This window comes from Chryseobacterium ginsenosidimutans (assembly GCF_039536845.1).
In the GTDB taxonomy this organism is placed as follows: domain Bacteria; phylum Bacteroidota; class Bacteroidia; order Flavobacteriales; family Weeksellaceae; genus Chryseobacterium; species Chryseobacterium ginsenosidimutans_B.
The window spans coordinates 238,416-291,623 of sequence record NZ_BAAAZJ010000011.1 but is presented as its reverse complement, the minus strand read 5'-3'; the positions used below and the strand labels follow the sequence as shown (position 1 = coordinate 291,623).

The window sequence follows — 53,208 nt, the reverse complement described above, 5'->3', positions numbered from 1 at the left end:
GGCTTTGCCACCGCCGAAACTCCAAAATAGCGAGTGCGGAGAGCGGGAATAAGCTCTAAAATTTAAATCATTTTAATCGCACTTTAAATTAATTTCACACCACAAAATAAGAATGAGGAATTGTCTTCCTTTTTTTTATCTTTGCAAATTACAAGGTTCTTAAATGAAAAACATACGAAATTTTTGCATAATCGCTCATATCGACCACGGTAAAAGTACTTTGGCGGATAGACTATTGGAATATACCAATACTGTTACCCAAAGAGAATTACAGTCTCAGACGCTGGATGATATGGATTTGGAGAAAGAACGCGGGATCACCATCAAGTCTCACGCGATCCAGATGGATTATGAATATAAAGGAGAAAAATATATTTTAAATCTGATTGATACACCGGGACATGTAGATTTTTCTTACGAAGTTTCCCGTTCTATCGCTGCCTGTGAAGGTGCGCTTCTTATTGTAGATGCTGCGCAAAGTATTCAGGCACAAACAATTAGTAATCTATATCTGGCATTGGAAAATGACTTGGAAATTATTCCGATTCTAAATAAAATAGATCTTCCATCAGCAAATCCGGAAGAGGTTACCGATGAAATCATGGGTCTTTTAGGTTGCAAATATGAAGATGTTCTGAGGGTTTCAGGGAAAACAGGAGAAGGTGTTCACGATTTGCTTGAGCAGATTGTTAGCAGAATTCCTGCTCCGGTTGGAGATCCGGAAGCACCGCTTCAGGCATTGATCTTTGACTCCGTTTATAATCCATTTAGAGGAATTGAGGCTTATTTCAAAGTCGTAAACGGAAGTATTTCTAAAAACGAAAAGATCAAATTTTTTGCAACAGGAAAAGAATACGGTGCTGATGAAGTTGGAACTTTAAAGCTAAAACAGGTTTCGAAAAAAACAATTGAATGTGGTGACGTAGGTTATATTATTTCCGGTATCAAAGATGCAAGAGAAGTAAAAGTGGGTGATACCATTACCTCTTTTGTAAATCCTGCAGCGGCTGCAATTGATGGTTTTGAAGAAGTAAAACCGATGGTTTTTGCCGGAATTTATCCGATCGAATCTGAAGATTTTGAGGAATTAAGATTCTCATTAGAAAAATTAAGATTAAATGATGCTTCTTTGGTTTTCGAACCAGAAAGTTCTGCAGCTCTTGGTTTTGGTTTCCGTTGCGGATTCTTAGGAATGCTTCACATGGAAATTGTTCAGGAACGTCTTGAAAGAGAGTTCGATATGAATGTTATTACCACAGTTCCCAACGTTTCGTACCACGGATATTCTAAAAAAGATCCTGAAACCGCAATTTTAATCAACAACCCATCTGAAATGATTGATCCCAATCTTTTAGACAGAGTGGAAGAGCCTTATATAAAAGCTTCTATCATTACTAAATCTGATTTCGTAGGTGCAGTTATGACGCTGTGTATCGAGAAAAGAGGAGAGATTGTAAACCAAAGTTATTTGACTGCAGACAGAGTTGAATTAACGTTCAATATGCCTTTGGCAGAAGTTGTTTTCGACTTCTACGACCGTTTAAAATCTATTTCTAAAGGATATGCATCATTCGATTATTCACCAATCGGAATGCGTTCTTCTAAGTTAGTAAAAATGGATATCCTGATCAATGGAGATATGGTAGATGCTTTATCATCATTGATTCACGATTCTAATGCTTATTACATCGGTAAGAAAATGTGTGAAAAACTTCGTGAACTGATTCCTAGACAGCAGTTTGATATTGCAGTTCAGGCAGCGTTGGGAGCAAAGGTTATTGCAAGAGAGACGATTAAAGCGTTAAGAAAAGATGTTACCGCAAAATGTTACGGAGGTGATATTTCCAGAAAGAGAAAGCTTCTAGAAAAACAGAAAGAAGGTAAGAAGAAAATGAAGCAGATTGGTAGAGTAGAAGTACCACAGTCAGCATTCATGGCAGTTTTGAAACTAAACGATTAATATAAAAAAGCCCGATAAAATATTTATCGGGCTTTTTATTTTTTAAGCTTCTGGCAATGTTCTGTTATTGTTTGCGGGTATATTTTATTTCCATTGTTTTATATTCTTTTCCTGTCTTAGAATCGGGTCCGTACATTTCCATAACATGATGATTATCGTCTACAAATGTGAGAATCTCTCTTACATTACAGTCTTTTCCGGGTCTTGCAGGGTCTGTTATTTTTCCTTTAAACTCAATTGATTTTTTTGAGGAATTCCATTCACCTTCCATATTCATGATTCCGGTTCCCATATTATCGATCCAGGTACTTACAAACTTCTTTTTTGCATTGTCATAACCCACGATGCTCATTCCTTCGAAAGGCATTCCCATGAAATTTCCTTTGTGTTCACCTACCTGATAACGTCCGTTAAAAACTATTTTATTGTTGGCTTCTGAAGTACTTGTCATTGGTTTTCCGCCGTTTTCCATCCACATTGTGTTTTCTCCGGTCCATGTTCCGTCAGATTTTGCAAGCATTTTGTGCATTTCTCCCGGAGTTGCGTAATCCATCCAAGCTTTGTTTGCTGTAGCGGAATCTACGGGCTTCCATTCTTTACTCGTTAAAGAATCTGCTTCTTTTCCTGTTTTCACATCCATTTTTACTTTGTCACAAGCAATAAAAAGAAAAGCTGCTGAGACAGCAAATAATAAATTTTTCATAATTGTTTAGTTTTAAGTTGTTTATAAATTTAATAAAAATTATAAAACAAAGTTTTTTTATTTTTCTGTTGATATTGATCGTTCTAAATTGTACTTTTGTGTATTCACAACGCAAATTAATACAATGGAGTCTCCAAAAAAATTACAGGATATAAAAGTTGCTGTAGATGCAGTTATTTTCGGATATTTTGATAAAAAAGATCTGCAGATTCTTTTGATAAAAAGAAATATTGATCCTTTCAAAGGAGGTTGGGCGCTTCCCGGAGGTTTGGTTTTAGACGATGAAAATCTGGATGATGCAGTAAAAAGAGAATTGCACGAAGAAGCGGGCATAAAGCCAGATTTTCTCGAACAACTCTATACATTTGGTAATATTGGTCGCGATCCGCGAAATAGAGTGGTTTCTATAGCTTATTTGGGGCTTGTAAATCCTTCTTATCATGAACTTTTCGCAGATTCTGATGCAGAAGACGCGCAATGGTTCGGTATTAACAGTCTTCCGAAATTGGCTTTTGATCATCAAACAATCATTGATATTGCCTTAAAAAGACTTCGCACAAAAATTCAGTATCAACCGATCGGTTTCAACCTTCTTAACGAAGAATTTCCTTTTTCAGATCTTGAAAACCTTTATAAAACCATTATCGGACAGGAAATCGACCGCAGAAATTTCCGAAAAAAAATCATGAGTTACGGACTTTTGAACGAAACAAATAATGTAAAAAAAGAAGGCAGCGGAAGACCGGGAAAACTTTTTACTTTTAATCAGGAAAAATACAAAGAGCTTGAGGAAGAAGGTTTTTATTTTGAAATTAAGTAGTCTTTGAGCACAAACATCATAAATATTTTGCATTAATTTTCACTAACGCTTTTGTTAAAATTTACTTATTCTTAAAAAACAACAACAAATATCAACATCATAGGAACGGACTTTAGTCCGTTTTTTTATTTACATTGAGCAGTTGTCTTTAGCCAAAACTTACAGCAATGATTTAAATTGGTGTTATTTTTGAAAATATTTGTGTCATTCGTGTTTAAATAAAATAAATTTTTATTACTGATAATCAATCAATTAAATTTATTAGCGTAAAATTAACGCAAATAAATTTGGTTAATAAATCCATATTCTTTTAAATTTGTGTAAAAATAACACAATATGAACTATACATTACAAAATACGCTAGAAAGCTTTCAGAGAAAAGAGAAGTTGAATTTTCTGTTCTTTTGGGGACACACGGTGAAAGATGAAATTACAAAAGCATGTTTCAGTCAATGGTTTCCTTTGAATTTGAAGAAAAGTAAAATCTAATAACCATGAAAACCATAACACTTTACAGACCCGTCGGAGAAAAGGAAATGATTCTTATTATAGAAAGCGATTTCAGGAAATTTCCTCCAAGATTAGAATGGCAGCCAATTTTCTATCCTGTTTTAGATGAAAATTATGCCTCCGAAATTGCCGAAAAATGGAACACAAGAGATGAATCGGGAAATTATCTTGGTTTTGTAACAAAATTTGAGGTTCTGGAAGAAATTGTCAATCAATATCCGGCGCAGAATGTTGGAGCAAAAAATCATAATGAACTGTGGATTCCTTCTGAAGATTTAGAAAAATTTAATCAGGCAATTGTAGAAAAAATTGATGTGATAAAAGTATTTATTGGAGATGATTTTAAAAATCCGACAAATACAGATATAGAAAATTTATTATTAAAAATAAAAAAACTAACGATGACAAATAAAGGAATGGCAAAAGAGACATTGGAAATCCTAGCCAAGAAATATTATATAAACGAAGACAACGAAAAAATAAATATAGAAAACGAACTGGAAATCTGTAAAAAAGAAACCGTTTTGTTTTCATCTGAACAGCTTTCGGAAATGACAACAAACGAACTTCCAAAAACAGCTTTTGAAACAAAATTTGAAACTTGGAATTGCAGTTCTTTAAAAGCGATTTTACGATTGGGTGAAGAAGAAAATCAGGAGAAATTGATGTGTCTTAATTTCGCATCGGCAAAAAATCCGGGAGGAGGTTTTATCAATGGTGCAGAGGCTCAGGAAGAAAGTCTTGCAAGAACTTCTGCATTGTATGAAATTCAACTTCAGGCTTGGGATTATTACACTGTTCATTGCGCCATGGAATCTTGTTTTTACACTGATATGATGATTTACAGCCCGAAAGTTCCGGTTTTCAGAAAAGACAAAGGAGAATTATTGTCAAAACCTGTTTTGTGCAATTTTATAACATCTCCTGCGGTAAATGCGGGTATTGTAAAAAAACAGGAACCGGAAAGAGCTCACGAAATCTACGGAGCGATGGATGTGAGAATGGATAAAATGTTCGCATTAGCTTTAAACCAGGGAAATGAAACATTGATTTTAGGAGCTTGGGGATGCGGAGTTTTTAAAAATGATCCGAAAGAAATTGCAGAATTGTTCAACAAACATCTTCATGGGAAGTATAAAAATAAATTTAAAAGAGTGGTTTTTGCGGTTCTGACTAAGAAAGAAGAAATGATAAAGCCGTTTGAAAAAATAGGATGAAACTTAAACTTAAAAAATATAAAGAACAACTACAGGATTGGCCACAAAAAGGCTATCATATCATGGCTCAATATGATGATGAAAAAATAATTGTTTATCAGTCTTATCGAAAAGAAATTGGTGAATTTGCTATTCAAAATCAATATTTAGGAGGTCATTTCAGTTTAGAAAGAATGACTTGGATCAAACCTAATTTTCTCTGGATGATGTACCGAAACGGATGGGGAACAAAAGAAGGTCAGGAATATGTTTTGGCAATTCATTTAAAAAAAAATAGATGCTTTTAAAAATTACTTAAAAAATGCAGTTTATTCTTCTTACAACGAAAGGTTAGAATTATCAAGAGAAGAATGGCAAAATCAGGTAAAGGAATCATCCGTGAGATTGCAATGGGATCCGGATCATGATCCTTTTGGGAATAAACTGGAGAGAAGAGCAATACAAATTGGGTTGAGAAATCAATTCATCAAATCTTTTGCTCAGGAAGATATTATTTTAATTGAAAATATTTCAGATTTTGTGAAAGAACAGCATCAGTTTGTTTTAAATGATGACTTGGATAATTTAACGATTCCTGAAGAAAAACCTTTATTGTTAGATGATTTTGATTTAAACAGGAAGCTGAGATTAAATGAAAACTAATTACAATGAAAATTGAATTAATAAAAGGCGACATCACCAAAATACAAGCCGACGCAATCGTCAATGCTGCTAATTCCTCTTTATTGGGTGGCGGCGGTGTTGATGGAGCAATTCATCGAGCGGGTGGAAAGCAAATTTTAGATGAGTGCATTGAAATTAGAAATAAACAGGGAAAATGTAAAACAGGAGAAGCGGTCATAACAACAGCCGGAAATCTGCCTGCAAAATATGTCATTCACACAGTTGGTCCGGTTTGGAATAATGATGAGGTAAAAAGCTCAGAATTATTGGCAAATTGCTATAAAAACTCTTTGAAATTAGCTGAAAGCCTTGATGTTAAAACCATTGCTTTTCCAAATATAAGTACAGGGATTTACAGATTTCCAAAAAAATTAGCTGGAGAAATTGCTGTTCGTGAAGTCCAGAATTTCCAATCTGAAATCATTGAAAAAGTTGTTTTTGTTTGCTTTGACAATGAAAATGAAATGATTTATAAACGACTTTTAAATCTTTAAAAACAATGAAAAAAATACTACTTTTAGCAATACTTATCCCATTTTCCAATGCTTTTTCTCAGGAAAAAGATTCAATCAGGGATATTCAGGAGGTGGTGATACAAAGTGAGGCGGGAAGATTGCAGACGGTGAATTTTCATAATATCAATCCTGCTAAAAGTATTCAGAATGTCGGAAAAGAGCCTTCATTTTTATTGTCAGAATCTGTTCCGTCGGTCACTGCATATTCAGATACGGGTGGAAATAATGGGTATTCTTACTACAGAATTCGTGGGATCGATCAGACGAGAATCAATGTTTCGATGGATGGAGCGCCGATGAATGAACCGGAAGATCAGGGTTCTTATTTTTCAAATTATCCGGATATTTTTAATTCTTTTGATAAAATTCAGATCCAGAAAGGAGTGGGTTTATCAAAGAACGGAACGGCGAGTTACGGTGGAAGTATTCAGTTGTTTTCTCCTGATTTAAAAGAAAAAAATCTTGAATTTGGAGCAAATTATGGTTCATATAATTCGATGAGGTTGTATGGGAAATACACTTCCGGAATTAAAAATGATATGGGAATTCATGTAAGATTATCCGAGATTTATTCTGACGGTTACAAGTATAATTCCTCTAATCATGGACAGTCTGCGTTTATAAGCGGCGGAATTTTCAAGGATAAAAGTATCTGGAAATTTAATGCATTGATGGGAAATCAACGAAATCAACTGGCTTGGTTAGGCGTTACTCAGGAACAGATAGATAAAGATCCGCGAACAAATGGAAATCGAGATGAAAAAGACCGATTTTTTCAGACGTTTCTGCAGGCTTTTAATCAGACAAAATTGAGCGAATCTTCTTCTCTTCAAAGCAGTATTCATTATACGCATTTGAATGGAAATTATGATTTTAACTTAAATAATTTCATCGGACTACCGGAAAATGGAGAAATTTACAATTATGCTTTTAATTCGAATTTCTTGGGATTTTATACTAATTTTCAGAATAAATTTAAAAACGGGAAAATTGTAGCAGGAATTAATGGAAATGTATACAGTAGAAATCACACAGGAAGTGAGCTTTCTTTAGGAGAACTATACAGAAACACAGGCTATAAAAATGATGTAAGTGTTTTTGCTCAGGGAGAATTCAAGGCTGGAAAGTGGGTTTTTTCCGGAGATGTGCAATATAGATTTGCAGATTTCAGGTATAAAGGAGATCTTTCGATGAATGAATTGGAATGGAATTTCTTTAATCCGAAAATTGGAATTAATTATCTGATTAATAATGAGTCAAATGCATATTTCAGTTTGGGAAGAGTAGGAAGAGAACCTACCAGAAATGATATTTTCATGGGAAACGATAACTTAATGCTGGATGAAAATAATCAATTGGTTCTTGGTACAATAACGCCCGAATATGTGACTGATTATGAGTTAGGTTACCGTTTTAATAAAGAAAAAATAAAACTTGAATTTAATGTCTTTTACATGGATTTTAAAGATGAAATTGTACTCAACGGAAACTTCGGACCCAACGGATTGGCGTTGACTAATAAAGTGGATAAAAGTTACAGATTAGGAGCAGAAATTTCCTTTAATTATCAAATTAATGAGCATTGGAATTTGAAAAATAACTCGTCTTTTGTGTATTCAAAAATTAAAGAAGAAAATGTTTCGTTTAGTCCGGTATTGACCCCGAAATTTATTGTAAATCAGGAGGTAAACTATAAATTAAAGAATCTTACGATTAACGTGACTTCCAGATTTCAGGACAGTTCGTACATGGATTTTTCAAACATGGCAAAACTTCCGTCTTATGTAATTTTGAATTCCGGAGTTTTGTATGATTGGAATCAATGGCAAGTCGGATTTTTTGTGAATAATATCACAAACAAACGATATTATAATTACGGTTACACGGAAACAGATGGCACGGGAAAATATTTTGTTCAGATGCCGAGGAATTTTATGGCTTCTTTAAAATTTAAAGTCTTTTAAAATGAAGGGTTTTGTATTTGGAAAATTTTATCCGTTTCATATCGGTCATCAAAAGATGATCGAATTCGCCCTTGAAAAAGGAAGTGTAACGGTTTTGGTATGTGCAGAAGAAAAGGAAAAAATAGACGGAAATATCAGAAAAGAATGGATTAAAGAGACTTTTAAAGACAATAAAAACTTAAAGGTAAAGGTTTTTAAATACAATGAAAATGATTTCCCGAATACTTCTGTTTCAGACTGGGAGGTTTCCAAAATCTGGAGTGAAGTTTTTAAAGAATATTTTAAAGAAGAGGAGTTTCTCGTGACTTCCGAAGAATATGGAGAAATGCTTTCTATGATTATGGATATTGACCATTTTATGTTTGATGAAAACAGGGAAAGTATTCAGATTTCAGCTTCAGAAATTCGCGAAAATTTGTTTGAAAACTGGAAGTATCTTCCGTTATCAGTTCAAAAATATTTTGCCTTAAAAGTTGTTTTTCTTGGCACGGAATCCACCGGGAAAACTGTTATGACGAATAATTTATCTGAATATTTTAAATCCAATAAGGTTTCAGAAGCGGGGCGGGATCTTATTTCAGATTCAAAAGAATTTGATTTTAATGATCTGGAAAAAGTATACACAGAACACGCCAATCGAATTGAAAATGTGAATTATCAAGAAAGTTTTTTAACGTTGATTGACACCGATATTCACATTACAAAATCGTATGCTGAATTTATTTTTGGTAAAAAATTATCCGTTCCGGAAGAAATTATAGAGAAAAATAAAGCCGATCTCTACCTTTATTCAACAAAAGATGCAGAATACATTCAGGACGGAACAAGGCTTGAAATTGATGAAAGAAATAAATTAGATGAAAGCCACCGAAATATTTTAAAAGAAGAAAACATTGATTTTCTGGAAGTTTCCGGAAGCTGGGATGACAGGGAGAAAATGGCGGTTGAAAACATCAAAAATTTAATTTTGAAAAGACGAATGATGTTCAAAAATTAATCTGATTGTCCATAATCCATCAGAATTGAAAAGACTTTGTGTTCTTTGCGTTTAAAAAAAGGCATTATTGTTAAAAGCGGACATTCGAGAAAATTAATAATTAAACTAAAAAACAAATGAAAAAATTAACCATATTAAGCGGTGCAGGAATCAGCGCCGAAAGCGGAATAAAAACATTCAGAGACGGAGATGGTCTTTGGGAAAATCATAGTATAACAGATGTGGCAAGTCCGGAAGGATGGAGAAAAGACAGAGCGTTGGTATTGGAATTTTACAACCAGAGACGTCGCCAGATTCATGAAGTGCATCCAAACGATGCCCATAAATTAATTGCGGATCTGGAAAAATATTTCGATGTTCAGATCATCACGCAAAATATCGACGATCTGCATGAAAGAGCGGGATCTACAAACATTCTTCATATCCACGGAGAGTTGTTAAAATCTTGTTCGTGCAACAATAAAAATCTTATTTACGATCAAAAAGAGGATATTAAGATCGGTGACAAAGCGGAAGACGGAGCTCAGTTAAGACCTTTTATCGTTTGGTTCGGCGAAGATGTTCCTTTGATGAAAGAGGCGACAAAAAAAGCGAAAGAAGCAGATATTTTTCTGGTAATCGGAACTTCTTTGCAGGTTTATCCGGCTGCAGGATTGCTTCATGATATTAAGGATGATTGTCTTTTAATTGTAATTAATCCCAACGAAACGGGCTTTGGATACGGACAAAGAGCGGTCGTAATGAAAGAAACCGCAACAAGAGGAATGCAGTTATTGTTTGATAAATTGGTAAATCTTGCCTAATGGAAAATGCAGTAAAAGCAGGAATTTTTGGAGTTTGTATTGGTGATGCGTTGGGCGTTCCGGTGGAATTCAGAAGCAGGGAACAATTGAAACGTTCACCTGTTACAAAAATGAGAGCTTTAGGAACACATCATCAGTCTGCGGGAACATGGAGTGATGATGGTTCTTTAACGTTATGTCTTGCAGATAGTCTTTGTAATGGATATAATTTGGAAGACATAGCTTTGAAATTTTTACAATGGTACAATGCGGAAATATGGACTCCACATGGAAGAGTTTTCGATATCGGAATCGCAACTTCACAAGCCATTCATAGAATCAGTAAAGGAGTTTCCCCAACTTTATGTGGCGGAACAAGTGAGTTTGATAACGGGAATGGTTCTTTAATGAGAATATTACCGTTATTATTTTATATCAAAGATTTCCCGGTTGAGAAACGTTTTGATACTACAAAAGATGTTTCGTGCATTACACACGGACACATTCGCTCTGTTTTGGCTTGTTTTATTTATTTGGAGTTGGCTTTAGAAATTTTGAAAGGACAAGATAAATGGGAAGCATACAAAACAATGCAGAAAACAGTTCGAAACTTTTTGGATAATAATCCTGTTTGCTCTCAAAATGAAATGGATAAATTCCATCGGATTTTAGAATTAAAAGTTGGTGAATATGACTTGGCTCCATTACATACTTTGCAGGAAGAAGAGATTAGCTCAGGCGGGTACGTTCTTCACAGCTTAGAAGCCTCATTATGGTGTTTCCTAAACTCCGAAAGTTATTCTGAAGCAGTATTGAAGGCGGTTAATTTAGGAGAAGATACTGACACAACAGGAGCCATTACAGGAGGAATTGCAGGAATTTATTATGGCTTTAAAAATATTCCTGAAGAATGGATTGCTGAGTTGGTGAGAAAAGAGGATATTGAAAACTTATGTATTAAATTAGAAAATAAATTAAAAAACTAAACACAAACCATGAACGAACAACAAAAGAAAAAAATAAGCAAATTCCTGAGCTACGTTCTCAGGCATCACCCCGAACTCATTAATCTGAATTTGGATGAAAACGGATGGGCAGATGTTGATGAGCTGATTACAAAATCTACCAACGATTCCCAAGGTTTTACCTTTGAAGAGCTGGATGAAATTGTGCAGACCAATGCTAAAAAACGATTTGCGTTTAATGAAGATAAAACAAAAATCAGAGCCAGTCAGGGACATTCTATTGATATTAATCTGGATTTAGTTCCACAACAGCCACCCGCATTTTTGTATCACGGAACGGCGCAGAACAATGTCGAATCAATTTTAGAAAAAGGAATTGAAAAAAGAAGCCGGCAACACGTTCATTTAAGCATCGATAAAGAAACCGCAACCAACGTTGGAATGCGCCACGGAAAGCCGGTAATTCTAACTATAAGCACGGGAAAAATGTTTGAGGACGGAATAGAATTTTATCTTTCGGAAAATGAAGTTTGGCTCACGGATTTTGTAGATGCAAAATATATTTCGGAATAGCAAAGATTTAAAAATAAAATTTTTTAAAAGAGTTTTATTTTTTATATTAAATATTTCATACATTAGTGTATTAAATCATGGTATCCGAAAAACGTAAAGAGTAGGAAGATAAAACAAAATCATTATGAAAAAATTAAACAAAATTTCAAGAGAGAATTTAAAATCAATTAAAGGAGGAATTACTCAAGAATGTGCAGTTTGGTGGGCTTCAGGCAGACCATATTATAGTAATGAGGCAACTTGCCTTCAGGCTCCTCCCACGGATCCTGACTTTCCAACGGTTTGCACTAACCAATGTGGACGCTGGTATGTTGCCTTCTAATTAAAAAATAAAGTACAAATGCCCCTATAAAGTATTAACCTTTTAGGGGTTTTTTATGGAAATAAAATCTGTAGTTTAGAAAAATCAAAAAGATTCTTCACTTCACTTTGTTTCATTCAGAATGACACTTCGTGTGCATAAACTTTCTTCGCTAAGTGAAACGCCTTTGCGAACGAAAAAATATACAAAACAACTGTAAATAAAATCTTTGCGAACTTTGCGTTAAAAATATCAATTTCGCCATTCTACAAAAACAGAGTAATTTTGAAGCTCGAAATATCACTTCAATGAAACTGAAATATCTCTTATTTTTCCTAAGTTCATCTTTGTTTTTTGCTCAAAACAATTTTCAGACACCTTTTGAAAAAGGAAATGGAAATCAGACTGTTACTTATAACGAAATGAATTCCTACTATCAAAATTTAGCAAAAAACTTTAATGAAATTCAATATCTGAAAAAAGGAGAAGATGATAATGGTAAATCAATTTATGTAGTCGTTTACAATCCTTTTCCTGAAAAAGATTTAGAAAAACTGAGGAAAGAAAAGGCGATTCTTTTTGTGAATAACGGAATTCATCCCGGTGAACCCGATGGAATTGATGCAACGATGATGTTGATGCGGGATTTGGCGACGAAGAAAATCAAAACTCCTCAGAATTTTATCATTGCGGCCATTTCGGCTTACAATGTGAGCGGAATGCTGAATCGGGGTTCTTTTTCCAGAGCAAATCAGAATGGGCCGGAAGAATATGGTTTTCGCGGAAATGTCCGAAACTATGATTTGAACAGAGACTTCATCAAAGCCGATACAAAAAATGCCAAAAGCTTTCAGGAAATCTATCAATGGCTGAAACCGGATGTTTTTATTGACAATCATGTGAGTAACGGAGCAGATTATCAATATACTTTCACTTATATTTCGACTTTCAAAGAACGTTTGGGAAATGTTTTGGGTGAGTATTTTTACAATAATTATCAGGCTAAAAATCTCGAAGATTTAAAGAAATTAGGTTACGAAAGTACACCTTATGTCAATATTCACGGTGATATTCCGGAGGTTGGTTTTGCTTCTTTCGAGGATTCTCCGAGATATTCGACGGGTTATACAACGTTGTTCAATTCTTTGGGAACGGTTCCCGAAACGCATATGCTGAAACCTTATGACAAAAGAGTGGATGCGACATACAAATATATGCTTGTAAACCTTCAGAATTTAGAGAAAGACTATAAAAAAATAAAACAGCTCCGAATTGAAAACTTAAAGCAATATCAAGCCGGAAAACAGTACGGAATCCGCTGGAAAATAGATTCTGCGAAATATTCTACGATGAATTTTAAAGGTTTTGAAGGAAAATACAAACCGAGCGAAATTTCCGGAAAACCGAGATTGTTTTATGATAGAAATAAACCTTTCACCAAGAATATAAAACTGTTTACAACGGCGGTTCCGACAGGTTACATCACGATTCCGAAATATTATGTGATTCCGCAGTCGCAATATCGTGTAATTGAAGAATTTAAAAGAAATAAGATTCAGATGAAGCTGCTTCAGAAAGACAGCATAATTGCGGTGGAATCTTATAAAATTAATGATTTTAAAACCGTGAAAAACCCATACGAAGGTCACTATTCGCATTATGAAACAACGGTTGATAAATCAAACAAAAACCTGACTTTCTCTGCCGGAGATTATATCGTTCCTACTAATCAGGAAGGGGTAAAATATATTATTGAAACCCTGGAACCGGAAGCATTGGATTCTTTCTTCAACTGGAATTTCTTCGACGGAATTTTAGCTCAGAAAGAATACTATTCAGCCTATATTTTTGAAGATACAGCAGCAGAATTATTGAAAAAAGATAAAGATTTAAAACAAAAATTTGAAGCTAAAAAAGCATCCGATAAAAAGTTTGCAGACGACGGAACGGCTCAGCTGGATTGGATCTACAGGAATTCTCCTTATTTCGAAGAAAATACATTCAGGCAATATCCGATTTACAGAATTCTATAAGTTGGTAAAACGCAAAAGCGCAAAGATTTTTTCTAACATTTATTCTGTTTTTAAGACGCAAGAACACTTCGACGAGCTCAGTGTGACAAAAGATTTTCAGCAAAGTAACACGGGATCAATTTTATCTTCGATAAAATCCTTGCGTCTTAAAAAGAGAGTTTTTAAATCTTTACTTTGTGCCTTTGCGTTTTACCAACTTTTAATTTTTTGAAAACCAGTATGTAATTTCCGTAATTCTCACATTTGGAATTGTTGTTTTCACTGATGAAATTTAATTTTTATCAGACGAAATTTGCTTTAATAAAACCTATAAAACTTTACACTTATGGCAACTAAAAAGCAATTTTTCGTTTCACTGGAAGGCGTTGATCTTACAGACGAGCAATTAAAAAACATCGACAGAGGAATACAGAATGTTGTTCTTTCTGAGCTTTCAAAAGTAGACAATACTCAGGCTTTTGGAGCGCATAGAAATTTTAAAGAATTGGTAAGACCTCTTAAAGTGAAAGACTGGTTTCCGTGGGGAATTATTATTTTCAAACCGGGAATTGATCTTACGAAGCAGATCGCAGACATCCAGACTCAGATAAAGGGTTATGGAGGCTAGTTTTAATTCTTCAAAGAAGATGTGCCCCAGTTATGTTGGAAAAGTTGGGGCACAGCTTTTTGGAGTTGTGAATAAAGACGGAAAGGTTCGGTTTATCACGCCTCTCACCGTCACAGAAGATTTTATTGAGCAAAATGATAACCTCGAACAAAGGTTTCGTTTTACAGGAAAATGTGTGGAAAAAGGCTGCGCTCAATGGGATAATGAAGAATCGAAATGTTCTTTATCCCAAAAAGTTCAGAATTTAGAGATAAATAAAAGTCCGGAACTATCTTTTTGCCCGATTCGTTCGCAATGCCGCTGGTTTTCTCAGGACGGAAATGAAGCCTGCTTTTCGTGCAACGAGATTACGAGAAATATGGAAGAATTGTTATTGAATCTAGAAAAATAAAAAAGACGTTTCAAACAGAAACGTCTTTTATTTTATCTTGGTAAGCCCCTTTTTAGAGCAATTTCTGCCCGTTTGATGGCTACTTTTTCTTTCCAGTCCATATATTTCTTTTTGAAATTCTTCTTCATAATATCGTCGAACTTACGCTGAACCGTAAGATTCCATAAAGATTGTGCTTTTACAGCCCATGATTTGTCCCATGCTCTCAAAGAAAGAGAGAAGCTTCCGTCCAGATATTTCATCCAGTGCCACCAACCTGTCGGCATGAATAATGTATCACCGTGTTCAAGATAGCAATCTATTCCTTCAATGCCATTTAGTGCAGGGAATTTCTCGAAATCAGGATGTTCGATATCATAATCTTCCAGCGCATAAGTGGCGTAAGGAAGCTGATAAAGCCTTTCTTTCCATTTGTTTTCGAATAGCATGACGTGTTTTCTTCCATTAAAATGAGTGTGGAAGATATGCGCAAGATCGATGTCATAGTGTAAAAAAGTTACGGAACTCTCACCTCCGAAAAACATGCTTGGATATTTATCCAGAAAACCTCCCATCAGTTCTTTTGGAGAGATGTATTCTTCCAGTAATTTTGGGGCATGTTTTATAGGATCAAAAAAGAAAATTCTAAGATCTGTAGGCTCTTTTTGGATGAGGTCTATATAATCTGCAAATTTCATTTTTGTGGTAGGAGTATTAATGGGAGCGGCAGGATCGGCTTTTTTAGAATCATAAAGGGGCACCTCCACGTCTCCGACTACTTCCTTCACATATTCCATGGTCCATTTTTGATACGCAGGCCATTTTTTCGCCATGTTCTTTATTACAACAGGCTTTCTTGGCTTTAGATATTTTTGAATGAATTCTTCTTGTGTAATGTCATCTACAATATCTATAGGCTTTAAATTGATTCCCATTTCTTAAAATTTAATGTTACAAAATTATTAAATAAAACCAGATGTTAACATGTTTAATCTTTTTTTAATCTATGATTCAAATCATTTTTAACTATTCAGACTAAATAAAGATTTTGAAAATTATTTTAAGAAGGGTATTCCATGTAAAAAAACAAACCCTGTAAAGATATTACAGGGTAAAACACAAATGAATAAAAAAAAATCAAATTATTATAATGTGAAGGTAAAACTTTTATTTTAGAAGAGTGATTGTTTGAAAGTTGATAAAATGATATAATATTTATGGTTTCTGATATTTTTTTTCGTAAAAAGAAATTATGAGTTTAAATAAAATGCAGAGAATAGATTTTTGCTTAATTTTTTTAAGTTTAGAAAAATTTTTTAAATTTTTTTTTGCCTAAGAAATACAGCGTAATTTGTTGATTTTCTTATGCAATACGTTTGAAAATTTATTAATAAGTTTGTCACATGACACAAATGAGAAACTCGCGAAAGTTGTGCAGCGGTCTGTTGCGTGATTACAATCTCCCCAAATGTCATAAATGATGCATCATCTGATCTGAATATTTATTCTAGATATAATTGTTCAGGTTGGGAAAAATTATTTATTAATAACATTTTAAAACAACTTTTCTTATGAAAAAGAAAATTTTATTTTGCGCCATGATGGGCGTATCGATTATGGCGTTTGCGAGGACTATGCAAGCGGTTTGGACTTCAACGTGTGGAGTGAAGCATTATACGACGTTTCCAAGTACATGGACTTACAATCAGATGGCTGATTGGATTGAAAACATGAACTATAATGAATGTGGTACGGAAGTAAATGTAACTATCAATCCATAATTTAATAACAGGTAGGTAGTAGTATAACTATTACCTACTTTTATAATAACTTAACCTTATGAGAAAATATTTTTGTCTTCTATTATTTTACATTAGTCTTCATGCTTTTGCTCAAAAAATAGATTTTGAATCAAGTATAAAAGTTACTTACAACGCCAATTTAAATCTTGGAGAAAAAAATAAAAAAAACAAAGACTTTATATTGATAGGAAACTCTCAGAATTATTATTTTGCTATTGATAATATTTATAGATATGATTCTGGAAACTATAATTATTTGGGTGGCATTGATACAAAGAAAAGCAGTATTATTTTTAATGAAAGAGTTTTAAAAATCAATAATAAAACTACAATTTTTGCCATTACTGTAGATTCAAAAATTAGATATGAAGAATCCGAACCTTTACAATGGGTGTTATATAGTGAGACAAAAACGATTAATGGTGTTAAATGTCAAATGGCGGCAACCAATAAGTTCGGAAGACGATGGATCGCCTATTTCTCTAAAGAATATCCTCAATCTTTAGGCCCTTACAAATTCAATGGTTTACCGGGATTAATCTTTGAGTTGTACGATATCAGAGATGATTATCATTTTACGGCAACGAAGGTTGAAAAAGATTCTGAAGAATTTAAATATAATCTTTCATCTTATAAATTGATGAACAAGAAAAATTATCTTCAGGCTAAATATAATATGGAATTTACAGTTGCTGCTTTTCCTGATATGGATGAAGCGATGAGAAAGCAAACTCAGGAAATGCTCGATAAAAAGAAAAAACTATTTAATAATCCTTTGGAGTTAAAACCATTTGAATAATGCTTCGAGAACCTCAGCATGACACCGCTCAATCTTACTGCAAATAAAACAGTTAGTATAGAGACGTGTCATGCTGAGGCTCTCGAAGCATCTATAATTATTCTGAATACTATTTTTTCAGATTTTTAATCAATTCTTCCAATTGAGAACTGATTATTTTTGCTACTTCTGAATCGGTAATATTGATAATAACACCTTGTTGAATGTCTTTTTGACCATTCTCACCATTCTCATAGTTGTTATTTATAAATTGACCTTTTTGTCCGTCATTGAAAAGATCAAGAATACTTACTTCAAAAATTTCCGCCAGTCTTTCAATATGTTGAGATTTAATGTCGGTTGTTTCATTTTCCCAATTGTTGTATGTATTTCTGTCTACTCCAAGCATATCAGAAATTTCCTGTTGAGAAAATTTTGTCTTGCTTCTAAGTCTTTTAAGATTAGTTCCTACTCCCATAATAAAAGGTTGTTTTTACAAATTTATACATTTAGACAAAAAATAAATAATAATAATTCTGAAAATTCTATTTCCTCATCAAATAACAGCAAATTGCAGAAATACAGCGAATTTTTTTCATTAAATGTAAATAAAATACGAAAAAAATAAAGTGCCGTATGTAACAAAAAATATCACTATGTTTGTAGTGATAAAAATTGGGTTTAACTTTTTCCTTTAAAATCAATCTTTATAGGTGTGTAACAAAAAGCTTTAACCATTAACTAATTAGGCAAATAATAAATTATGAAAAAGAAAATTTCTTTATTCCTGATGATTTTTTTCTCTGTGCTTTCCTTTGCACAGAAAACAGTTTCGGGGAAAATCACGGATGAAGACGGTGTTGGGATCCCAAGCGCAAGTGTGACGGTAGAAGAGCCGGGAAAAGACGCAATCTTGGCATACGCCATTACCAATTCTAAAGGTGAATATAAAGTAACTTTTACTTCTGCAGAATCTAATGTAGACATGAAAGTGAAAGCCTTCAACCAAAGACCCTTAACAAAACAAATCAGCAACAGCGACCAGACTTTAAGTTTTAAAATGGATTCTGAAGCTACGGAAATCAAAGAAGTTCAGCTGAAAACCAGAATGGTAACAGCAAAAGGAGATACTATTTCGTATGACCTTAAAGCATTTGACAGTAAAAGCGACAGAACTCTCGCCGATGTTCTGAAAAAGATGCCTGGAATTGAAGTAAATACAGACGGAACGATTCTTTATCAGGGAAATGCGATCAACAAATTCTATGTCAACGGGAAAGACTTAATGGAAGGCGGTTACGGAACGATCAACAATTCTCTTCCGAAAGATGCCGTACAAAAAGTTGAGGTTCTGGAAAATCACCAACCCGTAAAAATATTACAGGATAAAGTACCTTCTGATCAGGCTGCCATCAATATCAAACTGAAAAACTCTGTTACCATGACAGGTCGTGGTGAAGTGGGAGTTGGAGGAAGTCCTTTATTATGGAATGTGAAATTAACACCTATGTTTTTCGGACAAAAAAGCCAGTGGGTAGTAAACTATAAAACAAATAATGTAGGAGAACAGGTAGAAAACGAGGGAAATATTTTATCATTCGGAAACAGATTTGAGGGAAGAAGAATTAACGCCTCCCAAAATGATTGGTTAAATGTAGAAAACGCAAGCACTCCGAATCTTCCGGTAAAAAGATATTTGATGAACAGTGTTCATTACGTTTCTGCAAACTACCTTACGAATATAGACAAGAAAAAAGAATGGGAGCTTAAAGCCAATGTGAACTATACGAATAATGCGGTTGATAGAGAATCTTATAGCCAGACAGATTATTTTGCTACAACAGATGAGCCAGCATCTAGAGTTACACAAAATGTTTTAAATAATTTTTATACGGATAAAGCAAAAGGAGAATTGATTTTTACAAAAAATGCTAAAAAAGGATTTTTTAAAAATACAACAAGCTTCTCTCAGTTTTGGAACGCCGACAGAGCTGTTGCAGACAGAACCAATTCTTTAACAAGCACAAGCAGACATGGTGAAGAAGCAGTGGAATCTCCAACATCATCTTTCCAGAACTCATTAAGTACAATCATTCCATGGAAGGAAAAAATGGTGAACATATTGTCTTTTATTAATTATCAGACAGACAGACAAACATTGGAGGTTTCACCTGCATCATATCTACAGGTTCCGGGCTTTTTAACTCCGGCAGGAACAGATCTTGTGAGACAAAATCTAAGATTGAAAACTTTTGAAGCAAATCATTCTGCAAACATTGGTTTTTCTACGAAAGGATGGACATTTACACCAGAAGTTGGATTTAATTTTAAAACGACAGAATTAGTATCAGATCTGTCAAATATGATAACAATTCCACCTACTGATCCTAATATTACTCCGACACCTATCTCAGCTTACAGTAATGATTTAAAATATACAACAGCAACACCTTATGGAAGTCTTGGGGTAAATTATAAGAATGATTCTTGGATGTTATATGCCAACTTTCCTGTAAATTCTAATAATATTAAAGCGGAAGATCCTTTAAGAAATGTTTCAAAAGATGTAAATAAAGTTACTTTTGAACCGAATGTTTTTGCACAGTATACGTTTGCTTCTTTCTGGAAAGGTTCGGTTAATGCAAATATCAACAACAATTTTGGAGAAGTGAATACAGCGTATTCCGGATTTTTAATGACTTCGCCTAATGGAGTTAATGCGATGGATGCAAAGAATCCTATTCCTCAAAACAATACGAAATCTGCCGGAACGAGATTAGAGTATAGAAACCCATTGAATAATTTGTTTTTTAATGTTAATTATAGATATTCGGACGCGAAGAGAAATTTAATTTCCTCTCCGATAAGAAATAATTCGGGTTATACTATTATGCAGTATTTAGAGAAGGAAAATCATGCTTTAAGCAATAGCTATTCTGCTGAAGTAGGTAAATATTTCCCTAAGTTTAAGACAAATGCTTCAGTAAGCTATAGCAACAACACTTCAAAATCTGATGCTTATCAAAATGATTTTGCTTATACGAGCAGAAACAATTCTCAATCTTATGGATTTAAATTTAACAACACTTATTTCAGTTGGATGAGTATTGATTACAATTTCAATATTTCAAAAACAAAACAAATAAGTAAAAGTGTTACTCCACAATTGAATAACGAAAATTCCAGAAGTGGATTTAATCATAATTTAGGAGTTTTCTTCTATCCGATAGAAAACCATACAATAGGTTTCAATTGGGATCAGGTAAATACAAGTGCGGCTGATCAAAAATATAATAACGGATTCTACGATTTATCATATCAATTTACTTGGGCTAAAAAGAAAATCGATTTCGAATTGAAATGGATGAATATAGCTAACAAAAGAGTATTTGAAACATATGATATTAATCCGCAAAGTATCGCTTACACAAGAATACAACTTCGACCTAGCCAAGTCATGTTCACAGTAAAATTCAACTTTAAATAAAAAAGAAAAACCAACCTCACGAGGTTGGTTTTTTGTTTAAGATATATTGAGATTATTTAAAATCCCGGATTATCCGCAGAAGGACCATAACTTCCCGGCAATGGAATGTCATTGAGTCTGTAATAAACACCAAGCTGCGCTCTGTGATGTGTAATCTGATTCAGGCTATGACGGATCGATCCGTATTTTGACCATTTTGCCATTTCTTCACCGTTATTTTTCAAAGCCCATGTTTCGTTGAGGTCGTTTTCATTTGCATTTCCTAAAGCCGCATTACTTGCATTATAATTTTCATCCAAAACTTTTAATAGGTCTTCTTTTGTAGATAATTTTTTAGGTTGATAATCAGTTGTTGCAAAATCCAGATCAGAAGTTTTCAGCATGGTATCTGCCCAGCCGAAAACTTCCCCGATATGAGTGGCAAGAGGCATCAGTTTCATGCTTTTTTCGTGTGGTGCGAAATCATTTTTTCCTTCAGGATAAGCTTCAAAAAACTTTCTGGTGGTGTGATACTCTTCCTGAAGTTCATTTTTTAATTGAGATAAAGTGTCCATAATATTTTGTTTTTTAGCTGTTTAAAGTTAAGATTTTTAAAAATGAAAATATTTTAACGAAATCATAAATTTTAAAACAGGCAGAAAAAATAAACACAACTTTGCTATTCTGATCTTGAAAAAAATGGAACCAACAATATATAAAAACAATAGATTTTTCCTTCGTCAAAATGACAAAAGAATGGGAAAATACCGCTTATTACTGATGAAATTAGGAGGAAATAAATACCGCCGAAAAATAATTTCAGAAAAAATCTGTAACAAAAGGTAGAAACTATTAACTAATAACAATAAACATTAGAAAACAATGAAAAAACTATTTTCAATATTCTTTATCGCTCTTTTTGCTTTTGTAAGCGCTCAGGATAAAGATTCTAAAGAAACGGCAAACCGATTTTTTTATGAATTGACTTTCAAACCAAAAAAAGATTCTGCAAAGCTTGAAAAAGTAATGTCGGTTCTCGATATTGTAAAAGACAGATCGGTGTATAGAGATTATACGGTAATCGCACAGGATTCGATTATCAAAATTCAGATCGAAATGATGCAGAAATCAGGGGTTTTCAAAGATTTGTCTAAGTCTATCAGAATGCCAAAATTCTCTGAAAAGATCGTAAAGACTTATCCGGATATGAAAATTCAATATATCGAAAGAATCGCAAGTGGATTCTCGCCATTAGGGATCGGATATAATGAAACAATAAAATTCGACTGGAAAATTTTAAACGAAAAAGAAAAAATAGGAGCTTACAATGCTCAAAAAGCAACAGTAGAATTCGGGGGGAAAAAATGGACGGCTTGGTTCAGTTCAGAACTTCCGTTCCAGGACGGTCCGTACAAGTTCTCAGGACTTCCGGGATTGATCGTGAAAATCGAAGATGAAGGCAAAAACTATTCTTGGGTTCTTCAGGGTAACAAAAAAGTTCCGAATTGGGAAGAACTGTCCTACAGTGAAAAAATCTCGAATATGAGCTTAAAAGTAACGGAAATGCCAAGAGAAAAGTTTGAGAAAACATTCAATGATTTCAAAAAAGATCCTTTCGCGACAGCAAGACCAATGATGACTCAGGAAATTATGTCTAAAACAATTCCGGGAATGGACGGAACGATCGGAGACATGATGAAGAAACAGGAAAAAATGTACAAAGATTTCTTCAATGCGAATGACAACCCAATAGAGCCTCCTTACGAAAAATTAAAAGTCGGGAAAGTAGAAAAGGTCGGGAAAGCAGACTAAAAAAGACATTCATATCAACTAAATTATATTTAAATCAACCCAAATGCAGATACATTTGGGTTGATTTTTTTCATGGAAATTCGTTATTTAGATTAAATTTAAATAGAGTATATTTGCAGGTACAAAAATTTGGCTTTGAAAGATAAGGGTTTAGATAAGTTGAGCGGATTTCCTAAAAATAAAATGGGAAAGATTTTGGGGTATGATAATGACAGTCTTAAAATGCCAAATAAAATCATCGAAATGGGGCTTCTTCCGGAAACTTCTTTCAGGATTTTGTACCAGGCTCCTTTCAGCGGACCGATGTATGTAGAATTTGGGGATGAAAAAAGCCGTATTGCTCTTCGTGAGGAAGAAGGAGATTATATCATTGTTGAAGAATTGAATTAATGCAGGACGCTCAAAAAAAACAGGTACTTTTAGTCGGAAATCCGAATGTAGGAAAGTCAACGGTCTTCAATGCTCTTAGTAATAAAAAGCAGAAAACCGGGAATTATGCAGGGGTTACTGTGGCAAGCCATTCAGGAAATTACAGTTATAAAAATGAAGAGGTTGAAATCATAGATTTACCCGGTTCTTACAGTATTTATCCTAGTTCAGAAGATGAAGCCATTTTTTCTAAGTTTCTTATCGACAATCAGAAAGATTACGCCGGAGTTATCTATATTCTTGAAGCATTAAGTTTAAAAAGAGGTCTTCTTTTGTTCCAGCAGATTCAGGATCTTGGAGTTCCGATGATTTTGGTGGTCAATCAGATCGATCAGGCGGAACGAAGAGGAATTAATATTGATATTCAAAAATTCTCAGAAGCTTTAGGTATTAAAATTATTCAGACCAATGCAAAAGAGCACGTCGGAATTAATGAAATAAAAGAAGCGGTTTTAAATAATGAATTTGTAAAAGCCGATAAAATCTCTTTTGATACACCCGGCGAACATAAAGATTTTATCCATAAACTAGCCTCTCACAAAGGTTTTGATAATGAATATAAAGCATGGATGAGTCTTTCTTTGGGAACAGATCTTGGAAAAATAGAATCCATAGTGGGCTTAATGAATGAACCTGATTCTAAAAGCTTGGTTCCAAAAAGATTACAGGTGCAGGAAACGGTAAGAAGATATCAGAAGGTTGATAAAATTTTATCGGATGTTATTACTAAAAAACCACAGTTCAAAGAATTATTAACAGAGAAATTAGACAAAGTTTTAGTTCATAAATTCTGGGGGTATGTTGTTTTCTTATTGATTTTATTAATCATTTTTCAAAGCGTTTTCTTCCTGGCAGAATATCCCATGAACTGGATTGATGATTTTTTTTCGTGGCTAACGGCTTTTGCAGCAGAAAATTTACCGAAAGGACCCATAAATTCATTAATTTCAAACGGAATCATTCCCGGAATCGGAGGAATTGTCGTTTTTGCACCACAAATCGGGATTCTATTGTATTTTCTTTACTTACTGGAAGATTCTGGATATATGGCGAGAGTGGTTTTCCTGATGGACAGGCTTCTGCGACCTTTCGGATTAAACGGAAAAAGTATCGTTCCATTAGTTTCAGGAACGGCATGTGCAATTCCGGCAGTAATTTCAACCAGAAATATCGAAAATTTAAAGGAAAGATTATTAACCATTCTGGTAACCCCTTTCATGACCTGTTCTGCAAGGCTTCCTGTTTACAGTATCATCATCGGATTGATCATTTCGGACGACACTTTTTTAGGAATAAAATACAAAGCTTTGGTTTTGATGGGAATGTATTTGCTGGGTTTTGCCGTAGCATTATTTTCCGCAGCAATTCTTAAAAGATTTATTAAAAATAAAGGTAAAACCTATTTGGTAATGGATTTGCCGACTTACAAAAAACCACTTTTTGCGTATGATTTTAAAATGGTTTTGGGTAAAGTTTGGGATTTCATTACAGGAGCAGGGAAAATTATTTTCATTGTAAGTATCATTATTTGGTTCTTGAGTTATTTCGGACCAAAACAGAAGCCGGATCAGTTCGTTGCGACAAATGTTCAGCTTGACCATTCTTATTTAGCCAAAATGGGGAAAGGAATCGAGCCTGTTATTGCACCGCTTGGCTACGACTGGAAAATGGGTGTAGGAATTCTGACAAGTTTCGTAGCGAGAGAAGTTTTCGTGGGAACAATGTCAACATTATACAGCTTGGAAGATGATGCTCCGGAAGTGAAAGTTATTGATAAAATGAGACGTGACGTAAAACCGAATGGCGAAAAAGTTTTCAGTTTTGCCACAGGAGTTTCCGTACTTTTATTTTACGCATTTGCAATGCAGTGTGTTTCTACACTTGCAGTAGTCTACAGAGAAACCAAAAGCTGGAAATGGACCGGCTTGCAGTTAACCATGATGACCGGTTTGGCATATTTTGTGTCGATGTTAGTATATCAAATATTAAAATAATGGATTCTTCATTAATTTTACAATACGTAATCGTTCTATTGATCGTTGCATTCGCCTGTTATTCTTTGTTTAAAATACTTAGAAAGAACTTTGCACCGAAAAAATTCAGTTCCAAAAGAACAGGGTGCGATAAAGATTGCGGATGTTCGTGAAAAAATAATATTCCTTGTTAAAAATTAAATACTCTTCAAACTCAAATTTTATTTATTTTTGTTTGGTATAAAAACGCTAATAAATATGAAAAAAGAATTAATCGAAGAGCTCTTTTTTAAATTTGAAAATGCTTCACATCTGTATAAGGATATTGAATGTTGGAGCGCAAGAGATTTACAGGAAATTCTTAATTACACTAAATGGGATAATTTTTTAAAGGTTATTGAAAAAGCTAGAAAGGCATGTGAAAATGCAGGGGGAAGTATCTCTGATCATTTTGCCGATATCGGCAAAATGATAGATTTAGCGAAAGGTGCCCAAAGAGAAATCTCAGATATAGCTTTAACTCGATATGCTTGTTATTTAATTGCTCAAAATGGAGATTCTTCAAAATCTGAAATTGCTTTTGCTCAAACCTATTTTGCGGTTCAAACAAGAAAACAAGAGATTATTGAAAAAAGATTGTTGGATGTTGAACGAGTAACTGCAAGAGAAAAATTATCAAAAACAGAAAAGAAACTCTCAGGCATTATTTATGAAAGAGGGGTTGATGAAAAAAGCTTTTCAATCATTCGTTCTAAAGGTGACCAAGCTTTGTTCGGTGGTTTTACTACAAATGATATGAAAAAAAGAATGGGTATTCCCCAGACACGCCCACTAGCCGATTTCCTTTCAACATTGACAATAAAAGCAAAAGATTTTGCAACCGAATTAACAAGTCATAATGTAGTTGAAAAAGACTTAAATGGTGATTCTCAAATTACGAATGAACATATTGAAAATAATTTAGCTGTAAGAAAGATTTTAGGAGAAAGGGGAATAAAACCCGAAAATCTTCCAGCATTAGAAGATATTAAAAAAGTCCAGCGAAAACTGGAAGGTGATGAGAAGAAAATTTTAAAACAAACTAAGAAAAAATAGGAATGTCATTAATAAAAAGTATTTCAGGAATCCGAGGAACCATCGGCGGAAAAGTAAACGATAACTTAACACCGCTTGATGTGGTAAAATTCGCTTCCGCATTCGGAACCTGGCTTCAGAACAATAAAAATAAAAAAGATTTAACGTTAATCATCGGAAGAGATGCCAGAATCTCAGGACAAATGGTTTCTTCTTTAGTTACGGCAACGTTGCAGGGTCTTGGAATCAATGTGGTTGATTTGGGGCTTTCTACAACTCCGACTGTAGAGATTATGGTTCCGGAACTGAAAGCTGATGGAGGAATTATCCTTACTGCTTCTCACAATCCAAAACAATGGAATGCTCTTAAATTATTAAATGAAAAAGGTGAATTCATCACTGGTGAAAACGGCGCAGAAGTTTTAGCTTTAGCTGAAAGTGAAGATTTCAATTATGCAGAAGTAGATGATTTGGGGAAATATGAAACAAGAGATGATGCTTTTGATATTCATATTCAGCAGATTTTAGATTTGCCGATGGTAGATGTTGAAGTGATTAAATCTAAAAATTTCAAAGTAGTTTTAGACGCCGTAAATTCTACGGGAGGAATCGCAATCCCAATGTTGTTGGATAAATTGGGTTGTGAAACGGTAAAATTATATTGTGAACCGAACGGACAGTTTCCACACAATCCTGAACCTTTAAAAGAGCATTTAGGAGATATTTGTGAGTTGGTTAAAAAAGAAGGAGCGGATTTAGGCGTTGTTGTAGATCCAGATGTTGACAGATTGGCTTTAATTGATGAAAAAGGTGAAATGTTTGGGGAAGAATATACATTGGTTGCTGTTGCAGATTATTTACTGAAAAATAAAAATGGAGTGGCAATTTCAAACCTTTCCTCAAGCCGTGCTTTGAGAGACGTTGCACAGGCTCATAATTCAGAATATTTTGCAAGTGCTGTCGGAGAAGTGAACGTGGTTACTTTAATGAAGGAAAAAAACGCGGTAATCGGAGGTGAAGGAAACGGAGGAATTATTTATCCAGATTTGCATTACGGAAGAGATTCTTTGGTAGGTGTTGCTTTATTTTTGACTCATTTGGCTAAAGAGAATAAAACGGTTTCTGAATTAAGAGCTGGATATCCAAGCTACTTCATGGGTAAAAAGAAAATCGAACTGACTCCGGAAATCAACGTGGATGATATCTTATCTAAAATGGAAAAAGAATATCAAAACGAAAATGTTTCCACCATTGACGGAGTAAAAATCGATTTTGAAAATAACTGGGTTCACCTTAGAAAATCAAATACAGAACCGATTATCAGAATTTATACGGAAGCTAAATCTCAGGAAGAAGCGGATAAATTAGGAGACGATATCATCGCAAAAATCAAAAGTTTGATTTAATAAATAATAGGAACGAGGCTTTTGTCTCGTTCTTTTTTTAATAAAATGTTTGAACATTTACAAAACAGATTCTCTTTCCCGAAAGAAACCTGGGGAAAATATAGGAAGAACTTCATACGGGTGGAAGTTCCCGCAAAAACGATTCTTTTAAAGGAAGATGAGATTTCACAGAACGCTTATTTTATTGAAAAAGGAATTGTAAGAGCTTGGTACAACAACGACGGAAAAGATATTACCTTCCAGTTTTTCATGGAAAATACGATGTTTTCTTCGCTGGAAAGTTTTAGAAAAGGCTTACCAAGTATGGTTTCGTTTGAAACGATCGAGCCTTGTGTTTTGTGGCAGATTGATAAAACGACCGCCGATAAGATTTTAGAAGAAGTTTACGAAGATCCAAAACTGAGAAGCGAATTCATGGATTCTGTTTTCGAAAGGGTTTTCGATTACATGAAGCACTTTTTTTCATTCATTAAAGAAAGTCCGCAAGAGCGATATGTTAATCTTTGTAAAGAAAAACCAGATATTATCAAAAGGGTTCCGCAACATTATATTGCTTCTTATTTGGGCGTCACAACGGTTCATTTAAGCAGAATTAAAAGTAAAATTTTAAAAGAAAAATAATCAACTGATAACAAATGTTATTGCACTTTGAAGCGCTTTCAAAATAATTTTGCATTAAAATGTAAAACAAATGAAAGCAGCAGTAGTATTTGAAAAAGGCGGAATTCCTCAATATGCAGATTTCCCTGATCCGATTGTTAATAATGATAATGAAGCTTTAATATTAGTAAAAGCAGCTTCCATTAAACATCTCGACAGAGCAAGAGCCAGCGGAAAACATTATTCCACAGAAAATAAAGAACATCAGCCTACAATTGTTGGAAGCGATGGGGTTGGGTTATTAGAAAATGGTTCTAAAGTTTATTTTTTTAGTAAAAAAGGAACAGTTGCCGAAAAAGCAGTTGCCGACAAAAAAATGATTGTTCCCATTCCTGAAGGATTGGATTTCTCGATTGCAGCAGCGTTACCAAATGCGGTGATGGGTTCTGCAATGGGACTTAAATTCAAAACCAATTTAAAACAAGGAGAAACCGTTCTCATTAATGGGGCAACAGGAATTACCGGAAAAGTTGCAGTGCAAATTGCAAAATTATATGGCGCTAAAAAAGTTATTGCAACCGGAAGAAACGAAGAAGCTTTACGATCTTTGCTCGAGTTGGGAGCAGATGAAATAATTTCCTTAAATGTAAGTGATGAAGATTTTAAGAAAAAAATTAAAGCAATTCATCAGGAAACTCCGATTGGTGTTATTGTAGATTATATTTGGGGACATTCGGTAGAGATGTTATTGTTGGCTTTAAAAGGTGACGGAACTTTTTCCCATAAAACCCGATTGGTTTCCGTGGGAGGAATGAGCGGTGATACAATTCAGTTATCCTCTCAGATTTTAAGAGGAACAGATATTCAGATTTCCGGTTCCGGACTGGGAAGCTGGACGCAGGAGGAAATGAAATTACTTCTATCCGAGATTATCCCGGAGATGTTTCAGGCGGCAGTTAACGGGAAATTAAAGATTGATACAGAAACTGTTCACTTAAAAGATATTGAAACCATTTGGGAAAGTGAAATTTCAAATAGAAAGAGATTAATTGTGTTAATTTAACAATAACTCTTCTTTTTTTATCCACAATCCTTTGATTATAATGTTCTTTTCACTATCTTTAAGATAGAAATTTACAAAGATAAATGTCAAAAAAAAATTGCAACTTTGCATACATTTTGAATTGTAAAATTTTCAGAAGTAATATTAATTTAAAAAGTTTGTCGAGGTTTGTAAGCATATTCAAACATTGGCCTGACTAAGGATACGAGTATTGGAAGAGTATTTTGGAAATGAACTTGTGAAAAAGTTCGAAGAAATGATGGAAAATAATGATGAATTCTACTTTGATACAGAAGAGTTGGAAGACATCATTGTTTATTACTTGGAGCTGGGAGACTTTAATTACGCTGATACAGCGGTTAATTACGGTCTGAAGCTTCATCCCAATTCTTTAGATATCAAGATCAAAAGGCTTGAAATTCTTCTGGAATGGGAAGATTATAATGCTGCAAAAGAGCTTATCGACGAGTTGAAAGGTTCATCAATGGAGAACACCGACTTTTTGGTTTGCTATGCGAAGTATTATTCGAATTTAGGAAATCCTAGAAGATCCATAGAAATTTGCAAAAAAGCTTTGGAACTGAATGAAGAAGAAAATTTTCTTCACAACTTTATTGCGGATGAATATGTGAATTTAGGAGATCCTTTTAACGCTCTTAAACACTACAAAGATGCCCTTAAAGAAGATCCGACGGATGAGTATTCTTTGGAAAACTGTATGGTTTGCTTTGCAGATTTGAATAAGAGTGAGGAGGCAATTGTCTTTCTTAATGAATATTTAGACGAATTTGCTTATTCTGAGTTGGCCTGGTTCGAGTACGGACAATATTATTTCAACAGAAAGAACTACGAGGAAGCAATAAAAGGTTACGACTATTTATTGGCAATCAATTCCAGCTCTGTTGGGGTTTATGCAAATAAAGCGGCTTGTTATGAGGCTTTAGGACAGTATAAAAAAGCAATCGAGGTTTATGAAGAGATGCTTGAGCTGGAATACACAAAAGCATTTACTTTTTATAAAATCGGACTTTGCTATAAAGCTTTAAAACAATCGATTGTTGCTTTGAATTTTTTCCAGAAATCGTTGAGAGAAGATCCTCAGTTTTATCTTGCAATGATGGAGCAGTCTTATCTTTACGAAGAGATGGGCGGAATGACAGAAGCACTGCATTTTGCAAAAGAAGCCACTCATTTGAATGATAATAATCTTGATTACCAAAAAAGATTAGCATTTTTATTTATCGATTCAGGAAAGTTTGAAGAAAGTCTTTCTTGTCTGAAAAAATTGGTTGATGCCGAGCCGACAAGATTCTACAATTGGTATGCATATTCAGAAGTATTAATGCTTTTGGGTGAATATGAAGAAGCGGTAACTCTTTTGAACAAAGCGGTGAAAGCACATCATAGAGCAGAATTGTATTATCAGCTAAGCAACTGTTACTTTAATCTTAAAGAGCAGGAAAAGGGCAAATCAACGCTTTTGGAAGCTATGGATATAGATCCTTCTTTGGTTTCGGATATGCAGAAAAAATATCCTTTCATTAAAGATGAGGTGAAGAAGGCCAGAGCTAAAGTCAAAAAGAAAAATTAACCTTTTTGTCTTTCAGATCGAAATGTAACGAAGAAATTATTCTTTTATAGATTTCTCCTTTCGTCGAAATGACAATGGCAAATAAAGAATCCTGCAGAAATGCAGGATTTATTTTTTTATAATGTTGGATTTGGTTCTTAAAAAGATCAGTCCGGCGATAATGATACCAGTTCCTGCAAATTGCAGCAAGCCTAACTTTTCGCCGTCTAAAATTCCCCAAATAATAGCGACAATCGGCATCAGTAAAGTTACGGTTGAAGCAAATAGAGGAGAAGACACTTTCAACAGACGATAATTCATCATCATGGCTAAACCTGTTCCAAATATTGATAATAAACTGACAAACATCAAGCCTGTTAAATTATTTTTATCAAAGCTAAAGGTTGAAAAGAATCCGGTAAAACTTAAAGCAATTAATGAAGGGAAAAATAATACAAAAGAGAACACGAAGGCTGATAAAACTGTAGAAGAAACTTCCATAAGCTTAGATTTTACCGTTGTTGTACTGATGGCATAACATAATGTTGCCAATAACAAGAGTAAAATAGGAATCAGTTTGAATTTTCCGCCTTCTCCATCACCTCCAAAAGCCAGCAGACAAACACCCGTAAAACTTATTAAAGTTCCTACAATCTGTTGTTTTGTTGTTGGGAACTTCCAAATCAAAGCACCGACAATAATCACGAAAATAGGCATCATTGAGTTAATAATTCCTGCAATACTACTGCTTACTGCAGTTTCCGCAATCGGAAATAAAAACATAGGAATGAAGTTTCCCGTAAAAGCTGCCAGAAGCAGCCATTTTAAATGTCTTTTCGGAAATAATTTATATTTTGAAATGGCAATGGGCATTAAAATAATTCCGGCAATCAGAACTCTTAATGCTCCAACCTGATAAGGATTAAAATGTTCTAAGGATTTTTTTATTAAAATAAAAGACGATCCCCAGATGATACTTAATATTGCCAGAAGAATCCATTTTTCTTTATCAGCGTTCATTATTTTTATATAAAATTTTTAAAAATTCTTTTTTAGAAATCATCTTTGCGCCAAGACTTTCTAAATGTTCTGTATGAGATTGGCAATCAATTAATTCCAGGCTGTGTTTATGAGTTTCAACAAAATGAATAAATCCCGCTTTAGAAGCATTGCTCACTTTTGCAAACATGCTTTCGCCACAGAAAACATTCCCGATTTGAAGTCCATAAAATCCGCCAACCAATTCTCTATTTTGCCAGACTTCAATACTTTTTGCGAGACCATATTCATGAAGCTTAATGAAAGATTCCATCAATTCATCAGAAAGCCAGGTTCCTGTTTGTCCTTTTCTGTTAGTCTGCTGACAGTTTTTAATAACCTCTCTGAAATTTTGATTCTCAGAAAATGTAAAAATCTTTCGATTTAAGATTTTTTTCATCGATTTTGAAACCTTTAATTCATCAGGAAATAAAACAAACCGGGGATCGGGACACCACCAAAGAATCTCTTCCCCGGGATTATACCAGGGAAAAATTCCTAATTGATAAGCAAACCAAATCCTGTCGATTGATAAATCACCACCGAATGCAATGACGCCTTCATGACCGTCGTAAAGCTCAGGATCGGGAAATGAAATCTCGTTTTCGTCTAATCGAACCATTTTTCAGGAAAAAAAATCCCACTTAAAAAGCAGGATTAATATTTCAATATTATCTTTTAATTAAAAAGGTAAATCATCATCATCGTCTCCTGCAAAAGGATTTTCGTTAGAAACCGGAGATGCAGATTGAGAAGGTGTGGCCTGTGTCGGCTCAGAACCATTATCAACAACTTTCTCCACTCTCCATCCTGTAATAGAGTTGAAATATTTTGTTTCACCTTGAGGAGAAACCCATTCTCTACCTCTGATGTTGATACCCACTTTTACATTTTCTCCTTCTTTAAGATTATCCAATAAATTTATTTTATCAGACAAAAATTCTATGTTTATCGGCTGTGGATACTGCTCCTGCGTCAAAATCACCATTTCTCTTTTTTGAAAACCGCTCGCAAACGTCTGAGCATCAAATATTTTCTTTACCGTTCCTTGTAATTCCATATCATAATAATTAACGGTGTAAAAGTAATAAAATGAATCGTAATAAAGGCTACGGGAGAAAAAAAATGTAAAATTTTTAATTTTTTTCTGTGAAAAATTTGGAGTTAAAAGAAAATATCCTATCTTTGCACCACTGAAAACGAAACGAGTTCTTTAAAATACAATTTCAGAATAAACAACGCGGATGTGGTGTAATTGGTAGCCACGCCAGACTTAGGATCTGGTGCCGAGAGGCGTGGGGGTTCGAGTCCCTTCATCCGCACAGTATGCGAAAATAGCTCAGCTGGTAGAGCACAACCTTGCCAAGGTTGGGGTCGCGGGTTCGAATCCCGTTTTTCGCTCCACTCCATGCCCTGGTGGTGGAACTGGTAGACACGCAGGACTTAAAATCCTGTGCCTCTTTTGGCGTGCGGGTTCAAGTCCCGCCCGGGGTACTAAAACCCTCTGTAATTTATTACGGAGGGTTTTTTGTTTTTAAAAGATACAGGAAATGAATACAAAAGTCTCTTTTATTATGATTATTTTGTGTGGTTACTTTGATGGCAGCCATAATTACTAAAACAAATATTCTTACAATAATATCTTGGTGTGTTCTACAGGTTTGTTCGCATATAATTCACTTAAAAAGTAAATAGATTTTATCGAGCCTTATTGTTTGTCTTCTTTTTTCTATTTTTGTGAAATTCCTTATCTCAATGAAAAAAATTATTCTCATCGAAGACGAAACCAGTGTAGTGTCTTTTATAAAAAAAGGACTTCAGGAAAACGGATACGAAATTTCCGTGGCTTTTGACGGGCGAACAGGAGTTCAATTGGTGCAGTCAAGCGATTTCGATCTGGTAATTTTGGATATTATGCTGCCGGAAATGAATGGATTGGATGTCTGCAAGGAAATCAGAAAAACAAATCAACATGTTCCGATTTTGTTTTTGACAGCTCTTGGAACTTCCGAAAATATTGTTCTTGGATTGGAAAGCGGGGGAGATGATTATTTAGTTAAGCCATTCAAATTCATTGAGTTGGTTGCTCGTGTAAAATCTTTATTAAGAAGGAGTAGTAACGGCAGTGTTCCTGAAATTACTGAACCTGAAGTTGATAGCGAATACATTTTTCATTTTTCAGATTTAATTTTAAACGATTATACGAAGAAAGTTACCCGTGGTGGTGAAGAAATTTCATTGACGTCTACAGAATATAAATTACTGATGTACTTCCTGAATAATCCAGAAAAAGTGATTTCCAGAACGGAAGTTTTAGAAGCTGTTTGGGGGGTAAATTATGAACTGGGAACGAACGTTGTGGATGTTTACGTCAATTATTTAAGGAAAAAGCTGGATAGTCAGGAAGATAATAAGTTGATCCATACGGTGATAGGAATGGGATATGTTTTAAAAAAGCCTTAAAGAATGTTTAATAAAGTTGTCACAAATCAGACCAAAACAATGGTGCTTTTGATGTTGGTTTTTACTGCCATCATTTTGTTATTCAGTGGATTGGTGTATTTTTCGATTGTCAACTTTTCGCATCAAAGGTTTTATGAATTGTTAAAAATAAGAACAACAACGATTGTTCAGATTGAAAAAAGTAAAGGCGACTTAGACCTTCCCGAGAATTATATTTTAAACAGCTTAAACGACGAAGAGCTTCCAATGGAACGCGACTATGTTTTTGCAATTCCGATGGATTCTAATTATAAAAAAATCTCTCAGGAAGTTCATATTCCGGATTATTTTTTCAAGAGTATTGTAAAAAACGGGGAAGCAAATTATAATGATAAGGAGTTTTATTACATCGGCCAGACTTTTAGGCATGAGAATAAGAATTATATTGCGATAGCTTCCGCCAAAAATCATTATGTGGTTTATTATTTAGGCTTTTTGAAGCGTACTTTGATGACGTGTATTGTGCTGTCGTTGTTTTTCAGTATGATTTTCTCTTTTTATTTGTCTAAAACTTTATTTAAGCCAATTTTAAAAATTACAGGAAAAGTAAAGGAAATCAGTTCCGAAAATCTTCATTTACGCCTTGAGTCTCAACCCGATAACAAAGAGTTAAACGAATTGGTTGATACATTTAATGATATGCTTAATCGGATCGAAACATCTTTTGAAACCCAAAATCACTTAATTGGAAATGTTTCGCATGAATTAAGAACACCTTTGACATCAATTATGGGAGAAGCGGATGTTGCCCTTTCTATTTCCAGAACAAACGATGAGTATAAAGAAACATTAGGGATCATTTTGGATGAAGCCGAAAAACTTGATAAAAAAATTAAGGCTTTATTAATGATTGCCCAAACCGGGTTCGACGGAAAAATCCAGAAAATGGATAAAGTTCGGATCGATCAGTTGCTTTGGGATGTAATTGAAACGTTGAGAAGGATAGATTCAAGAAATAATATCTATCTGGATATAAGTATGTTGCCGGATAATCCAAAAAAATTAAAAGTTCAGGGTAACGAACAGTTATTACATCTTGCGGTTACGAATATTATTCAAAATGGCTGTAAATATTCTAATTTTCAACAGGTTAAAGTTTCGCTAGGGGCAACTGATACAGACGTTTATGTCATTGTAAAAGATAATGGAATCGGGATTCCTGAAGAGGAAATGAATAAAATCTATGATCCGTTTTTCCGGGCTTCCAATACAAAAAATTACGAAGGCTATGGAATCGGGCTTCCTTTAGCTAGAAATATTGTAAGAATGCATCATGGAGAATTAATTGTAAGCTCTTATGAAAACCAGGGAACAACAGTACAGCTTCGTTTTCCTAATTTTTACAGTTCGCAGACTGAGGAAAAGCTACTGTAAACACATAAAATTAAGTAAAAGTATTTTCTGCTATATTAACCATCGTTAACAATTTTCTAATCTCATTCTAATCTCTTTAATCACATTTTAATTCCATTCCAAAGAGCTTCTAATTTGGTCGTTCTAGTTTTGTATTATCAAAAAGATAAATACGAACCTAAATTTTAATAATATGACCAAAACGATTTTAATAGCCACAGATTATTCTCTTGAGTCTTTAAATATTCTAAAAAAGGTACTGAAAGAGAAAGATGCTTCGGAAGACCAAAATCAATACAATATTCTTTTGGTTTCAGGGTATGACATGGGAGATTCGATCAGAGATCTTTTGTTTAATACGAAGAGTACAATTTTCAACAAGCTGAGACCACAGGAGTTTTGTGATGCTTATGGAATTATCAATAACAAATATCCTCATTTAATTAATAAAATTATCTGCGATATTTTCACGGGAAGTTTTCAAAAAACTTTTAATAATTACGTGAACGCAGAAAATATTGAGGAAGCATACTATTCTACATCCATTAAGAGTAAAGGAAAAGGAAAATTCGACTTAATTCCTTACATCAAAAAATGCAAAGATCTTAAATCTTACGAAATTTCAGTTGAGGTTCGCGAAAGTCTTCCGGAAAAAGGAAGATTGGCGGAGATCTTTGCGGAAGCCTAAAATAATACAACGCTAAAAAATTAAAAAAATGTTAAGGAATTATAGTAACAGCAGAACGTTGGGAGACAACATTAGACTGGGGACGCTGACTGCCTTTACGGCAGGTACTATAAATATAGCTTCTCTGTTGATATTTCTCTCTTTTACATCAAACGTGACGGGGCATTATGCCATTTTGGCGGCAGAGATAAGTAAAGGAAACTGGTCGCAGGTTGCCGTTGTAGGATTATGGATTTTCCTGTTCTTCTTCGGAAGTTTTGTATCCAATTTTATTGTTATTAATTTCAATAAAAGGAGCAAGTATTTTGCACATTCAATGCCTTTGGTCTTAGAGATCATTTGTCTATTGTTTGTAGGGATTTACGGACAGTTTTATTACCAAAAAACGTTGGAGGAAACAGAATATCTGGTTGCGTTAATGCTATTTGCGACGGGGCTGCAGAATGGTTTAACGGCAAGTATTTCAAACTTTTCGGTAAAAACAACCCACCTTACAGGTACAACGACCGATTTGGGAATTTTATTTTCCATGTTTACTCAGAAAAAGTTCAGGAAGAATGGTGAATTGGTTGGAAGGGCAAAATTGCTTTTAAGTATCATGGTTGCCTATGTTTTGGGAGCGGTTTTCTCGGGATTGACTTATTATTATCTTGAATTCAGGGTTTTCTATGTGATCAGTTTATGTTTGTTGGTGGTTATCGGATATGATGCTTATAAAATTCATATAAGACACTTCAATACGCAATACAGGTATAGTAAAATTTATAAAAAGGCGACTGTGATGGCTTATTTATACGACAAAATCCATGGGATTCCTGAGATTAAAGCCGAGATGAAGGATAAAAGAGAGAAAAAGAGAAAGCTTGTATTTGAAGATTAAATGTTCAATAATAAGTATAAATATTTTTGCATGATATATTTTTCAACAGACAATATTAAATGAGAGATATAAATATTAGTATTAATTTTGTGTAAACTAGCTGTGAATCAATCCTCTAATTGTATGGTACAATTAGGGGATTTTGATTTTAAGTAAATGCCGATTAACAGGACATTTTGGCTAAAAACAGTCTATGGCTAGGTTGTTGATATGTTGATAATTAAATTTTAATTCGGGGTTTTATTGTTTTAATTCTTATTCTGAATGCCTATTTTTGTAAGTTGATTTACGTTTTTTATGTCAGATATTATTCAGCTTTTACCGGATCATGTTGCCAACCAAATTGCGGCAGGAGAAGTGGTGCAGAGACCTGCGTCCATTGTGAAAGAACTTTTGGAAAATGCCATCGACGCAGATTCTACCAAAATTGAGTTGATCATAAGAGATGCCGGAAAAAATTTAATTCAGGTTGTTGATGATGGCAAAGGAATGTCCGAAACAGATGCGAGAATGGCATTTGAAAGACATGCCACCTCCAAGATCAGAGGAACGGAAGATATTTTCAAAATTTCTACGAAAGGTTTTCGTGGGGAAGCTTTGGCTTCTATTGCGGCGGTTTCTCAGGTTGAATTAAGGACAAAACAGAAAGATTCAACAATCGGAACCAATATTTATATTGAAGGCGGAGTTTTCCAGTTTCAGGATCCTGCCCAAACAGCAGAAGGATCTAATTTTTTAGTTAAAAATCTGTTTTATAACGTTCCTGCAAGAAGAAAATTTCTTAAAAATAATAATATCGAATTCAGACATGTAATTGATGAATTCCAACGTGTGGCATTGGCTCATGAAAGTTTAGAATTTTCTTTATTTCATGATGATGAAGCGGTTTTCAGATTGAGAAAAGGAAGCCAGATGCAGCGTATTGTGGATATTTTCGGAAGAAAATTACAACCGCAATTAATTCCCATTAAAGAAGATATTATCTGGTGCAAACTTCACGGATTTGTAGCAAAACCCGAGGGATCAAAGAAAACAAGAGGCGAACAGTTCCTTTTTGTAAACGGAAGATATTTTAAAAGTCCATATTTTAATAAAGCGGTTCAAGAAGCGTTTGAAGGATTGCTTTTACCGGGATATATTCCTACATTTTTCCTGTTCCTTGAGCTTGATCCTGAGAAAATTGATGTTAATATTCATCCTCAAAAAACGGAGGTTAAGTTTGAAGACGAGCATTTGATCTTTGCTTTGCTTCGTTCGACCATTAAAAGAGCGTTGGGAATTTATAACGTCTCACCAAGTCTTGATTTTGAGAGAGATCCGGAATTGGATGCTATTATGCAAAAAACTTTTCCCAGCAAAAGCAACGGCAGTAGCGGAGGAAGCGGATTTCTTAAAATGCCTGAAATCATTGTAGACAAAGACTATAATCCTTTTTTGGAGGAAAGAGGAGTGAATCAGACGGAAATGCAGAACCTTACCGAAATGTACCATCAGAATATCGCTGCAGAACCTTCAAAAATTAATTTGTTTGAAGACGAAGATTTTGATGAAGATCTGATGAGATTGCCGAATGGTTATTGGCTGTTCAACAAAGGCGACAGAACTTTGATGCTGGATTTGGGAAGAATGCACAGGCTTTGGACTTCCGAGAATACAAAACCGATAAAAAGAGGAACTACAAACAGCCACGCATTGCTTTTCTCTCTCGAATATCACATGAACGAAATTGAGAAAAACAAATATAAATCAATTAAAAAATATCTTCCGGAGCTTGGTTTTGAAACAAGTGTTGCCCACGAAAATGTATTGAGGATTGAGGCTGTTCCTGAAGGATTGAAAGAAACTCAGGTGATGAAATTCCTGGAAAACCTCTTTGAAATTCTGGAATATAAATCGGAAGAAGAATTTATGCAGTTTTATCAGAATCAATGGAGTAAAATGCAGTCGAAATCCAGATTTGATTTTATTTATAAAAAAGATGCCGAACAATTGATTAAAGACTTCACGGCATTAGGCTTCCCAGAATTCTTACCGAACGGAAAAAGATGCTTCTTTGAAGTGCCTTTTAATGATTTTAAAAATAAATTTTAAAGATGTTTAATACTATACCGCCGATTACAAGAAATATTATCATTATAAACGTGATTGTTTTTATTGTGACATTGATTATGCCACAACTATACAATACGCTTTCAGGATTTTATCCTTTTTCTCCGAATTTTAAATCTTGGCAGATTATTACGCATATGTTTATGCATGGTGGATTTATGCATATTTTATTCAATATGTTTACTTTGTTTAGTTTTGGACCTGTTTTAGAACAAGCTTTAGGTGAGAAAAAATACTTAATACTTTACTTTTTAAGTGGTTTAGGAGCTTTTTTCTTATTTAATCTTTGGAATTTCATTGAAGTTCAGCAAATTGTTTCCGGTTTAGAAGATTTAGGATTAAATGCTTCCGAAATATACTCAAAATCGGTAATTGGCTATTCTGGAAATATGAATATCAGTGCAACCACAACTGAGGGAAAAGAATTATCTCAACAGCTTTATGATGTTTTAAGGACTCCAATGGTGGGGGCTTCCGGAGCGATTTTTGGAGTTGTAGCGGCATTTGCAACACTTTATCCTGATGCTAAAATAGGAATTATGTTTATACCCATTCCGATGAAAGTTAAATATGTTTTACCGGTTGTAGTAATAGGTTCCATATATTTAGGTGTTTCAGGAAATGGTGGAGGAATTGCACATTTGGCTCACGTGGGAGGAGCGATTGTCGGTTTTATTCTGGCGAGAATCTGGAAAAAACATTTGTACAGATTTAATTAATAACTTGTGAAAATCGTCCGCCTCATACTTCTGATTTTACATATAGGAATTTTCCTTCTTCTGGTCGGAATGTTATTAAATGCCTATGTGCCACCAAAAGTTTTCCCGTGGTTTAATTTACTTTCTTTGGGTTTTCCGTTTTTAATAACAGGGTATATTTTACTCACGGTTTTCTGGATTTTCAGTTGGAAAAAAAGAGCTTTTGTATTTTTGTTTCTGGGGTTATTGTTCTTTAATTCTACTATACGATGGGTTAATTATTCTTCCGGAAAAAATGAAGCTCCCGATTTTAAAATTATTTCTTTTAATGCTAAAACTGGAAATTTCGGGGTGGAGAATATTGAGTCTTTTATCAATGCTCAAAAGGCTGATGTGGTTCTTTTACAGGAATACGGAGGCAAGAATGATTATCATTTAGAAGGGTTAAAAAGGTTTTCCGATACTGCTATTGTTGCTGTCTTTTCAAGGTTTAAAATTGTTGAGCATAAAGAGCTGGTTAAAGGGAATTATGACCATACTAATGTGTACGCGACTCAGGTTGACATTGATATAAAAGGAAAAGTATGCCGCTTTATCAATATACATCTTCAGCCATTTAGATTTGAAAAAAATATGGTAAAACTTGATGGGAATAATGAGCAGGACGAAGAAAAACTGAAAAATATTGTTAAAAGACTGATTCCTGTTTTCAAAATACATCAGGATGAAGTTGAAATCATCAGAAAAGCTGTAAAGGAGTCTCCTTATCCCGTAATTTTAGCCGGAGATTTCAATTCTGTTCCCAATTCCTACGAATATTATCATTTGCTTGACGGACTGCAGGATGCCTTTGTAGAAGCAGGAAGCGGAAGCTCAACCAGTTTTCATGATTATAAGTTTCCCATAAGAATTGATTATATTTTTGCATCAAAAACAATACAACCAATCAGTTATAAGGTTGATCGTTCTGTACAAATTTCCGATCATTATCCGGTAATTGCTACATTTAAATTGAATAAGTAAATCATAAAAACAGTTAAAGAAATTAACCTTGGTAGGATTTTTGCTTAAAAAACAAAGTACCCTTAGATTGTTTTCATGAAGCCGCGCCAGATATTGCTATTTTCCCATATTACCGTTGTTATTTTACTCCTATGTACTTTAGGAAACGCATGGATTCCGCCTAATTTTGTGGGTAATCTTAATCTCCTTTCTTTGGGATTTCCTTATTTAATTTCACTACACATTATATTTACACTCATTTGGATTTTTAAAAGAAAAAGAATAGCAGTTGCTTTTGTTTTAGGAACTTTTCTTTTCTATAATCCGATCAGAAGATGGATAAATTTCACACCGAAAACAGAAAATTTAAAATCGATCAGAGATATAAAAGTCCTTACTTTTAATGTAAAATATGGTGATTTTGGTTGGGATAAGATAAAAAAATATATCAAAGATCAAAATGCGGATATCATTTTAGTTCAGGAAAAAGATACAAATCGTGCATTGAGACAGGATCTTGTAAAATATCCTTCTGTTATTTTGAAGACAAAACATAAAATTTTAAGACAGGAAGAATTAATCACAGATAAATCCAGGGGAAATTCTTTCTATGCAGATGTTGATATTAACGGCAAAATAGTGAGGATTGTAAATGTCTATCTTGAGCCATTCAGATTACATAAATCAATGTTGCAATTTGATGGTTTCGGAAAGGAAGGAGGAAAAATTAATACCCTTCTTTCGCATATGATTCCCACTTTCAAAGCACATGAAGATCAGATAAAAAAAATAAGAAAAGTGATAGATCTTTCGCCATATCCTGTGATTTTGGCAGGTGATTTTAATTCTGTACCTAACTCTTATGAATATTATAACCTGGGAAAAGACCTTCAGGATGCCTTTTTGGTGGCTGGAAACGGGAGTTCTTCAAGTTTTCACGATTATAAAGTTCCTTTAAGAATTGATTATATTTTCAGTTCAAAATCAATTATCCCATTAAGCTATAAAGTTGATAATTCTGTACAATTATCGGATCATTATCCTGTAATTGCAGAATTTCTGCTAAATTAGTTCCATGAAAAATTTATTTCTTGTAGCCTTTGTTTTTTCCGTTTTAATTGTTTCCTGTTCTAAAAAAGAACCGGCAGATCTGTATCCGGCAGACAGTGCAAAAGCAAGTTATGATACTATTGCGGTGGATTCTTTTTCGAATGGAGCCACTTCTGTTGATATTGTACGACAGATCAAAATGTCTTCCCAGAAATATCAGGATTCTGTAAAAGAAGCTCTGAAACTTCAGGAACAAGAGAAAAAACTGAAGGAAGAATTAGAAAAAGAAAACAAAAAAAAGACGGAAGACGAAAAGAAAAAAACTGATGAAGAGAAAAAACAAAAAGTCTCAGAAGTTCCGGCTGCAAATGAAACAAAAACAGAATAATATTTAATTATCAATACGTATGAAAAAAAACATTTTATCGGCATTAATGATAGCAACATTGGTTGTATCATGCACAAAATCAAGTTCAAAAACAGAAAAAATCGAAAATCCTGATGGTTCAGTGACGATTACAACGACAACGGAAAGCCAAACCGGAATTGGTGTTGATACTGCAAAAATCAATCAGGCAAAGGAAAATGCTCAGGCAAAGATTGACGCTGCCGGAGAAAAAATAGATAACGCTGCGGACAATGCAAAAAATAAAATTGATGCTACTGCAGATAAAACAAAAGAAGATCTTCACAAAGCAGGACAGGACGTCAAAACTGAAGCTAATAAGGTAGGTAAAGATATCAAACAAGGCGCTCAGGATGTTGGAAAAGATGTAAAAAATGCCGCCGCGAAAGGAGCTTCGAAAGTAGAAGAAGGAGCGAAAAAACTGAAAGAAGATTTAAGTAAATAAAATGAAAACCGCAGCTAATTTCTGCGGTTTTTTTATTTGTTCAGTTCCAGTAAAGGATCAATGTATTCTCTGTCGTTGCTCAACCTCGGGACTTTGTTTTGTCCTCCTAGTTTTCCTTTGGATTCCAGCCACTGATAAAATAATTTTTCTTTCGCAATATGTACAATTGGTCTTTTCAGTGTAAGGTTGTTGTATCGTTTTGCTTCGTAATCCGAATTGATAGATTTCAGATGTTGATCAAAGACATCAATAAAACGCTCCAAATCGTCCGGTTTTTCGCAAAATTCAAATATCCACTCATGAGCTCCACCTTCATTTTCTTTCATGAAAACAGGGGCTCCTGTGAAGTCGGAAACTGCGGAGTTGGTTGCTTCACAAGCTTTGGAAAGTGCAGATTCTACATTTGTTATCATTAATTCTTCTCCGAAAGCATTAATATAATGTTTTGTTCTTCCCGTAATTTTTATTCTGAAAGGACTAATTGATGTGAAAATAACAGTGTCTCCGATTAAATATCTCCATAAACCGCCGTTAGTTGTAATTACCATTGCATAGTTTTTCCCGACCTCGACATCTTCCAGACTTACTACTTTCGGGTTTGAACAATGAAACTCATCCATAGGAATAAATTCATAGAAAATTCCGTAATCGAGCATCAGCAACATTTCATCACTATTCGGTCTGTCCTGAATGCCGAAAAATCCTTCAGAAGCATTATAGATCTCGTAATAATTAATATTTTTCCCGATAATTTGTTTGAACTGTTCTTTATAAGGTTTAAAACTTATTCCGCCATGAAAGAAAACCTCAAGATTAGGCCATAAATCCGAAATGTTTTTAGCATCAGTGTCCTTTAAAACTCTCTGCAAAAGAACCATCATCCAACTCGGAACGCCTAAAATACTCCCAACATCTTCATTCTTCACTTCAGAAGTAATGGCTTTCAGTTTGCTTTCCCATTCTCCCATTAAAGAAACTTTTTTACTTGGAGTCGTGGTAATTTCAACCCAAAACGGGAGATTATCAATTAAAATAGCTGATAAATCACCGAATTTTGTATTGAAATCCGCATACAATTCTGAACTTCCGCCTAAACGTAAATTTTTATAATTAAATAGCTGATTTTCAGGATGATTATTGGCATAAATGGAAACCATGTCTTTTCCCGCTTTCATGTGGCAGTATTCCAGGCTTTCGGCAGAAATAGGGATAAATTTGCTTTTTGCATTTGTAGTTCCCGAAGATTTGGCAAAATGTTTAATATAACCGGGCCAGCTTACATCTTTATAACCCTGCCTTGCCCTTTCAATATAAGGCTCCATATCTTCATAAGTAACGACCGGGACTTTATTTTTAAAGTCCTGATAACTTGAAATAGAATTAAAACCATACTTCTTGCCGTATTCCGTATCTTCGGCATGAAACAATTGGGAAAATAATATACCCTTCTGAGTTTCAATAGGATGATCCATGAAATTCTGAATCTGATCTATCCTTTGACGGATAAACCAATTGACCACAGTATTGAAAAGTGCTTTCGTTGCCATTTCAACAAATATAATAATATTTGAATTTTTACAGTATCTTTTATTGGGATAAATAAAAAAACCGCTACAAAATTTGTAACGGTCTGATATCTGGATTTATTGTTTCTTAGCAATACTCGTCATAAGCAGCCTGAAGGTTTGCAGCAATTGCTCCTGCAGGATTACCTTCAATATGGTGTCTTTCAAGCATATGAACCAATTCTCCGTCTTTGAAAAGAGCCACACATGGTGAGCTTGGAGGGAATGGTGCTAAATGCTTTCTAGCTTCTGATACAGCGTCTCCGTCGAAACCTGCAAAAACAGTCGTTAAATGATCAGGTTTCTTATCTCCTGTCAAAGAATAAACAACTCCCGGTCTTGCAGCTCCTGCAGCACATCCGCACACAGAATTGATGACCAATAGAGTAGTTCCTGATTGTTTTAATGCTTCTTCCACCTGAGCCGGAGTTGTCAAGTCTTCAAAACCTTTATCTGTAAGTTCAGCCTTCATAGGCATTACTAAATCTGTTGGGTACATATTTTTGTTTTTTAATCTATGCAAAGTTAAGCAATTCTTTATTGTTCGTCAATTTATAAAAACTATTAAATCATTCAGAAAAGAGAATTACATTATGTGTTCAATGTGAATATTATTTAATGATATCTGAAATTAAGTAAAATTAATTTGTTAATATCCATTAAAAATTGTTAAATTTGAAATGATTCTGAAAACAGTGACCATGAAAAAACATTTACAAACATCCCTCGACTTTAATGTATCCTTCGAATTTATCTGAAAAGATAGTTTATAGAATACTTTAATTCGAAAATAATGAAGCCCGAGACTTTACGTTTCGGGCTTCTTTAATCAAATCGATATGCAAAGGTTGAATATCCTTAGTAAAAAATGGCTGATGGTCTTTTTATTGTTTGCTGATGGTTAAAAAAACTACTCACCAACAACAATCGTCCAACAACTAAGAAAGCAGCTTTTTCGCCATCTCGGAAATACTTTTTCCGTCAGATTTTCCGGCAAATGTTTTTGATGCTATTCCCATTACTTTTCCTAAATCTTTCATAGATTCAGCACCGGTTTCGGCGATAATATTTTTCATTTCTGCTTCTAATTCTTCTGCAGAAAGTTGTTTAGGCAAAAACTGTTCGATTACTTTCATCTGAGCTTCTTCCACTTCAGCAAGGTCATTTCTTCCCTGCGCAGTAAACTGATCGTAAGAATCCTTACGCTGCTTTACCATTCTCTGAAGAATAGCAATTTCCTGTTCTGCCGAAACTTCAGCTCCGATGGCTTCCGTTTTCAGTAATAATATTTGAGATTTTACAGCACGGAGAGAATCTAAAGCAACCCTGTCTTTAGCTCTCATTGCTGTTTTTATAGCTTCGTTTATTGTATTTTCTAAACTCATTTTAATCAATTTAACAATGTAAAAGTGTACCAATGTATCAATAATTATCAATGCACAAAATTGTTACACTAACTAGACTGATACATTGTTACATTATTTTAATCTACGTCTTTATTTAAAAATCTGTTTTCTCTGATCTGCATTGAACCGTTGTTGTCAGACAAATAAGTGTTGATATTTTGGTCTGAAGCATTGGTTCCTTCAATAGAAATATTCTTTCTTTTAAAGGCAGGAACAGATTCGAATTCGCTTGAGCTATCAAAACTCTGATAACGGGAATTGAATTCTTTTAATTTGTTTCTTCTTTCAATCACTCTGTCCTGGTCAACTGTTTTATTCACAAACGTGAATTCTTCTTCTGCAGGTTTTGGAGTTTCGATTTCTATCTTATTTTCAACAGCAGGCTCTTCCTGTATGTTTTGAAAGAAATGTTCCACTTTTTGAAGAGGTTCTTCCGTTAGTTGGTTCACTTCAGTTGATGAGGTAAATTCAGCTTTTGGCTGCCCAAAATCAGATTTCGGTTCGCTTTTTACCGTTTCATTAACAAAGAAGCTGAATTCAACAGGTTTTTCCTCCGAATAAGAGTTACTGATTATATTTGACTGTGGCTCTTCTTTCTTATGATCGAAATCAAACTTAAAAGATTCGATTTCCAGGTCATTAGGATCTTCGGTTTCTTCATCTATAGAAAACAGGCTGAATGATTCTTCCTCTTCTTCATTTCTCCAGCTCTGAGAAGGAGTGTTGAACGTATCTTCCTCTTTATCAAAGAAATTGATTTCTGTTTTAATCTCTTCGTTGCCAATAATCATTTTTTTTTCAGTAGATGTCGTACCGAACTGTGGAGTATCGTTGTCTTCATCATCTAATCTGAAAAGGTTTTTCCCTCCGAAATCATAACCTTGCTCAGGAACTGTCTTTCTTTCTTCTCTTGACTTAAAAGGAGACTCTTTTTGAGAATCAAAACTGTCATTTAAGCTGATCTTGATTTTCTCTGTTGGTCCTGCAAATTTTTTATCGTCATTTGAAAACCCCGTAGCAATAACAAGAACACTTACAGAATCACCTAATTCTTCATCTGCGCCAACCCCGAAAATGATATCGGCAGTATGTCCTGCTTCTTTCTGAATATGATCCATAATGATACCGATCTCGTCCATTGTTACTTCTTCAGCACCGCTTCTGATTAGCAATAGAACATTTTTGGCACCTGTGATTTTATTGTCGTTCAATAGTGGAGAGTCAAGAGCTTTTCTTACCGCTTCTTCTGCCTTATTTTCGCCTGAAGCAGATCCTGTAGACATCAAGGCTGTCCCTGAATTTTGAAGCACAGATTTAGCATCTCTAAAGTCAATGTTTACATCGAAGTAACCGGTAATAACTTCCGCCATACCTTTTGCTGCGTTTGTTAAAACTTCATCGGCTTTTGAGAACCCTTGTTTGAATCCAAGATTTCCGAATTGCTGTCTAAGTTTATCGTTATTGATTACAATAAGTGAGTCAACATTATTTCTTAATTTATCAAGACCGTTTTCTGCCTGTTCCAGTCTTCTTTTACCTTCAAAACTAAAAGGAACCGTAACAATACCGACAGTCAGAATTCCCATATCTTTTGCTACTTTAGCAATAACGGGAGCTGCACCTGTTCCTGTACCACCACCCATTCCGGCAGTGATAAAAACCATTTTGGTGTTTTGCCCCATCGCCGCTTTGATCTCTTCGATGCTTTCGATAGCTGATTTTTCACCAACTTCGGGATCTGCTCCTGCGCCAAGACCTTCAGTGATTGTTGTTCCCAACTGTACTTTGTTGGCAACCGGGTTGTTATCTAAAGTTTGTGCGTCTGTATTACAAATCACGAAATCTACCCCGTGAATTCCTTTTTCGTACATGTGTTTCAGCGCGTTGTTTCCGCCGCCGCCTACACCGATTACTTTGATGATCGATGAATTTCCTTTTGGCAAATCAAATGAAAATCCTTGTGTACCTATATTTTCCATAACTGTTTTTTTAATAATTGATAATCGACTGATGATAATTGATAAGAAAGTCATTTATCGATTATCATTCATCATTTATATTTTACTCTACTTCTTCAAAGAATTTTTTTACTTTTTCCATCAGCGACTGACCGAAAGTCAGTTTTGCCGCTCTTTTTTCCTGCTGTTCGCTTACAGTTTCCTGCTGCTGAATTGTTTCTGCCTGCTGAACTGTCTGCTGTATTGTTTCAGAAGGAACTGCCACAGTATCTGCTTTTGACTGAGCTTGTTCCTCAACAACTTCTTCTTCCTCAGTAATATTAATTTTTTTATCCCTGATTTTTAAACTTTCCATTAATAATCCAATAGAAGTTGCAAATTCGGGTCCTTTAAGATACTGATTTTTATCGTTCGCAATGTATTCATTTGCAAAACCTATTCTGCTGTCAAAACCTGTGGTATAATTAGCCAGCTGACGAAGATGCTTCAAGTTTGAACCACCACCTGTCAACACAATTCCTGCGATCAGTTTTTTCTTCTGTTCGAACGCGCCATAAGCCTTTAATTCGGTATTAACCATTTCAAGAATTTCCTCAACTCGAGCATTGATGATCTGTGCTAAAGTTTTTAATGAAATTTCTTTATCAGGTCTCCCGTGAAGCCCCGGAATAGTAACATATGTGCTGTCTTTTTCCAATTCGGGAACTGCAGAACCGAACTTAACCTTTAATTGCTCGGCGTGCTTTTCAATAATTGAACAGCCCTCTTTTATATCTTCCGTAATAATTCCGCCTCCGTAAGGAATAACACAAGTATGACGAATGATATTATCTTTAAAAATAGCAATGTCTGTAGTTCCGCCACCGATGTCTACAATGGCAACACCTGCTTCTTTTTCTTCTTTTGTAAGAACGGCTTCTGAAGATGCTAATGGTTCTAAGGTAAGAGCTTCCATTTCTAAACCGGCTTCACGAACACATCTTGCAATGTTTCGGATGCTGCCCATTTGTCCTACTACAACATGGAAGTTTGCCTCTAAACGTTTTCCGTGCATCCCGACAGGCTCCTGAATTTCACCTTCGGAATCCACTTTATATTCTTGAGGAAGTACATGGATGATTTCTTCTCCAGGAAGCATGACCAGTTTTTTTACCTGATCTTTTAATGCTTCAATGTCATCGTCTGTGATGAATTTATCCGGATGTTCACGCATAATATAATCGGAGTGCTGCAAAGAACGGATATGTTTCCCTGCGATCCCAACCGTTACTTTACGGATAGGAACTCCTGCGCTGGACTGTGCTTCTGACACAGCAGCTTTGATTGAATTAATAGTTTGCGAAATATTATTCACAATACCTTTGTGAACCCCAAGACTTTTGGCCTTACCAACACCGAGAACTTCTATTTTCCCGTGTGCATTCCTCCTTCCGACAATCGCGACAATCTTAGTTGTCCCGATGTCCAGACCTACTGAATACTCTTGATTTTCCATTTTTTATATCGATTTGATTTTTTTAATTGTCTTGTTTTTATTTGGGTCGATAGGATTACATCCTATCCTGTTTTAAATCGTCCTTTCAGGACTCTTTCTTTATTCTATCTTGACTTTAGCTTTTGTCTTCGGTTTTGTCGCCGTATTTTTTTTCTCTGTCTTTTTTGTTTCCTTTGGCTTTGTTGCAGCTTTTGGTTTTGTGCTTGTCTTCGGTTTTGATGAAGTGGAGCCTGGTTTTTTAGTTTCTTTTTTTACCTCGGCTAATTTTGGTTTGTTATCAGCTTTTTTTAGAGAAATTACCGGAACTTTTGCCAATTCTTTATTTCCGACCTTTAAAATGCTGTCATTTTCTTTAAAGTGAGGATTTAGGGTGGTTACGATCTGATTCTGATACTTTACAGAAACCATATTGTATTTTTCGGGATCCTGATATACGAGATATTTTTCTACAAAAGTTTTAAAGCCCTTCACTTTTAAGTCAATATTATCCAGATCTCCTATTTCTACTTTGTAATTTCCTTCACTTGTAAGAAGATTATAGTCACCATTCTTATCTTTTGAGATTCCGATGAAATATTTTTTGCTGAAATCATCTTTGTCGATTTTCCCGACCAGTTCTGCCAGTTTTTCATATTCATCTTTTTTCACATTTCCTGTCACAAGCATGCAGGGATGCGAATATGTTTTTGAAATCGGAAACTCAGTTCCTTTTTCGTCGACATAAAAATCTTTTCCGTCTTTATTTAATCTGAAAACAGGAACTCTCTGTTTGATGTCTAAATTGAGTTTCCCATTTAAATTTAAATAAACATTTGCGCTGTCAACCGCCGGAAGATTATTAATCTTTTTTTCTAAAGCCGGAATATTCAGATCTCCGACTTTTCCAGACGGATTTTCTTTTTTTACAATTTCTCTGATATCTTTTTCATCAATGAAGTAAACTGGGGTTTTTTCATTCATTTTTACAGAAATTTTATTGTCCGTAATCTTCTGACCGCTGAATTTCTTTAAAGAGAAACTCAGCAGGAAACCAAGAATGATCACTGTAATGGCAATTTTTAATATTCTGTATTTATTTTTCATTATTTTAAGATGACAGATTTCAGACGTCAGATTTCAGACATTTAAAACTGTTTTAAAATTTTATTAATTCTTAATTATTTTCCATCCATTCACAAATAGGGTCGTACAGGGTATCTATATTTCCTGCGCCTACTGTAAGAAGGATATCAAAATCTTTTTCTTTTATTTTATCGAAAGCATCGCTTAAATTTGATACTTCTTTTTTATCTAAATTCAATTTTTCCAGTAACCAGTTTGAAGTAATTCCTTCAAAATTTTCCTGAAGTTCTCTTGCAGGGTAAATATCAAGCAAAATCAATTCATCAGCTTTGCTCAGACTTTCTGCAAAACCCTCTGCAAAATCTCTCGTTCTGCTGAACAAATGCGGTTGGAAAGCCACCAATAGTTTCTTTTCAGGGTAAAAAGTTCTTATTGAACTCATTACCGCATTAATTTCTGTCGGATGATGGGCGTAATCGTCTATATAAATCTTTCCGTTTTGATATCTGTGTTTGGTATATCTTCTTTTAATTCCTTTAAAATTGGCAATTGCTTTTTTCAAAGTTTCGAAATCCACGCCTAAATTGTTTAAAATAGCCAACGCAACCGTCGCATTTTCAACATTGTGGATTCCGGGAATATCCCAGATGAAATCTTTCACTGTTTCTGCCGGAGTATGAAAATCAAAATAAATTTTGTCATTCTCCATTCGAAGGTTATCTGAATAGTAATCAGCGGCTTCATTTACGGCATACGTGAGATGAGGTCTTCCGATTTCAATTCCTTTTCTTACAAAAAGCTGTTTATCGTCCGGAACTAAAGCCGCAAACTGCTTAAACCCTTCCTCAATTGTATTTTTATCACCATAAATGTCCAAATGATCTGCATCTGTGGAAGTTATCACCGCCCAATCCGGAGAAAGATTCAGGAAACTTCTGTCATATTCATCTGCCTCAACCACAGAATATTGTGAACCGTTATACAGGAAATTTGACTTAAAATTCTCAGAAATACCTCCTAAAAAACATGAGAAAGGCAAATCTGCTTCTTTACACAAATGAGCAACCAAGGTAGAAGTTGTAGTCTTCCCGTGAGTTCCTGCAACCGCAATACAATCTGTGTTTTCTGTAATTAAACCTAAAACTTTTGCACGTTTCAACACCTCAAACTGATTATCATTAAAATAATCTAAAATCCCCAGTTTTTTAATTGCCGGAGTATAAATTACCAATGTGTTTTCTTTCTGAAGAGAGGTGATTTTTTCATCAGTTACATCATCAAAAACGATATCAATTCCTTCATTCAGCAATTGCTGAGTAAGTTTAGTATTGGTTTTATCATAACCCAAAACCTTTTTACCCGAAGCATGGAAGTAACGAGCCAAAGCGCTCATTCCGATACCTCCGATCCCGACGAAGTAAAAAGTTTGATATGTTTCTAGTGATTTCATGTCTTTATATTAATTATAACTGATAATTTTATCTTTATCTAAGCCATAGGCATCACCTTGGTACAAAAAGAATTCGGCAACCGCATCTTCCAGTGTCTCATTCGTGTAGCCTCCTGTAACCCAAAAATAATACCTGAACGCCAATGAATTCTGACTTTCCAGATAACTGACTCTTATCATGGCTAAATTATTGATTTCATTAATTAAACTATCAATTTTAGCCTTACTTGTACCCGTTATTATAGAAATATTTACATTGAAAAGAATATATCTTTTATCTGTATCCAAATCCATATAAAGAAGAGATTTATGACTGTTTGTAAGCTTTACAAACGTATCGGTCTGCTCGGCAATATCATATCCTTTGCTCTTTAAAAAAGCAGCGACAGATGGCATTTTAATATCTGCAGGTTTTACTACTGTCTGTGCGATGAATAGATTTGCAAAAAAACAAATCAAAAATGCGGTGATTAATTTTGTTTTCATATTATTCAAGGTTTAGTTTTTCTATAATTTCGTCTACAATCTCTTTTGCGGCGTTTGGCTTGGCAAAATATTTCAGATTTTCAGACATCTCTTTTCTCAGGCTTTCATTTTCGCAGATTTCTGATAATGTATTCCAGAATTTTTTCTGCATTTCAGAGTCTTTTACTATTCTGGCTGCATTTTTTTCAACCAGATTCATCGCATTTTTGGTTTGATGATCTTCCGCTGCAAAAGGAAAAGGAATCAATAAAACAGGCTTCTGTGCCACAGCCAACTCTGAAATGGCAATCGCGCCTGCTCTTGAAACAATCACATCTGCCGCAGAATAAGCGGTTTCCATATCTTTTATAAATTCAAGAACCTGGATATTTCTGCTGTCGATGTCTTTTGTTTCTTCGATAATATCTTTGTAATCTAACTTTCCTGTTTGCCAGATCAGCTGATAATCTTTATTAATCAACTCATTTAAATGAGATTTCCATCCATTATTCAATGTTCTGGAGCCTAAAGAACCACCAACGGAAAGAATCGTCAGTTTATCTTTATTCAATCCCATTTTTTCTTTTGCCTGAGCCGTTTCCTGCATCCCTGAAATGATATTTTCACGAATCGGATTGCCCAGAAATTTTATTTTGTCTGCCGGAAAGCCTTCCACTTTCGGA

At 34.5% G+C, this 53,208-nt stretch carries 53 protein-coding genes and 3 tRNA genes (1 of these 56 cut by a window edge); 40 read left to right on the top strand and 16 right to left on the bottom strand.

Annotated features, from left to right (window positions below; genetic code table 11):
- Positions 1 to 163 precede the first annotated feature (163 nt).
- The gene (gene lepA / locus ABD745_RS17670; RefSeq protein ID WP_344833173.1) at positions 164 to 1,960 is read left to right on the top strand and encodes a translation elongation factor 4; all 1,797 of its coding nucleotides are present in this window, start codon (positions 164 to 166) and stop codon (positions 1,958 to 1,960) included.
- Positions 1,961 to 2,024: 64 nt separating this feature from the next.
- Here the strand turns inward: lepA and ABD745_RS17665 are convergent, their stop codons facing one another.
- Positions 2,025 to 2,663 carry a DUF1579 domain-containing protein gene (locus ABD745_RS17665; protein ID WP_344833171.1) on the bottom strand — a complete coding sequence of 213 codons (639 nt, stop codon included), beginning with the start codon at positions 2,661 to 2,663 and terminating at the stop codon, positions 2,025 to 2,027.
- 124 nt (positions 2,664 to 2,787) lie between these two features.
- On the opposite strand from ABD745_RS17665, the gene ABD745_RS17660 reads away from it, so the two are divergent.
- The 15 genes from ABD745_RS17660 (at position 2,788) to ABD745_RS17590 (ending at position 15,001) form a co-directional block, all read left to right on the top strand.
- The gene (locus ABD745_RS17660) at positions 2,788 to 3,483 is read left to right on the top strand and encodes an NUDIX hydrolase (RefSeq protein ID WP_344833168.1); all 696 of its coding nucleotides are present in this window, start codon (positions 2,788 to 2,790) and stop codon (positions 3,481 to 3,483) included.
- A gap of 336 nt (positions 3,484 to 3,819) precedes the next feature.
- Entirely contained in the window at positions 3,820 to 3,972 is a 153-nt protein-coding gene (locus ABD745_RS17655; protein ID WP_344833166.1) for a hypothetical protein, read from the top strand.
- A 5-nt stretch (positions 3,973 to 3,977) separates the two neighbouring features.
- Positions 3,978 to 5,210, top strand: a complete 1,233-nt coding sequence (locus ABD745_RS17650) for a TIGR02452 family protein (RefSeq protein WP_344833164.1) — start codon at positions 3,978 to 3,980, stop codon at positions 5,208 to 5,210.
- Positions 5,207 to 5,497: a DUF4291 family protein gene (locus ABD745_RS17645; RefSeq protein ID WP_344833161.1), complete on the top strand. Its 291-nt coding sequence runs from the start codon at positions 5,207 to 5,209 to the stop codon at positions 5,495 to 5,497. The genes ABD745_RS17650 and ABD745_RS17645 overlap by 4 nt, the downstream gene beginning before the upstream one ends.
- Complete coding sequence (locus tag ABD745_RS17640) at positions 5,484 to 5,852, top strand: DUF4291 family protein (RefSeq protein ID WP_344834049.1); 369 nt, start codon at positions 5,484 to 5,486, stop codon at positions 5,850 to 5,852. Before ABD745_RS17645 ends, ABD745_RS17640 begins: the two co-directional genes overlap by 14 nt.
- Positions 5,853 to 5,857: 5 nt before the next feature.
- On the top strand, positions 5,858 to 6,367 hold the full coding sequence (locus ABD745_RS17635; protein ID WP_344833157.1) for an O-acetyl-ADP-ribose deacetylase: 510 nt from the start codon (positions 5,858 to 5,860) through the stop codon (positions 6,365 to 6,367).
- A 5-nt stretch (positions 6,368 to 6,372) separates the two neighbouring features.
- Entirely contained in the window at positions 6,373 to 8,352 is a 1,980-nt protein-coding gene (locus ABD745_RS17630; protein WP_344833154.1) for a TonB-dependent receptor, read from the top strand.
- A gap of 1 nt (position 8,353) precedes the next feature.
- A complete protein-coding gene (locus ABD745_RS17625) occupies positions 8,354 to 9,349 on the top strand; it encodes an AAA family ATPase (RefSeq protein WP_344833151.1) in 996 nt (331 codons plus the stop codon).
- A 116-nt stretch (positions 9,350 to 9,465) separates the two neighbouring features.
- Positions 9,466 to 10,152 (top strand): Sir2 family NAD-dependent protein deacetylase, encoded by a 687-nt coding sequence (locus tag ABD745_RS17620; RefSeq protein WP_344833150.1) that lies wholly within the window; start codon positions 9,466 to 9,468, stop codon positions 10,150 to 10,152.
- On the top strand, positions 10,152 to 11,117 hold the full coding sequence (locus tag ABD745_RS17615; protein ID WP_344833148.1) for an ADP-ribosylglycohydrolase family protein: 966 nt from the start codon (positions 10,152 to 10,154) through the stop codon (positions 11,115 to 11,117). Before ABD745_RS17620 ends, ABD745_RS17615 begins: the two co-directional genes overlap by 1 nt.
- Positions 11,118 to 11,126: 9 nt before the next feature.
- Positions 11,127 to 11,669 carry an RNA 2'-phosphotransferase gene (locus ABD745_RS17610; protein ID WP_344833146.1) on the top strand — a complete coding sequence of 181 codons (543 nt, stop codon included), beginning with the start codon at positions 11,127 to 11,129 and terminating at the stop codon, positions 11,667 to 11,669.
- 124 nt (positions 11,670 to 11,793) lie between these two features.
- On the top strand, positions 11,794 to 11,991 hold the full coding sequence (locus ABD745_RS17605) for a hypothetical protein (protein ID WP_344833144.1): 198 nt from the start codon (positions 11,794 to 11,796) through the stop codon (positions 11,989 to 11,991).
- Between the two features lie 287 nt (positions 11,992 to 12,278).
- Positions 12,279 to 14,003, top strand: coding sequence for a M14 family metallopeptidase (locus tag ABD745_RS17600; protein WP_344833142.1), 1,725 nt, complete (start codon positions 12,279 to 12,281; stop codon positions 14,001 to 14,003).
- Between the two features lie 325 nt (positions 14,004 to 14,328).
- Entirely contained in the window at positions 14,329 to 14,610 is a 282-nt protein-coding gene (locus ABD745_RS17595) for a hypothetical protein (protein ID WP_156062505.1), read from the top strand.
- Positions 14,600 to 15,001: a hypothetical protein gene (locus ABD745_RS17590; RefSeq protein ID WP_344833138.1), complete on the top strand. Its 402-nt coding sequence runs from the start codon at positions 14,600 to 14,602 to the stop codon at positions 14,999 to 15,001. Before ABD745_RS17595 ends, ABD745_RS17590 begins: the two co-directional genes overlap by 11 nt.
- A gap of 32 nt (positions 15,002 to 15,033) precedes the next feature.
- Here ABD745_RS17590 and ABD745_RS17585 read toward each other — a convergent pair whose 3' ends face one another.
- Entirely contained in the window at positions 15,034 to 15,915 is an 882-nt protein-coding gene (locus tag ABD745_RS17585) for a cupin-like domain-containing protein (RefSeq protein ID WP_047398980.1), read from the bottom strand.
- A gap of 663 nt (positions 15,916 to 16,578) precedes the next feature.
- On the opposite strand from ABD745_RS17585, the gene ABD745_RS17580 reads away from it, so the two are divergent.
- Together ABD745_RS17580 and ABD745_RS17575 are read left to right on the top strand one after the other, a co-directional pair.
- Positions 16,579 to 16,761, top strand: coding sequence for a hypothetical protein (locus ABD745_RS17580; RefSeq protein ID WP_344833135.1), 183 nt, complete (start codon positions 16,579 to 16,581; stop codon positions 16,759 to 16,761).
- Between the two features lie 58 nt (positions 16,762 to 16,819).
- Positions 16,820 to 17,581: a GLPGLI family protein gene (locus ABD745_RS17575; RefSeq protein WP_344833132.1), complete on the top strand. Its 762-nt coding sequence runs from the start codon at positions 16,820 to 16,822 to the stop codon at positions 17,579 to 17,581.
- Positions 17,582 to 17,690: 109 nt separating this feature from the next.
- Here ABD745_RS17575 and ABD745_RS17570 read toward each other — a convergent pair whose 3' ends face one another.
- Positions 17,691 to 18,038 (bottom strand): helix-turn-helix domain-containing protein, encoded by a 348-nt coding sequence (locus ABD745_RS17570; RefSeq protein ID WP_344833129.1) that lies wholly within the window; start codon positions 18,036 to 18,038, stop codon positions 17,691 to 17,693.
- A gap of 285 nt (positions 18,039 to 18,323) precedes the next feature.
- On the opposite strand from ABD745_RS17570, the gene ABD745_RS17565 reads away from it, so the two are divergent.
- The gene (locus tag ABD745_RS17565) at positions 18,324 to 21,047 is read left to right on the top strand and encodes a hypothetical protein (RefSeq protein WP_344833126.1); all 2,724 of its coding nucleotides are present in this window, start codon (positions 18,324 to 18,326) and stop codon (positions 21,045 to 21,047) included.
- Positions 21,048 to 21,103: 56 nt separating this feature from the next.
- On the opposite strand, the gene ABD745_RS17560 is transcribed toward ABD745_RS17565, so the two are convergent.
- Positions 21,104 to 21,601, bottom strand: coding sequence for a DinB family protein (locus ABD745_RS17560; protein WP_344833123.1), 498 nt, complete (start codon positions 21,599 to 21,601; stop codon positions 21,104 to 21,106).
- A 307-nt stretch (positions 21,602 to 21,908) separates the two neighbouring features.
- On the opposite strand from ABD745_RS17560, the gene ABD745_RS17555 reads away from it, so the two are divergent.
- The 8 genes from ABD745_RS17555 (at position 21,909) to ABD745_RS17520 (ending at position 30,974) form a co-directional block, all read left to right on the top strand.
- A complete protein-coding gene (locus ABD745_RS17555) occupies positions 21,909 to 22,838 on the top strand; it encodes a GLPGLI family protein (RefSeq protein ID WP_047398987.1) in 930 nt (309 codons plus the stop codon).
- Positions 22,839 to 22,973: 135 nt separating this feature from the next.
- The gene (locus tag ABD745_RS17550; RefSeq protein WP_047399231.1) at positions 22,974 to 23,228 is read left to right on the top strand and encodes a FeoA domain-containing protein; all 255 of its coding nucleotides are present in this window, start codon (positions 22,974 to 22,976) and stop codon (positions 23,226 to 23,228) included.
- Positions 23,228 to 25,261 carry a ferrous iron transport protein B gene (gene feoB, locus ABD745_RS17545; protein ID WP_344833118.1) on the top strand — a complete coding sequence of 678 codons (2,034 nt, stop codon included), beginning with the start codon at positions 23,228 to 23,230 and terminating at the stop codon, positions 25,259 to 25,261. The genes ABD745_RS17550 and feoB overlap by 1 nt, the downstream gene beginning before the upstream one ends.
- Before the next feature lie 237 nt (positions 25,262 to 25,498).
- Positions 25,499 to 26,335 (top strand): DNA damage-inducible protein D, encoded by an 837-nt coding sequence (gene dinD / locus ABD745_RS17540; protein ID WP_344833115.1) that lies wholly within the window; start codon positions 25,499 to 25,501, stop codon positions 26,333 to 26,335.
- A gap of 2 nt (positions 26,336 to 26,337) precedes the next feature.
- A complete protein-coding gene (gene glmM, locus ABD745_RS17535; protein WP_344833112.1) occupies positions 26,338 to 27,720 on the top strand; it encodes a phosphoglucosamine mutase in 1,383 nt (460 codons plus the stop codon).
- Between the two features lie 45 nt (positions 27,721 to 27,765).
- Positions 27,766 to 28,341, top strand: coding sequence for a Crp/Fnr family transcriptional regulator (locus tag ABD745_RS17530; protein WP_344833109.1), 576 nt, complete (start codon positions 27,766 to 27,768; stop codon positions 28,339 to 28,341).
- 70 nt (positions 28,342 to 28,411) lie between these two features.
- On the top strand, positions 28,412 to 29,383 hold the full coding sequence (locus ABD745_RS17525; protein ID WP_344833106.1) for a quinone oxidoreductase family protein: 972 nt from the start codon (positions 28,412 to 28,414) through the stop codon (positions 29,381 to 29,383).
- A gap of 211 nt (positions 29,384 to 29,594) precedes the next feature.
- Positions 29,595 to 30,974, top strand: a complete 1,380-nt coding sequence (locus tag ABD745_RS17520) for a tetratricopeptide repeat protein (RefSeq protein WP_344833103.1) — start codon at positions 29,595 to 29,597, stop codon at positions 30,972 to 30,974.
- Between the two features lie 108 nt (positions 30,975 to 31,082).
- On the opposite strand, the gene ABD745_RS17515 is transcribed toward ABD745_RS17520, so the two are convergent.
- The 3 genes from ABD745_RS17515 to ABD745_RS17505 are packed head-to-tail and all read right to left on the bottom strand — an operon-like array spanning position 31,083 to position 33,051.
- Positions 31,083 to 31,973: a DMT family transporter gene (locus tag ABD745_RS17515; RefSeq protein ID WP_344833100.1), complete on the bottom strand. Its 891-nt coding sequence runs from the start codon at positions 31,971 to 31,973 to the stop codon at positions 31,083 to 31,085.
- Complete coding sequence (gene aat, locus ABD745_RS17510) at positions 31,963 to 32,613, bottom strand: leucyl/phenylalanyl-tRNA--protein transferase (protein ID WP_344833097.1); 651 nt, start codon at positions 32,611 to 32,613, stop codon at positions 31,963 to 31,965. The genes ABD745_RS17515 and aat overlap by 11 nt, the downstream gene beginning before the upstream one ends.
- 60 nt (positions 32,614 to 32,673) lie before the next feature.
- The gene (locus ABD745_RS17505; protein WP_344833094.1) at positions 32,674 to 33,051 is read right to left on the bottom strand and encodes a DUF3127 domain-containing protein; all 378 of its coding nucleotides are present in this window, start codon (positions 33,049 to 33,051) and stop codon (positions 32,674 to 32,676) included.
- 180 nt (positions 33,052 to 33,231) lie between these two features.
- Between ABD745_RS17505 and ABD745_RS17500 the strand changes: the two genes are divergently transcribed.
- The 13 genes from ABD745_RS17500 to ABD745_RS17440 all read left to right on the top strand — a co-directional run bounded on the left by ABD745_RS17500 (position 33,232) and on the right by ABD745_RS17440 (position 43,124).
- Positions 33,232 to 33,313: transfer RNA gene (locus ABD745_RS17500), tRNA-Leu, on the top strand.
- 6 nt (positions 33,314 to 33,319) lie between these two features.
- A tRNA-Gly gene (locus ABD745_RS17495) sits at positions 33,320 to 33,395 on the top strand.
- 6 nt (positions 33,396 to 33,401) lie between these two features.
- Positions 33,402 to 33,485 (top strand) — tRNA-Leu (locus ABD745_RS17490).
- A gap of 261 nt (positions 33,486 to 33,746) precedes the next feature.
- Positions 33,747 to 34,454: a response regulator transcription factor gene (locus ABD745_RS17485; protein WP_344833091.1), complete on the top strand. Its 708-nt coding sequence runs from the start codon at positions 33,747 to 33,749 to the stop codon at positions 34,452 to 34,454.
- Positions 34,455 to 34,457: 3 nt separating this feature from the next.
- Positions 34,458 to 35,867 (top strand): sensor histidine kinase, encoded by a 1,410-nt coding sequence (locus tag ABD745_RS17480; protein WP_344833088.1) that lies wholly within the window; start codon positions 34,458 to 34,460, stop codon positions 35,865 to 35,867.
- Positions 35,868 to 36,039: 172 nt separating this feature from the next.
- A complete protein-coding gene (locus ABD745_RS17475; RefSeq protein ID WP_344833085.1) occupies positions 36,040 to 36,534 on the top strand; it encodes a hypothetical protein in 495 nt (164 codons plus the stop codon).
- A 28-nt stretch (positions 36,535 to 36,562) separates the two neighbouring features.
- On the top strand, positions 36,563 to 37,414 hold the full coding sequence (locus ABD745_RS17470; RefSeq protein WP_344833083.1) for a YoaK family protein: 852 nt from the start codon (positions 36,563 to 36,565) through the stop codon (positions 37,412 to 37,414).
- Between the two features lie 297 nt (positions 37,415 to 37,711).
- The gene (gene mutL, locus ABD745_RS17465) at positions 37,712 to 39,505 is read left to right on the top strand and encodes a DNA mismatch repair endonuclease MutL (RefSeq protein WP_344833079.1); all 1,794 of its coding nucleotides are present in this window, start codon (positions 37,712 to 37,714) and stop codon (positions 39,503 to 39,505) included.
- Positions 39,506 to 39,507: 2 nt separating this feature from the next.
- The gene (locus ABD745_RS17460; RefSeq protein WP_344833076.1) at positions 39,508 to 40,242 is read left to right on the top strand and encodes a rhomboid family intramembrane serine protease; all 735 of its coding nucleotides are present in this window, start codon (positions 39,508 to 39,510) and stop codon (positions 40,240 to 40,242) included.
- A gap of 6 nt (positions 40,243 to 40,248) precedes the next feature.
- On the top strand, positions 40,249 to 41,244 hold the full coding sequence (locus ABD745_RS17455) for an endonuclease/exonuclease/phosphatase family protein (protein ID WP_344833071.1): 996 nt from the start codon (positions 40,249 to 40,251) through the stop codon (positions 41,242 to 41,244).
- Positions 41,245 to 41,319: 75 nt separating this feature from the next.
- A complete protein-coding gene (locus tag ABD745_RS17450) occupies positions 41,320 to 42,294 on the top strand; it encodes an endonuclease/exonuclease/phosphatase family protein (RefSeq protein WP_344833069.1) in 975 nt (324 codons plus the stop codon).
- Positions 42,295 to 42,298: 4 nt separating this feature from the next.
- Complete coding sequence (locus ABD745_RS17445) at positions 42,299 to 42,661, top strand: hypothetical protein (protein WP_344833066.1); 363 nt, start codon at positions 42,299 to 42,301, stop codon at positions 42,659 to 42,661.
- A 19-nt stretch (positions 42,662 to 42,680) separates the two neighbouring features.
- Positions 42,681 to 43,124, top strand: coding sequence for a hypothetical protein (locus ABD745_RS17440; RefSeq protein ID WP_344833061.1), 444 nt, complete (start codon positions 42,681 to 42,683; stop codon positions 43,122 to 43,124).
- Positions 43,125 to 43,156: 32 nt separating this feature from the next.
- On the opposite strand, the gene ABD745_RS17435 is transcribed toward ABD745_RS17440, so the two are convergent.
- The 9 genes from ABD745_RS17435 to murG form a co-directional block, all read right to left on the bottom strand.
- On the bottom strand, positions 43,157 to 44,671 hold the full coding sequence (locus ABD745_RS17435) for a GH3 auxin-responsive promoter family protein (protein ID WP_344833056.1): 1,515 nt from the start codon (positions 44,669 to 44,671) through the stop codon (positions 43,157 to 43,159).
- A gap of 106 nt (positions 44,672 to 44,777) precedes the next feature.
- Positions 44,778 to 45,188 (bottom strand): BrxA/BrxB family bacilliredoxin, encoded by a 411-nt coding sequence (locus ABD745_RS17430; protein ID WP_047399008.1) that lies wholly within the window; start codon positions 45,186 to 45,188, stop codon positions 44,778 to 44,780.
- A gap of 439 nt (positions 45,189 to 45,627) precedes the next feature.
- A complete protein-coding gene (locus ABD745_RS17425) occupies positions 45,628 to 46,074 on the bottom strand; it encodes a GatB/YqeY domain-containing protein (protein ID WP_047399009.1) in 447 nt (148 codons plus the stop codon).
- A gap of 98 nt (positions 46,075 to 46,172) precedes the next feature.
- A complete protein-coding gene (ftsZ, locus tag ABD745_RS17420) occupies positions 46,173 to 48,074 on the bottom strand; it encodes a cell division protein FtsZ (RefSeq protein WP_344833052.1) in 1,902 nt (633 codons plus the stop codon).
- 82 nt (positions 48,075 to 48,156) lie between these two features.
- On the bottom strand, positions 48,157 to 49,548 hold the full coding sequence (gene ftsA, locus ABD745_RS17415; protein WP_344833051.1) for a cell division protein FtsA: 1,392 nt from the start codon (positions 49,546 to 49,548) through the stop codon (positions 48,157 to 48,159).
- A 99-nt stretch (positions 49,549 to 49,647) separates the two neighbouring features.
- Positions 49,648 to 50,631, bottom strand: coding sequence for a cell division protein FtsQ/DivIB (locus ABD745_RS17410; protein WP_344833049.1), 984 nt, complete (start codon positions 50,629 to 50,631; stop codon positions 49,648 to 49,650).
- A gap of 70 nt (positions 50,632 to 50,701) precedes the next feature.
- Positions 50,702 to 52,060 (bottom strand): UDP-N-acetylmuramate--L-alanine ligase, encoded by a 1,359-nt coding sequence (gene murC / locus ABD745_RS17405; RefSeq protein WP_344833048.1) that lies wholly within the window; start codon positions 52,058 to 52,060, stop codon positions 50,702 to 50,704.
- A 9-nt stretch (positions 52,061 to 52,069) separates the two neighbouring features.
- On the bottom strand, positions 52,070 to 52,546 hold the full coding sequence (locus ABD745_RS17400) for a hypothetical protein (RefSeq protein ID WP_344833046.1): 477 nt from the start codon (positions 52,544 to 52,546) through the stop codon (positions 52,070 to 52,072).
- Position 52,547: 1 nt separating this feature from the next.
- Positions 52,548 to 53,208, bottom strand: the 3' portion of a protein-coding gene (murG, locus tag ABD745_RS17395; RefSeq protein WP_344833044.1) for an undecaprenyldiphospho-muramoylpentapeptide beta-N-acetylglucosaminyltransferase. The gene runs 446 nt beyond the window's last position; 661 of the gene's 1,107 nt are visible here — the last part of the coding sequence; its start codon lies beyond the right edge, outside the window — the gene reads right to left on this strand; its stop codon occupies positions 52,548 to 52,550.

Excerpts from the sequence above, each read along its gene's own strand:
- lepA (WP_344833173.1), top strand. The coding sequence starts at position 164 with ATGAAAAACATACGAAATTTTTGCATAATCGCTCATATCGACCACGGT.
- ABD745_RS17665 (WP_344833171.1), bottom strand. The coding sequence starts at position 2,663 with ATGAAAAATTTATTATTTGCTGTCTCAGCAGCTTTTCTTTTTATTGCT.
- ABD745_RS17660 (WP_344833168.1), top strand. The coding sequence starts at position 2,788 with ATGGAGTCTCCAAAAAAATTACAGGATATAAAAGTTGCTGTAGATGCA.
- ABD745_RS17655 (WP_344833166.1), top strand. The coding sequence starts at position 3,820 with ATGAACTATACATTACAAAATACGCTAGAAAGCTTTCAGAGAAAAGAG.
- ABD745_RS17650 (WP_344833164.1), top strand. The coding sequence starts at position 3,978 with ATGAAAACCATAACACTTTACAGACCCGTCGGAGAAAAGGAAATGATT.
- ABD745_RS17645 (WP_344833161.1), top strand. The coding sequence starts at position 5,207 with ATGAAACTTAAACTTAAAAAATATAAAGAACAACTACAGGATTGGCCA.
- ABD745_RS17635 (WP_344833157.1), top strand. The coding sequence starts at position 5,858 with ATGAAAATTGAATTAATAAAAGGCGACATCACCAAAATACAAGCCGAC.
- ABD745_RS17630 (WP_344833154.1), top strand. The coding sequence starts at position 6,373 with ATGAAAAAAATACTACTTTTAGCAATACTTATCCCATTTTCCAATGCT.
- ABD745_RS17625 (WP_344833151.1), top strand. The coding sequence starts at position 8,354 with ATGAAGGGTTTTGTATTTGGAAAATTTTATCCGTTTCATATCGGTCAT.
- ABD745_RS17620 (WP_344833150.1), top strand. The coding sequence starts at position 9,466 with ATGAAAAAATTAACCATATTAAGCGGTGCAGGAATCAGCGCCGAAAGC.
- ABD745_RS17615 (WP_344833148.1), top strand. The coding sequence starts at position 10,152 with ATGGAAAATGCAGTAAAAGCAGGAATTTTTGGAGTTTGTATTGGTGAT.
- ABD745_RS17610 (WP_344833146.1), top strand. The coding sequence starts at position 11,127 with ATGAACGAACAACAAAAGAAAAAAATAAGCAAATTCCTGAGCTACGTT.
- ABD745_RS17605 (WP_344833144.1), top strand. The coding sequence starts at position 11,794 with ATGAAAAAATTAAACAAAATTTCAAGAGAGAATTTAAAATCAATTAAA.
- ABD745_RS17600 (WP_344833142.1), top strand. The coding sequence starts at position 12,279 with ATGAAACTGAAATATCTCTTATTTTTCCTAAGTTCATCTTTGTTTTTT.
- ABD745_RS17595 (WP_156062505.1), top strand. The coding sequence starts at position 14,329 with ATGGCAACTAAAAAGCAATTTTTCGTTTCACTGGAAGGCGTTGATCTT.
- ABD745_RS17590 (WP_344833138.1), top strand. The coding sequence starts at position 14,600 with ATGGAGGCTAGTTTTAATTCTTCAAAGAAGATGTGCCCCAGTTATGTT.
- ABD745_RS17585 (WP_047398980.1), bottom strand. The coding sequence starts at position 15,915 with ATGGGAATCAATTTAAAGCCTATAGATATTGTAGATGACATTACACAA.
- ABD745_RS17580 (WP_344833135.1), top strand. The coding sequence starts at position 16,579 with ATGATGGGCGTATCGATTATGGCGTTTGCGAGGACTATGCAAGCGGTT.
- ABD745_RS17575 (WP_344833132.1), top strand. The coding sequence starts at position 16,820 with ATGAGAAAATATTTTTGTCTTCTATTATTTTACATTAGTCTTCATGCT.
- ABD745_RS17570 (WP_344833129.1), bottom strand. The coding sequence starts at position 18,038 with ATGGGAGTAGGAACTAATCTTAAAAGACTTAGAAGCAAGACAAAATTT.
- ABD745_RS17565 (WP_344833126.1), top strand. The coding sequence starts at position 18,324 with ATGAAAAAGAAAATTTCTTTATTCCTGATGATTTTTTTCTCTGTGCTT.
- ABD745_RS17560 (WP_344833123.1), bottom strand. The coding sequence starts at position 21,601 with ATGGACACTTTATCTCAATTAAAAAATGAACTTCAGGAAGAGTATCAC.
- ABD745_RS17555 (WP_047398987.1), top strand. The coding sequence starts at position 21,909 with ATGAAAAAACTATTTTCAATATTCTTTATCGCTCTTTTTGCTTTTGTA.
- feoB (WP_344833118.1), top strand. The coding sequence starts at position 23,228 with ATGCAGGACGCTCAAAAAAAACAGGTACTTTTAGTCGGAAATCCGAAT.
- dinD (WP_344833115.1), top strand. The coding sequence starts at position 25,499 with ATGAAAAAAGAATTAATCGAAGAGCTCTTTTTTAAATTTGAAAATGCT.
- glmM (WP_344833112.1), top strand. The coding sequence starts at position 26,338 with ATGTCATTAATAAAAAGTATTTCAGGAATCCGAGGAACCATCGGCGGA.
- ABD745_RS17530 (WP_344833109.1), top strand. The coding sequence starts at position 27,766 with ATGTTTGAACATTTACAAAACAGATTCTCTTTCCCGAAAGAAACCTGG.
- ABD745_RS17525 (WP_344833106.1), top strand. The coding sequence starts at position 28,412 with ATGAAAGCAGCAGTAGTATTTGAAAAAGGCGGAATTCCTCAATATGCA.
- ABD745_RS17515 (WP_344833100.1), bottom strand. The coding sequence starts at position 31,973 with ATGAACGCTGATAAAGAAAAATGGATTCTTCTGGCAATATTAAGTATC.
- aat (WP_344833097.1), bottom strand. The coding sequence starts at position 32,613 with ATGGTTCGATTAGACGAAAACGAGATTTCATTTCCCGATCCTGAGCTT.
- ABD745_RS17505 (WP_344833094.1), bottom strand. The coding sequence starts at position 33,051 with ATGGAATTACAAGGAACGGTAAAGAAAATATTTGATGCTCAGACGTTT.
- ABD745_RS17485 (WP_344833091.1), top strand. The coding sequence starts at position 33,747 with ATGAAAAAAATTATTCTCATCGAAGACGAAACCAGTGTAGTGTCTTTT.
- ABD745_RS17480 (WP_344833088.1), top strand. The coding sequence starts at position 34,458 with ATGTTTAATAAAGTTGTCACAAATCAGACCAAAACAATGGTGCTTTTG.
- ABD745_RS17475 (WP_344833085.1), top strand. The coding sequence starts at position 36,040 with ATGACCAAAACGATTTTAATAGCCACAGATTATTCTCTTGAGTCTTTA.
- ABD745_RS17470 (WP_344833083.1), top strand. The coding sequence starts at position 36,563 with ATGTTAAGGAATTATAGTAACAGCAGAACGTTGGGAGACAACATTAGA.
- mutL (WP_344833079.1), top strand. The coding sequence starts at position 37,712 with ATGTCAGATATTATTCAGCTTTTACCGGATCATGTTGCCAACCAAATT.
- ABD745_RS17460 (WP_344833076.1), top strand. The coding sequence starts at position 39,508 with ATGTTTAATACTATACCGCCGATTACAAGAAATATTATCATTATAAAC.
- ABD745_RS17450 (WP_344833069.1), top strand. The coding sequence starts at position 41,320 with ATGAAGCCGCGCCAGATATTGCTATTTTCCCATATTACCGTTGTTATT.
- ABD745_RS17445 (WP_344833066.1), top strand. The coding sequence starts at position 42,299 with ATGAAAAATTTATTTCTTGTAGCCTTTGTTTTTTCCGTTTTAATTGTT.
- ABD745_RS17440 (WP_344833061.1), top strand. The coding sequence starts at position 42,681 with ATGAAAAAAAACATTTTATCGGCATTAATGATAGCAACATTGGTTGTA.
- ABD745_RS17435 (WP_344833056.1), bottom strand. The coding sequence starts at position 44,671 with ATGGCAACGAAAGCACTTTTCAATACTGTGGTCAATTGGTTTATCCGT.
- ABD745_RS17430 (WP_047399008.1), bottom strand. The coding sequence starts at position 45,188 with ATGTACCCAACAGATTTAGTAATGCCTATGAAGGCTGAACTTACAGAT.
- ABD745_RS17425 (WP_047399009.1), bottom strand. The coding sequence starts at position 46,074 with ATGAGTTTAGAAAATACAATAAACGAAGCTATAAAAACAGCAATGAGA.
- ftsZ (WP_344833052.1), bottom strand. The coding sequence starts at position 48,074 with ATGGAAAATATAGGTACACAAGGATTTTCATTTGATTTGCCAAAAGGA.
- ftsA (WP_344833051.1), bottom strand. The coding sequence starts at position 49,548 with ATGGAAAATCAAGAGTATTCAGTAGGTCTGGACATCGGGACAACTAAG.
- ABD745_RS17410 (WP_344833049.1), bottom strand. The coding sequence starts at position 50,631 with ATGAAAAATAAATACAGAATATTAAAAATTGCCATTACAGTGATCATT.
- murC (WP_344833048.1), bottom strand. The coding sequence starts at position 52,060 with ATGAAATCACTAGAAACATATCAAACTTTTTACTTCGTCGGGATCGGA.
- ABD745_RS17400 (WP_344833046.1), bottom strand. The coding sequence starts at position 52,546 with ATGAAAACAAAATTAATCACCGCATTTTTGATTTGTTTTTTTGCAAAT.